At 75.5% G+C, this 56,020-nt stretch carries 51 protein-coding genes (2 of these 51 running past the window's edge); 29 read left to right on the top strand and 22 right to left on the bottom strand.

The annotated features are described in order from the left end of the window. The 3 genes from ACF1ED_RS34215 to ACF1ED_RS34225 all read left to right on the top strand — a co-directional run. On the top strand, positions 1-140 hold the 3' portion of the coding sequence (locus ACF1ED_RS34215) for an electron transfer flavoprotein subunit beta/FixA family protein (protein WP_391767248.1). 646 nt of this gene lie to the left of the window's left edge; 140 of the gene's 786 nt are visible here — the last part of the coding sequence; its start codon lies beyond the left edge, outside the window; it ends in the stop codon at positions 138-140. 55 nt (positions 141-195) lie between these two features. Further along, positions 196-1,170 (top strand): electron transfer flavoprotein subunit alpha/FixB family protein, encoded by a 975-nt coding sequence (locus ACF1ED_RS34220; RefSeq protein WP_391767249.1) that lies wholly within the window; start codon positions 196-198, stop codon positions 1,168-1,170. Between the two features lie 154 nt (positions 1,171-1,324). After that, positions 1,325-2,617 (top strand): DUF6986 family protein, encoded by a 1,293-nt coding sequence (locus tag ACF1ED_RS34225; RefSeq protein ID WP_391767250.1) that lies wholly within the window; start codon positions 1,325-1,327, stop codon positions 2,615-2,617. Positions 2,618-2,660: 43 nt separating this feature from the next. On the opposite strand, the gene ACF1ED_RS34230 is transcribed toward ACF1ED_RS34225, so the two are convergent. Next, on the bottom strand, positions 2,661-3,710 hold the full coding sequence (locus tag ACF1ED_RS34230; RefSeq protein WP_391767251.1) for a LacI family DNA-binding transcriptional regulator: 1,050 nt from the start codon (positions 3,708-3,710) through the stop codon (positions 2,661-2,663). Between the two features lie 176 nt (positions 3,711-3,886). Between ACF1ED_RS34230 and ACF1ED_RS34235 the strand changes: the two genes are divergently transcribed. Further along, positions 3,887-4,894, top strand: a complete 1,008-nt coding sequence (locus ACF1ED_RS34235; RefSeq protein WP_391767252.1) for an ROK family protein — start codon at positions 3,887-3,889, stop codon at positions 4,892-4,894. 13 nt (positions 4,895-4,907) lie between these two features. Here the strand turns inward: ACF1ED_RS34235 and ACF1ED_RS34240 are convergent, their stop codons facing one another. Further along, positions 4,908-5,108, bottom strand: coding sequence for a hypothetical protein (locus ACF1ED_RS34240; RefSeq protein ID WP_391767253.1), 201 nt, complete (start codon positions 5,106-5,108; stop codon positions 4,908-4,910). 151 nt (positions 5,109-5,259) lie between these two features. Here ACF1ED_RS34240 and ACF1ED_RS34245 point away from each other — a divergent pair, with 151 nt between their 5' ends. Continuing rightward, positions 5,260-6,297, top strand: coding sequence for an NUDIX domain-containing protein (locus ACF1ED_RS34245; protein WP_391767254.1), 1,038 nt, complete (start codon positions 5,260-5,262; stop codon positions 6,295-6,297). Between the two features lie 6 nt (positions 6,298-6,303). On the opposite strand, the gene ACF1ED_RS34250 is transcribed toward ACF1ED_RS34245, so the two are convergent. Both ACF1ED_RS34250 and ACF1ED_RS34255 read right to left on the bottom strand, forming a co-directional pair. Then, on the bottom strand, positions 6,304-7,005 hold the full coding sequence (locus tag ACF1ED_RS34250; RefSeq protein WP_391767255.1) for an MBL fold metallo-hydrolase: 702 nt from the start codon (positions 7,003-7,005) through the stop codon (positions 6,304-6,306). 129 nt (positions 7,006-7,134) lie between these two features. Next, positions 7,135-8,502, bottom strand: coding sequence for a dipeptidase (locus tag ACF1ED_RS34255; RefSeq protein WP_391767256.1), 1,368 nt, complete (start codon positions 8,500-8,502; stop codon positions 7,135-7,137). A gap of 348 nt (positions 8,503-8,850) precedes the next feature. Between ACF1ED_RS34255 and ACF1ED_RS34260 the strand changes: the two genes are divergently transcribed. Beyond that, positions 8,851-10,122, top strand: a complete 1,272-nt coding sequence (locus ACF1ED_RS34260) for a geranylgeranyl reductase family protein (protein WP_391767302.1) — start codon at positions 8,851-8,853, stop codon at positions 10,120-10,122. Positions 10,123-10,177: 55 nt separating this feature from the next. On the opposite strand, the gene ACF1ED_RS34265 is transcribed toward ACF1ED_RS34260, so the two are convergent. Next, positions 10,178-10,642 carry a nitroreductase family deazaflavin-dependent oxidoreductase gene (locus ACF1ED_RS34265; protein WP_391767257.1) on the bottom strand — a complete coding sequence of 155 codons (465 nt, stop codon included), beginning with the start codon at positions 10,640-10,642 and terminating at the stop codon, positions 10,178-10,180. A 203-nt stretch (positions 10,643-10,845) separates the two neighbouring features. Here ACF1ED_RS34265 and ACF1ED_RS34270 point away from each other — a divergent pair, with 203 nt between their 5' ends. Then, positions 10,846-11,550, top strand: coding sequence for a TetR/AcrR family transcriptional regulator (locus ACF1ED_RS34270; protein ID WP_391767258.1), 705 nt, complete (start codon positions 10,846-10,848; stop codon positions 11,548-11,550). Positions 11,551-11,592: 42 nt separating this feature from the next. On the opposite strand, the gene ACF1ED_RS34275 is transcribed toward ACF1ED_RS34270, so the two are convergent. Beyond that, positions 11,593-12,336: a maleylpyruvate isomerase family mycothiol-dependent enzyme gene (locus ACF1ED_RS34275; RefSeq protein ID WP_391767303.1), complete on the bottom strand. Its 744-nt coding sequence runs from the start codon at positions 12,334-12,336 to the stop codon at positions 11,593-11,595. Positions 12,337-12,501: 165 nt separating this feature from the next. Here ACF1ED_RS34275 and ACF1ED_RS34280 point away from each other — a divergent pair, with 165 nt between their 5' ends. Further along, complete coding sequence (locus ACF1ED_RS34280) at positions 12,502-13,728, top strand: ROK family protein (RefSeq protein WP_391767259.1); 1,227 nt, start codon at positions 12,502-12,504, stop codon at positions 13,726-13,728. A 269-nt stretch (positions 13,729-13,997) separates the two neighbouring features. Then, positions 13,998-14,768, top strand: coding sequence for an SAM-dependent methyltransferase (locus ACF1ED_RS34285; protein ID WP_391767260.1), 771 nt, complete (start codon positions 13,998-14,000; stop codon positions 14,766-14,768). 2 nt (positions 14,769-14,770) lie between these two features. Here the strand turns inward: ACF1ED_RS34285 and ACF1ED_RS34290 are convergent, their stop codons facing one another. Continuing rightward, positions 14,771-15,352, bottom strand: coding sequence for an ATP-binding protein (locus ACF1ED_RS34290; protein WP_391767261.1), 582 nt, complete (start codon positions 15,350-15,352; stop codon positions 14,771-14,773). Positions 15,353-15,569: 217 nt separating this feature from the next. Next, positions 15,570-15,887: a hypothetical protein gene (locus tag ACF1ED_RS34295; RefSeq protein WP_351847889.1), complete on the bottom strand. Its 318-nt coding sequence runs from the start codon at positions 15,885-15,887 to the stop codon at positions 15,570-15,572. A gap of 194 nt (positions 15,888-16,081) precedes the next feature. On the opposite strand from ACF1ED_RS34295, the gene ACF1ED_RS34300 reads away from it, so the two are divergent. Beyond that, positions 16,082-17,209, top strand: a complete 1,128-nt coding sequence (locus ACF1ED_RS34300) for a PLP-dependent cysteine synthase family protein (protein ID WP_391767262.1) — start codon at positions 16,082-16,084, stop codon at positions 17,207-17,209. On the opposite strand, the gene ACF1ED_RS34305 is transcribed toward ACF1ED_RS34300, so the two are convergent. From ACF1ED_RS34305 to ACF1ED_RS34315, 3 genes are all read right to left on the bottom strand, one after another. Then, entirely contained in the window at positions 17,169-17,669 is a 501-nt protein-coding gene (locus ACF1ED_RS34305) for an SRPBCC family protein (protein WP_391767263.1), read from the bottom strand. The two genes, ACF1ED_RS34300 and ACF1ED_RS34305, sit on opposite strands and share 41 nt — an antisense overlap. Positions 17,670-17,752: 83 nt before the next feature. Further along, positions 17,753-18,208 carry an SRPBCC family protein gene (locus tag ACF1ED_RS34310; RefSeq protein ID WP_391767264.1) on the bottom strand — a complete coding sequence of 152 codons (456 nt, stop codon included), beginning with the start codon at positions 18,206-18,208 and terminating at the stop codon, positions 17,753-17,755. Continuing rightward, positions 18,205-19,023 (bottom strand): DeoR/GlpR family DNA-binding transcription regulator, encoded by an 819-nt coding sequence (locus tag ACF1ED_RS34315; RefSeq protein WP_391767265.1) that lies wholly within the window; start codon positions 19,021-19,023, stop codon positions 18,205-18,207. Before ACF1ED_RS34315 ends, ACF1ED_RS34310 begins: the two co-directional genes overlap by 4 nt. Positions 19,024-19,158: 135 nt before the next feature. Here ACF1ED_RS34315 and ACF1ED_RS34320 point away from each other — a divergent pair, with 135 nt between their 5' ends. Beyond that, entirely contained in the window at positions 19,159-21,516 is a 2,358-nt protein-coding gene (locus ACF1ED_RS34320; RefSeq protein WP_391767266.1) for a hypothetical protein, read from the top strand. Here ACF1ED_RS34320 and ACF1ED_RS34325 read toward each other — a convergent pair. The 5 genes from ACF1ED_RS34325 to ACF1ED_RS34345 all read right to left on the bottom strand — a co-directional run bounded on the left by ACF1ED_RS34325 (position 21,486) and on the right by ACF1ED_RS34345 (position 27,839). Continuing rightward, positions 21,486-23,915, bottom strand: coding sequence for a right-handed parallel beta-helix repeat-containing protein (locus tag ACF1ED_RS34325; protein ID WP_391767267.1), 2,430 nt, complete (start codon positions 23,913-23,915; stop codon positions 21,486-21,488). The genes ACF1ED_RS34320 and ACF1ED_RS34325 overlap by 31 nt on opposite strands. Positions 23,916-24,201: 286 nt before the next feature. Next, positions 24,202-24,810, bottom strand: coding sequence for a hypothetical protein (locus ACF1ED_RS34330; protein ID WP_391767268.1), 609 nt, complete (start codon positions 24,808-24,810; stop codon positions 24,202-24,204). Positions 24,811-24,896: 86 nt separating this feature from the next. Further along, a complete protein-coding gene (locus tag ACF1ED_RS34335; protein ID WP_391767269.1) occupies positions 24,897-25,721 on the bottom strand; it encodes an MOSC domain-containing protein in 825 nt (274 codons plus the stop codon). Between the two features lie 53 nt (positions 25,722-25,774). Further along, positions 25,775-26,293 (bottom strand): DUF6643 family protein, encoded by a 519-nt coding sequence (locus ACF1ED_RS34340; protein WP_391767270.1) that lies wholly within the window; start codon positions 26,291-26,293, stop codon positions 25,775-25,777. Positions 26,294-26,609: 316 nt separating this feature from the next. Beyond that, a complete protein-coding gene (locus tag ACF1ED_RS34345) occupies positions 26,610-27,839 on the bottom strand; it encodes a glycosyltransferase (RefSeq protein ID WP_391767271.1) in 1,230 nt (409 codons plus the stop codon). Positions 27,840-27,897: 58 nt separating this feature from the next. Between ACF1ED_RS34345 and ACF1ED_RS34350 the strand changes: the two genes are divergently transcribed. From ACF1ED_RS34350 to ACF1ED_RS34375, 6 genes are all read left to right on the top strand, one after another. After that, complete coding sequence (locus ACF1ED_RS34350) at positions 27,898-28,695, top strand: glutamate racemase (RefSeq protein ID WP_391767272.1); 798 nt, start codon at positions 27,898-27,900, stop codon at positions 28,693-28,695. A 74-nt stretch (positions 28,696-28,769) separates the two neighbouring features. Continuing rightward, positions 28,770-29,330, top strand: a complete 561-nt coding sequence (locus tag ACF1ED_RS34355; protein WP_391767273.1) for a hypothetical protein — start codon at positions 28,770-28,772, stop codon at positions 29,328-29,330. A 110-nt stretch (positions 29,331-29,440) separates the two neighbouring features. After that, the gene (lnt, locus tag ACF1ED_RS34360) at positions 29,441-31,054 is read left to right on the top strand and encodes an apolipoprotein N-acyltransferase (RefSeq protein WP_391767274.1); all 1,614 of its coding nucleotides are present in this window, start codon (positions 29,441-29,443) and stop codon (positions 31,052-31,054) included. Between the two features lie 40 nt (positions 31,055-31,094). After that, positions 31,095-31,577: an NUDIX domain-containing protein gene (locus tag ACF1ED_RS34365; RefSeq protein ID WP_391767275.1), complete on the top strand. Its 483-nt coding sequence runs from the start codon at positions 31,095-31,097 to the stop codon at positions 31,575-31,577. A 55-nt stretch (positions 31,578-31,632) separates the two neighbouring features. Next, positions 31,633-32,484 carry a 3-hydroxybutyrate dehydrogenase gene (locus ACF1ED_RS34370; protein ID WP_391767276.1) on the top strand — a complete coding sequence of 284 codons (852 nt, stop codon included), beginning with the start codon at positions 31,633-31,635 and terminating at the stop codon, positions 32,482-32,484. Positions 32,485-32,571: 87 nt separating this feature from the next. Beyond that, on the top strand, positions 32,572-34,464 hold the full coding sequence (locus ACF1ED_RS34375) for a helix-turn-helix domain-containing protein (RefSeq protein ID WP_391767277.1): 1,893 nt from the start codon (positions 32,572-32,574) through the stop codon (positions 34,462-34,464). A gap of 65 nt (positions 34,465-34,529) precedes the next feature. On the opposite strand, the gene ACF1ED_RS34380 is transcribed toward ACF1ED_RS34375, so the two are convergent. Further along, positions 34,530-35,894 (bottom strand): MFS transporter, encoded by a 1,365-nt coding sequence (locus tag ACF1ED_RS34380; protein ID WP_391767278.1) that lies wholly within the window; start codon positions 35,892-35,894, stop codon positions 34,530-34,532. Positions 35,895-36,199: 305 nt separating this feature from the next. Between ACF1ED_RS34380 and ACF1ED_RS34385 the strand changes: the two genes are divergently transcribed. The 4 genes from ACF1ED_RS34385 (at position 36,200) to ACF1ED_RS34400 (ending at position 41,998) form a co-directional block, all read left to right on the top strand. After that, positions 36,200-37,960, top strand: a complete 1,761-nt coding sequence (locus ACF1ED_RS34385; protein ID WP_391767279.1) for a CoA transferase — start codon at positions 36,200-36,202, stop codon at positions 37,958-37,960. Between the two features lie 322 nt (positions 37,961-38,282). Next, positions 38,283-40,016 (top strand): class I adenylate-forming enzyme family protein, encoded by a 1,734-nt coding sequence (locus ACF1ED_RS34390; protein ID WP_391767280.1) that lies wholly within the window; start codon positions 38,283-38,285, stop codon positions 40,014-40,016. A gap of 78 nt (positions 40,017-40,094) precedes the next feature. Further along, positions 40,095-41,351 (top strand): nucleotide sugar dehydrogenase, encoded by a 1,257-nt coding sequence (locus tag ACF1ED_RS34395; RefSeq protein WP_391767281.1) that lies wholly within the window; start codon positions 40,095-40,097, stop codon positions 41,349-41,351. A 116-nt stretch (positions 41,352-41,467) separates the two neighbouring features. Then, positions 41,468-41,998, top strand: a complete 531-nt coding sequence (locus ACF1ED_RS34400) for an EF-hand domain-containing protein (protein ID WP_391767282.1) — start codon at positions 41,468-41,470, stop codon at positions 41,996-41,998. A gap of 79 nt (positions 41,999-42,077) precedes the next feature. Here the strand turns inward: ACF1ED_RS34400 and ACF1ED_RS34405 are convergent, their stop codons facing one another. The 5 genes from ACF1ED_RS34405 to ACF1ED_RS34425 are packed head-to-tail and all read right to left on the bottom strand — an operon-like array spanning position 42,078 to position 47,946. Then, entirely contained in the window at positions 42,078-42,521 is a 444-nt protein-coding gene (locus ACF1ED_RS34405) for a DUF6917 domain-containing protein (RefSeq protein WP_391767283.1), read from the bottom strand. Next, positions 42,518-43,525 carry a Gfo/Idh/MocA family protein gene (locus tag ACF1ED_RS34410; protein ID WP_391767284.1) on the bottom strand — a complete coding sequence of 336 codons (1,008 nt, stop codon included), beginning with the start codon at positions 43,523-43,525 and terminating at the stop codon, positions 42,518-42,520. Before ACF1ED_RS34410 ends, ACF1ED_RS34405 begins: the two co-directional genes overlap by 4 nt. Beyond that, positions 43,522-44,673: an Ldh family oxidoreductase gene (locus ACF1ED_RS34415; RefSeq protein ID WP_391767285.1), complete on the bottom strand. Its 1,152-nt coding sequence runs from the start codon at positions 44,671-44,673 to the stop codon at positions 43,522-43,524. Before ACF1ED_RS34415 ends, ACF1ED_RS34410 begins: the two co-directional genes overlap by 4 nt. Next, a complete protein-coding gene (locus ACF1ED_RS34420; RefSeq protein WP_391767286.1) occupies positions 44,670-46,931 on the bottom strand; it encodes a M20/M25/M40 family metallo-hydrolase in 2,262 nt (753 codons plus the stop codon). Before ACF1ED_RS34420 ends, ACF1ED_RS34415 begins: the two co-directional genes overlap by 4 nt. Beyond that, positions 46,915-47,946: a Gfo/Idh/MocA family oxidoreductase gene (locus tag ACF1ED_RS34425; protein ID WP_391767287.1), complete on the bottom strand. Its 1,032-nt coding sequence runs from the start codon at positions 47,944-47,946 to the stop codon at positions 46,915-46,917. Before ACF1ED_RS34425 ends, ACF1ED_RS34420 begins: the two co-directional genes overlap by 17 nt. 336 nt (positions 47,947-48,282) lie before the next feature. Between ACF1ED_RS34425 and ACF1ED_RS34430 the strand changes: the two genes are divergently transcribed. The 8 genes from ACF1ED_RS34430 to ACF1ED_RS34465 all read left to right on the top strand — a co-directional run. Then, the gene (locus ACF1ED_RS34430) at positions 48,283-49,365 is read left to right on the top strand and encodes a DegT/DnrJ/EryC1/StrS family aminotransferase (RefSeq protein WP_391767288.1); all 1,083 of its coding nucleotides are present in this window, start codon (positions 48,283-48,285) and stop codon (positions 49,363-49,365) included. Beyond that, positions 49,362-50,537, top strand: coding sequence for a DegT/DnrJ/EryC1/StrS family aminotransferase (locus tag ACF1ED_RS34435; RefSeq protein ID WP_391767289.1), 1,176 nt, complete (start codon positions 49,362-49,364; stop codon positions 50,535-50,537). Before ACF1ED_RS34430 ends, ACF1ED_RS34435 begins: the two co-directional genes overlap by 4 nt. Before the next feature lie 58 nt (positions 50,538-50,595). Continuing rightward, the gene (locus tag ACF1ED_RS34440; RefSeq protein WP_391767290.1) at positions 50,596-51,948 is read left to right on the top strand and encodes a protoporphyrinogen/coproporphyrinogen oxidase; all 1,353 of its coding nucleotides are present in this window, start codon (positions 50,596-50,598) and stop codon (positions 51,946-51,948) included. Continuing rightward, positions 51,945-53,558 (top strand): AMP-binding protein, encoded by a 1,614-nt coding sequence (locus tag ACF1ED_RS34445; RefSeq protein ID WP_391767291.1) that lies wholly within the window; start codon positions 51,945-51,947, stop codon positions 53,556-53,558. Before ACF1ED_RS34440 ends, ACF1ED_RS34445 begins: the two co-directional genes overlap by 4 nt. Continuing rightward, on the top strand, positions 53,555-54,394 hold the full coding sequence (locus ACF1ED_RS34450; RefSeq protein WP_391767292.1) for a class I SAM-dependent methyltransferase: 840 nt from the start codon (positions 53,555-53,557) through the stop codon (positions 54,392-54,394). The genes ACF1ED_RS34445 and ACF1ED_RS34450 overlap by 4 nt, the downstream gene beginning before the upstream one ends. After that, entirely contained in the window at positions 54,391-55,389 is a 999-nt protein-coding gene (locus ACF1ED_RS34455; RefSeq protein ID WP_391767293.1) for a UbiA family prenyltransferase, read from the top strand. The genes ACF1ED_RS34450 and ACF1ED_RS34455 overlap by 4 nt, the downstream gene beginning before the upstream one ends. Before the next feature lie 194 nt (positions 55,390-55,583). Continuing rightward, positions 55,584-55,787, top strand: a complete 204-nt coding sequence (locus tag ACF1ED_RS34460; protein WP_007502648.1) for a cold-shock protein — start codon at positions 55,584-55,586, stop codon at positions 55,785-55,787. 90 nt (positions 55,788-55,877) lie between these two features. Then, positions 55,878-56,020 carry the 5' portion of a DEAD/DEAH box helicase gene (locus ACF1ED_RS34465; protein ID WP_391767294.1) on the top strand. Its footprint extends 1,549 nt past the window's final position, so 143 of the gene's 1,692 nt are visible here — the first part of the coding sequence; the start codon lies at positions 55,878-55,880; its stop codon lies beyond the right edge, outside the window.

The following is a 56,020-nucleotide window of genomic DNA, read 5'->3' on the forward strand; positions in this document are numbered from 1 at the left end:
AGGTCGGCCTGGCCGGCTCCTGGACCGCCGTCGACTCCGCCGACGAGCGTCCGGCGCGCACCGCGGGCACGATCGTCAAGGACGAGGGCGAGGGCGGCAAGCAGCTCGCCGAGTACCTCGCGAGCCAGAAGTTCATCTAGGGCTCGCGCGAGCCGTACAGACCGCCCCCTTTCGTTCGCAGGAGATTGAAGTCCCATGGCTGAGATTCTCGTCTACGTCGACCACGTCGACGGAGCCGTCCGCAAGCCCACCCTGGAGCTGCTGACCCTCGCCCGCCGCATCGGCGAGCCGGTCGCCGTCGCGCTGGGCAACGGCGCCGCCGACACCGCCGCCGTCCTCGCCGAGCACGGTGCCACCCGCGTCCTGACCGCCGAGGCCGCCGAGTTCGCCGACTACCTCGTCGTCCCGAAGGTCGAGGCCCTCCAGGCCGCCTACGAGTCTGTGTCCGCCGCGGGCTCCCTGGCCGCCGTGCTGGTGCCGTCCTCCGCGGAGAACAAGGAGATCGCGGCCCGTCTCGCGGTCCGCATCGGCTCCGGCGTCATCACCGACGCCGTGGACCTGGAGGCCGGTGACGAGGGTCCGGTCGCGACGCAGTCCGCGTTCGCCGCCTCCTTCACCACCAAGTCCCGCGTCTCCCGGGGCACCCCGGTCATCACGGTCAAGCCGAACTCGGCCCCGGTCGAGGCCGCCCCGGCCGCCGGTGCCGTCGAGGCCCTGGCCGTCTCCTTCTCGGAGAAGGCCACCGGCACCAAGGTCACCGCCCGCACCCCGCGCGAGTCGACCGGCCGCCCGGAGCTGACCGAGGCCGCGATCGTGGTCTCCGGCGGCCGCGGCGTCAACGGCGCCGAGAACTTCGCGGTCATCGAGGCCCTCGCCGACTCGCTCGGCGCTGCCGTCGGCGCCTCCCGCGCCGCCGTGGACGCCGGCTGGTACCCGCACTCCAACCAGGTCGGCCAGACCGGCAAGTCGGTCTCCCCGCAGCTGTACATCGCGGCGGGCATCTCCGGCGCGATCCAGCACCGCGCCGGCATGCAGACCTCGAAGACCATCGTCGCCATCAACAAGGACGCCGAGGCGCCGATCTTCGACCTCGTCGACTACGGCGTGGTGGGCGACCTCTTCGACGTCGTCCCGGTCCTCACCCAGGAGGTCCAGGCCCGCAAGGGCTGACGACCAGCGCTTCCGCAGGTCCGGGGGCCGCACGGCGAGTTTCGCCGTGCGGCCCCCGGCCGTTTCGGACAACCATTGACGCGGGCCCGGTGGACTACTAACTTCGCTATGCGGATTGTTGATTCCGTGAAGCGGAAAACAGGAGGGATCAGGGATGGGTCAGCAGGAGAAGGTGTCGACGAGCCTCGCGGGCGCGGTCAGCGAGGGCATCAGCTCCTCCCTCGCCGCGGTGGACGCCGAGCTCGACCGCCGCTACCCGGGCGACCCCGGCACCCGCCAGCCCGTCCACACCGTTTACGTCCCCGGCAACGTCTTCGACGCCGGCACCATCCGCTCCTGGGGCGACCAGGCCCTCGCCGCGCTCGACGAGCACGCCCCGGACGCCGCCTCCTTCGCCGCCGTCCTCGGCCTCTCCGACGACCTCGCCGAGGACGTGTACACCCGCGTCCGCGCCAAGCTGGAGCGCGAGCCCGTCGAGGACCTGCGCGTCGACTTCGAGGACGGCTACGCGGGCGCCGACGAGGACCAGGACGCGGCCCGCGCGGCCCGCCTGATCAACGAGGCGTACGCCGGAGGCACCGCCGCCCCCTACATGGGCATCCGGATGAAGTGCATGGAGGCCGCCGTCCGCGACCGCGGCATCCGCACCACCGACGTCTTCCTCACCGGCCTCCTGGAGAACGGCGGCCTGCCCGACGGCCTCGTCCTCACCCTCCCGAAGGTCACCTACCCCGAGCAGGTCACCGCCTTCGTCCGGCTCCTCGAAGCCTTCGAGAAGGCCCACGGCCTCGACGCCGGCCGCCTCGGCTTCGAGATCCAGATCGAGACCAGCCAGTCCATCCTCGCCGCCGACGGCACCGCCGCCGTCGCCCGCATGATCGACGCCGCCGAGGGCCGCGCCACCGGCCTCCACTACGGCACCTTCGACTACAGCGCCTGCCTCGGCGTCTCCGCCGCCTACCAGGCCAGCGACCACCCGGCCGCCGACCACGCCAAGGCGATCATGCAGGTCGCCGCCGCCGGCACCGGCGTACGCGTCTCGGACGGCTCCACCAACGTCCTCCCGGTCGGCTCCACCGCCCACGTCCACGAGGCGTGGAAGCTGCACTACGGCCTCACCCGCCGCGCCCTGGCCCGCGCCTACTACCAGGGCTGGGACATGCACCCGGGCCACATCCCCACCCGCTACGCCGCCGTCTTCGCCTTCTACCGCGAGGGCTTCGAGACCGCCGCCAAGCGCCTCTCCGCCTACGCCAACCACGCCGGCGGCGACGTCATGGACGAGCCCGCCACCGCCAAGGCCCTCTCCTCCTACCTGCTGCGCGGCCTCCAGTGCGGCGCCCTCGACACCGCCGAGGTCGACGCCCTCACCGGCATGACCCGCGCCGCCCTGGAGCGCTTCGCCGCCCCGCGCCGAGGCGACCTGACCGCCGGCGCGGCCCGCTGAGCCACACGGCCCACTGAGGCGGCGGGGCCCCGGGCGCGCCGCCTCAGCGGGACGGCGGCGGAGGGAGCTCGCCCGACCCCCGGGCGAGCAGCCGCGTCCCGATGACGACCTGACGGGGCGCCTCGGCGGCTCCGTCGAGGCGACGGAACAGCTGCTCGGCGGCCGTCCGGCCGACCGCCGCCGGGTCCTGCGCGATCACGGTGACGCCCAGGACGTCGCCGAGCTCGACGTCGTCGAAGCCGACCAGGGCGACCGGGGGGCGCCGGCCGTGGACGGTCCGCTCGGCGAGTACCCGGACGGCGGTGACGGTGACCCGGTTGTTGCCCGCGAAGAGCGCCGTCACCGGTTCCGGTCCGGACAGCATCTCCGCGAGGGCCGCCGCCACCCGCTCCGGATCCGTCGAACCGGGCGCCACCCACCGCCCGTCGACCGGCAGTCCCGCGTCGTCCATCGCGGCCCGGTAGCCGCGCAGCCGCTCCGCCGCGGTGTGGATCCGCGGCCGGTCGCCGACGAAGCCGATCCGCCGGTGCCCGTGGGCGATCAGGTGGGCCACGCCCTCACGGGCCCCGCCGAAGCTGTCCGAGAGGACGGCGTCCGCGTCGATGAGCCCGGCCGGACGGTCGGCGAAGACCGTGGCGACGCCCGCCCGGATCTCCGGCTCCAGGTAGCGGTGGTCGTCCCCGGCGGGGATCACGATCAGCCCGTCCACCCGGCGCGCGCACAGCGTCAGCGCCAGCTCCTGCTCCCGCTCGGGGTCCTCCGCGCTGGAGCCGTTGATCAGCAGGGTGCCGTGGGCCCGCGCCACCTCCTCCACGGCCCGGCTGAGCTGTCCGTAGAACGGGTCGGCCAGGTCCTCCAGGACGAGCCCGATGGTCGCCGTCCGACCCTTCCGCAGCACCCGCGCGCTGTCGTTGCGGCGGAAGCCGAGCGCGTCGATGGCCTCGCGGACCCGCCGCTCGGTGTCCGGGGTGACCCCGGGCTCGCCGTTGACGACCCGTGAGACGGTCTTGAGGCCGACGCCCGCCCGGGCGGCGACGTCCTTCATCGTGGGCCGGTTGCCGTAGCGGGGCTCGGAGCGGGTGGTCTCGGCCACGGTGCGGGAATCCTCCGTTGTGGGTGTGCCTGCGGGTGCCGTCCGGCGGACCATCCGCCTCCGGACCGAGCATAGAGCCTGGATAACGTTGTCCCAGGCGGCCGCGAACCCGCTCTTCCGCTCCCCGGCCGGTACGGGCCGGAGGCCGCCGCGCGGCACCGTGAGAACCTACGTCCATGCCCACCGCCTCAGGACCCGCGCCCTCCGGCGCGCCCGTCCCCGTCCCGACCCCGGCCCCCGCCCCCGCCCCGGCCCCCGCCTCCGGGCCGGTCGCCGCGCTCGACATCGGCGGCACCAAGATCGCCGGGGCGCTGGTCGACGCCGAGGGGCGGATCCTGGCCCGCGCCCAGCGGCCCACCCCGGCGCGCGAGGACGCGGAGACGGTGCTGCGGGCGGTCGCGGAGGTGATCGACGCGCTCGCCTCCTCCCCGCTCTGGGACGCGGCCGGGGCCGTGGGCATCGGCAGCGCGGGGCCCGTGGACGCCGCCCGGGGCACGGTCAGTCCCGTCAACATGCCCGGCTGGCGCGACTTCCCGCTCGTCGACCGGGTCCGGCGGCTGTCCGGCGGCCGGCCGGTCACCCTCGTCGGCGACGGTGTCGCCATGACCGCCGCCGAGCACTGGCTCGGCGCCGCCCGGGGCCACGCCGACGCCCTCTGCCTGGTCGTCTCGACCGGCGTCGGCGGCGGTCTGGTCCTCGGCGGCCGCCTCCACCCGGGCCCCACCGGCAACGCCGGTCACATCGGCCACCTCAGCGTCGACCTCGACGGCGAGCGCTGCGCCTGCGGCGGCCGCGGCTGCGTCGAACGGCTCGCGGGCGGCCCCCACATCGCCCGCCACGCGCTCGACGGGGGCTGGCGGCCCGGACCCGACGGCGACGCCTCGGCCGCCGCGGTGGCCGGGGCCGCGCGGGCCGGACACCCGGCGGCCCTCGCCGCCTTCGAGCGGGCCGCGCGCGCCCTCGCGGCCGGGATCGCGGCCACCGCGCACCTGGTGGAGGTCGACATCGCGGTCGTCGGCGGGGGAGTGGCCGGTGCCGGCGAGGTCCTCTTCGCCCCGCTCCGGCGCGCCCTCGCCGACTACGCCACGCTCTCCTTCGCCCGCGGCCTCACGGTCGTCCCCGCCGCCACCGGCACGGACGCGGGCCTCCTGGGCGCCGCCGCCGCGGCCCGCGCCGCCGGCTGACCGGCCGCCGCGCTCACTCGCGCACCGGAGCGGTCACGGGCTCCGTCCGCTCCGGTACGCGCTGCTCCACCACCACCAGGAAGGCGTCGGACGACAGGTCCATCACGACCCGGGCCGGCACCCCCTCGTCGCGGCACGCGCCCGCGTACTCCTCGGCGGGCCAGTGCCCGCGCGGCCCGCCGGCCGGAAACCGCTCCAGAACCTCACGGTCCATCTCCGCACCCCCTCGTGCTCAAGGGTGTCAACGACGGCGGAGCCCGGAGCGTTACGCATCGGCCCGGACGTGTGTTCGTGGTTTCCGTGGCAGGGTGGAGCGGGCAAGCCACAGGGGGCTCCGACGAAGGGCTTCGGATGAGGGGGGAATCGTGATCGTCTGGATCAACGGTGCTTTCGGCGCGGGGAAGTCCAGCACCGCGCGCGAACTGGTCGGACTGATCCCGCACAGCACGCTGTACGACCCCGAGGCGACCGGCGCCGCGCTGCGCCGGCTCCTCCCCGGCAAGCGCCTCGCCGAGGTGGACGACTACCAGGACCTGCCGATCTGGCGCCGGCTCGTGATCGACACCGCGGCCGCCCTGCACGCCGAGGTCGGCGGTGTGCTCGTCGTCCCGATGACGCTGCTCCGGCAGGAGTACCGCGACGAGATCTTCGGCGGCCTCGCCGCCCGTCGCATCGACGTCCGGCATGTGCTCCTGGCACCGGAGGAAACGATCCTGCGGTCGCGTATCGACGGCCGCGCCGAGTACGGCGACCCGGGCACCGACGCCGACGTCCGGCGCTGGTGCCACGCCCGCCTGCCGTCCTACCGGGAGGCCGTCGCCGGCTGGCTCGGCGCCGACGCCCACACCGTCGACACCTCGGCGCTCACCGTCGCCGAGACCGCCCGGACCGTCGCCGACGCGGTCCTGGGCGGCCTCGCCGCGCCCTGCGGGATCGTCCAGACGCCGGAACCGACCCGCGAGACGCTGGCCGCCGGCGTCCTCCTCTTCGACGACCGGGACCGCTTCCTCCTCGTCGACCCCACCTACAAGCCCGGCTGGGAGTTCCCCGGCGGCGTCGTCGAGACCGGCGAACCGCCCGCCCGCGCCGGGATGCGCGAGGTCGCCGAGGAGCTCGGCCTGGAGCTGGACGCCGTCCCCCGGCTGCTCCTCGTCGACTGGGAACGGCCCCAGCCGCCCGGCTTCGGCGGCCTGCGCCTGCTCTTCGACGGGGGCCGGCTCGCCGCCCGCGACCGGGACCGGCTCCGGCTGCCGGGCGCCGAACTGCGCGCCTGGCGCTTCGTCACCGAGGAGGAGGCCGCCGGCCTCCTCCCGCCCGTCCGGTACGACCGCCTCCGCTGGGCCCTGCGGGCCCGCGAGCGCGGCACCGTGCTCAACCTGGAGGCGGGCGTCCCGGTCGGCTGACCGCCGCTACCCGAGCGTGACGGCCCCGGCGGCCGCGGCCGCCGACAGCCGTTCCGCCGTGTCCCGGGTGACCGCGGGCCCGTGCCCGCAGCACAGCACCGACGGACGCAGCTCCGCCAGCCTCCGCAGCGACTCCAGGGCCCGCGCGCGGTCCACGTGGAACACGCCGAAGGTCACCCCCCGCACGGACGCCACGGTGTCGCCCGCGAAGAGCACGCCGTGGCGGGGGAGGTGGACGGCCATCGAGCCCGGCGTGTGCCCGGGGGTGTGGACCGCGACCGCCCCGTCCCCGAAGCCCAGCTCCTCGCCGTCCCCGACCTCCCGGTCCACCCGGGTGGGGGGAGCCTCGGGACAGGTGAGGCCGTGCTCCCAGAGCGGGCGCTCCCACTCCAGGAGGTCGGGCCCGGGCATCGGCAGCTCGCCGCGCACGTACGGCGCGTCGAGCCGGTGGGCGACGATCTCGGCGCCGTGCCGGTCGGCCAGCTCCTGCGCCGCGCCCACGTGGTCGCGGTGGCCGTGGGTGAGGACGACGCGGGCCAGCCGGTCCGGGTCGAGGCCCGCCGCCCGTATCGCCGTCGTCGTGGCGTCCGCCGATCCGGCCCAGCCGGCGTCCACGAGGGTCAGTTCGCTGTCGTCCCGCCACAGGTACGCCTGCCCGATCGAATAGTCGAGCAGGTGCAGCCGGGGCGTGATCCCGAGGGGTTCCATACGGCGAACGTAAGCGGTGCCGGGGGCCCGGCGCCGCGTTCTACGCTCTGGGCGAGCTTCGCCCAGCGCTGAACCGGGCGGGGCCGGGCCCGGTCGTCACCGACCCGCCCGGCCCCGCCCGTCGCGGCGTCAGGCCCCGAGGCTGCCCGCGTAGTTGACGAGGAACAGCGCCTCGGCGACGGCGAGCCGCTCCAGCTCCTCCGGCGACACGGACTCGTTGACCGCGTGGATCTGCGCCTCCGGCTCGCTCAGGCCGATCAGCAGGATCTCCGCCCGCGGGTAGAGCGTGGCGAGCGTGTTGCAGAGCGGGATCGAGCCGCCCATGCCGGCCGCCTGCATCTCCTGGCCGGGGTACGCGACCCGCATCGCCTCGGCCATCGACGCGTACGCCGGGCTGGAGGTGTCCGCCTGGAACGGCTGGCCCTGGCCGACCTGCTCCAGGGTCACGCGCGCGTTCCACGGCGTGTGCTTCTCGATGTGGGCGAAGAGCAGCTTCGTCGCCTCGGCGGCGTCCTGGCCCGGCGGCACCCGCAGGCTGACCTGAGCCCGGGCGGTGCGCGGGATCGACGGGGTGGCGCCCGCCACCGGGTGGCAGTCGATGCCGATCACGGTGACGGCCGGACGGGCCCAGATGCGGTCGGCGACCGTGCCGGCGCCCGGCAGCTCCACGCCCGGCAGCACCTTGGCGTCGGCGCGGAACTGCTCCTCCGGGTACTGCAGGCCCTCCCAGGCGGCGTCCGCCGGCAGCCCGTCGATCGCCGTCGAGCCGTCCTCGGCCCGCAGCGAGTCGAGGACCCGGATCAGCGCGGCCAGCGCGTCGGGCGCGGCACCGCCGAACTGGCCCGAGTGGAGGTTGCCCTCCAGGGTGTCGACCTGGACCCGGATCATCGTCATGCCGCGCAGGGTGGCGGTCACCGTCGGCAGGCCGACGCGGAAGTTGCCCGCGTCGCCGATCACGATGGTGTCGGCGGTCAGCAGCTCGGGGTGCTGCTCGGCGTACCGCTCCAGACCGCCGGTGCCCTGCTCCTCCGAGCCCTCGACGATCATCTTGACGGTCACCGGGACGCCGCCGTTGGCCTTGAGGGCCCGCAGCGCCAGCAGGTGCAGGATGAAGCCGCCCTTGCAGTCGGCGGCGCCGCGGCCGTACCAGCGGCCGTCCTCGCGCTCGGTGAGCTGGAACGGCGGGGTCAGCCACGCCGATTCGTCGAGCTTCGGCTGCACGTCGTAGTGGGCGTAGAGGAGGACCGTCGGCGCCCCGGCCGGGCCCGGCAGCACGCCGTACACGGACTGCGTGCCGTCCGGGGTGTCGAGCAGCGCGACGTCGCGGAAGTCCTCGGCGCGCAGCGCGTCGGCGACCCAGTTCGCGGCCCCCTCGCACTCGCTGCGGGGCGCCACGGCCTCGTCCGCGACCGACTCGAAGGCGACCAGTTCCGTCAGCTCGGCCTTCGCGCGAGGCATCAGGGACCGGACGGTCTCGGCGATCGGATTCGGCGTCATGGGCACGCTCCTCGTGGGTGCGACGTTGTGAACTGGGGGAGCGAACGGCGTATCGGGTGGTACGTCGATCGCACCGTCGATCCTACGACCGGGCTGCGGCCTACCGCGCCGTAGGATGCGGGAAGCAGACGCCGGTCGGATCAGGAGCAGAAGCACATCGTGAGCAGCGAGCACGCAGAGAACGCCGGTCCGGAGCCCACCGAGCCGCTCGTGCCCGGCGATCCGGCCCCGGCGGCCGAGCCGTCCGGCGTGGCGGCGGACGCGGCGACGGACGCGGTGACGCACCCGGATCCCGGCGCGGAGCCCGGTTCCGCGGCGGACGCGGAGCCCGATCCGGACCGGCCCGAGGTGTGGGACGTGGTGGTCGTCGGCGCGGGCCCGGCCGGCGCGTCGGCGGCGTACGCGGCGGCGGTCGCGGGCCGCCGGGTGCTGCTCCTGGAGAAGGCCGAGCTGCCCCGGTACAAGACCTGCGGCGGCGGCATCATCGGCCCCTCCCGCGACTCGCTCCCGCCCGGCTTCGAACTCCCGCTCCAGGACCGGGTGCACGCGGTCACCTTCTCCCTCGAAGGCCGCTTCGCCCGCACCCGCCGCTCGCGCCGGATGCTCTTCGGCCTCGTCAACCGGCCCGAGTTCGACGCGCAGCTCGTCGAGCACGCGCAGAAGGCCGGCGCCCAGCTGCGCACGGGCGCGACCGTGACCCGCGTGGAGCAGCACGGACCGGACGTGCCGGACCGGCGGACGGTCGCGCTGGTCTTCGCCGACGGCGAGCGGGTGCTCGCGCGGGCCGTGGTCGGCGCGGACGGCAGCGCCAGCCGGATAGGGGCCCACGTCGGAGTGAAGCTCGGCCAGGTCGACCTGGGCCTGGAGGCGGAGATCCCGGTGCCGCCGTCGGTCGCGGAGGACTGGAAGGGCCGGGTCCTCATCGACTGGGGCCCGATGCCCGGGAGTTACGGCTGGGTCTTCCCGAAGGGCGACACGCTCACGGTCGGCGTCATCTCGGCGCGCGGCGAGGGCGCGGCCACCAAGCGGTACCTGGACGACTTCGTCGCCCGGCTGGGCCTCGCCGGCTTCGAGCCCGAGGTCTCCTCCGGTCACCTCACCCGCTGCCGCACCGACGACTCGCCGCTCTCCCGCGGCCGGGTGCTGGTCTGCGGCGACGCGGCGGGCCTGCTGGAGCCGTGGACCCGGGAGGGCATCTCGTACGCGCTCCGCTCCGGCCGGCTCGCCGGTGAGTGGGCGGTGCGGGTCGCGGAGGCCGGCGACGCGGTGGACGCCCGCCGCCAGGCGCTGAACTACGCCTTCGCGATCAAGGCCGGGCTCGGTGTGGAGATGGCGGTCGGCCGGCGCATGCTCGCGGTCTTCGAGCGCCGCCCGGGGCTGCTGCACGCGGTGATCACCGGGGTGCGGCCGGCCTGGAAGGCGTTCGCCGACATCACCCGGGGCTCGGCCACGCTCGGCGGCATGGTCCGGTCGAACGGTCTGGCCCGGCGGGCCCTCGAAGTCCTCGACAAGCGCATGGACACGGAGTCCGGCGTCGGTCCGGCGGGCCGCGGCGTGGGCCGCAGGGACGAGGGGTCGGCCGGGGCGGCGGAGGCCGCCGAGGCCGTGGATCCCGTCTGAGCCGCGCGCGGCGAAGTGGTGGGGGCGGGTGCGGACCAGGGGTCCGCGCCCGCCCTCACGCGGCCGGGGCGGCGGTGATGCGGAAGACGGGGTGCTTGTGCGCGATGGCGCGCAGCTCGTCGTCGGCCGAGTCCGGGCCGACCCCGCCGAAGAAGACGCCGACCTCGGCCTTCCAGCGCTTGAGGTACGCGCGCAGCACGTCCACCTTGGCGTCGTCGGCGACCTCGGTCGCGGTGAACGGCTCGACGTGCTTGCCGAGGTGCAGCTCGCCGCCGCCGACCGCCCGCATGTTGCGGGTCCACTGGACGTGGCCGCGCGGGGCGACCAGGTAGCGCTCGCCGTCGAGGGTGAGCACGTTCACCGGGGTGGTCCGCCAGGCGCCGCTCCTGCGGCCGCGGACGGCGAGGACCCGCGAGCCCCAGACGCTGATGCCCCGGCGGGTCAGCCAGGCGACGGAGCGGTTCATGACGTTGACGGTGAACCAGCCGGGCTTCCTGACGTGGGCGGTGGTGTCGGGCATCGGTGTCTCCCGGTGGTCGTGGCGGAGGTGCGGACGGGGGTGCCTGGGTGGTGCGTCCGGCGTGAGCGCCGCCTCCGGTCCGTGACCTTCCCGAATCGTGAGCACTGCTCTCGCTTGAGATCGGTGTGCACGACTTCCCGCCCGTGAGCAAGAGCGGTGCTCTCGTTTCAGTGCGCCGATCCGAAACGTGGCAGACTGCTCCCATGACCACCGTCCAGGGAGCCCGCGCCCGCGCGCGCATCGAGATCACCGCAGCCATCAAGGACGAGGCCCGCCGCCAGCTCGCCGCCGAGGGCGCCGCGAAGCTCTCGCTGCGCGCCGTCGCCCGCGAACTCGGCATGGTCTCCTCGGCGCTCTACCGCTACTTCCCCAGCCGGGACGACCTGCTGACCGCCCTCATCATCGACGCGTACGACGCCGTCGGCTCCGCCGCGGAGCAGGCCCACGCCGCCGCCGAGCACGCCGCGCCCCGCGACCACCTCGCCCGGTGGACCGCCGTCTGCCGCGCCGTCCGCGCCTGGGCCGTCGCCCACCCGCACGAGTACGCCCTCATCTACGGCTCGCCCGTCCCCGGCTACACCGCCCCGCAGGACACGGTCGGCCCCGCCGCCCGCGTCGGCCTGCTCCTGGTGGCGACCGCCCGCGCCGCCCACCAGGCGGGGGACGCCGTGCCGCCGCCGCTCCCGGACGGCCTCGCCCCGGAGGCGGAGCGGCTCGCCGCCGACCTGGCCCCCGACCTGCCGCCCGCGCTCGCCGTCGCCCTCGTCTTCGCGTGGGCCCAGCTCTTCGGCCTCGTGTCGTTCGAGGTCTTCGGCCAGTTCAACAGGATCGTCGAGGACCGGGCCGCCTTCTTCGCCACCGCCGCCGAGCGCCTCGGCCGCGAGGTGGGCCTGGCTCGCCGCCCGTGACGGAGGGCCGGGCCCGCCCCGGCGCGGGCCGCCGGTCCGGGCTCAGACCGCCGAGGTCTCCCGCCACAGGCGCAGCAGCCCGGGGTCGCCGGTGACGGCCACCCCGGACGCGGGCAGCCGGTTCCACAGCGTCAGATAGAGCCGCTCGGCGGTCCCGGACACCTCGGCGTCCGCCGGCCCGGACGCCGCCGCCCCGCCGCGCTCCGTGACGGGCGGCGCGGCCGAGAGCCGTACCGTCCAGACGTCCCCGGTGTCCGTCGTCCGGATCCGCAGCGTGCGCGGCCGGTCGGTCCTGACCCGGCTGCGGTCGCGGGCGTGGAAGCCGGCGAGGAGCTCGTCGACGCCGTCGGCGGCGAGCTCCGGCCCGACCGGCCCGGGGCCCTCCGGCAGCGCCGATTCGGCGTCCGCCCGGTGCACGGTGGTCTCGTGGGCCTGTCGCCGCGCCCAGAAGGCGAGCGGCGAAGGGGCCGGCAGGAAGGTCCAGGCGGCGAGCGTCTCCGGCGCGGCCCGCAGCGCGGCGACCAGGGTGGTGTGGCCCTCGCGGTAGTGGGCGAGGAGCGCGGCGCCGTCCAGGTCGGGCTCGCCCCCGTCGGCCCGGTACTCCCGGTGGCCCTCGACCACGAAACCGGTGGCCCAGCGGTGGACCGTCGTGGTGTGCCGCAGCAGGTCGCGGATCCGCCAGCCCGGGCAGGCCGGCACCGGCGCGTCCGTCCCCGCCGCCTCCGCCGCCCCGGCCAGCGCCCGGCCGGCCGTCTCCAGCGCGTCGATGTGCTCCGCGGTGCCCACCGCGCCCGCGCTCCCGATCTGCGTCATCGTGCCCCCGTTCCCGATGTGCGTGTTCACGGCAAGGATTCTGGCACCCGGTGGCCCGGTCCGTACGTGGCGTCGGGGGGAAGCCGCCCGGCCCGGCCGGTTCCGGCGGGCGGGTCCGATCATGCGAGACTCGGGCCCATGAACGGCAAGGCGACGACGACGCGTACTCGGCTGGACAGGGGGCGCAGCGCGCTCGGCCCCGCGCTGGAGCTGGTGCACACCGGCCGGGCGCCGACGCGGGCCGTCCTCACCGCCGAACTGGGCGTCACCCGCGCCACCGCCGGGGCCGTCGCCGCCGAGCTGGAGGCCCTCGGGCTCATCCGGGTCGACTCCAACCCCGGAGCCGCCGCCGGTTCCCAGGGCCGGCCCTCGCACCGGCTCGCCGTCGACGAGAAGGGGCCGGTGGCGCTCGCCGCCCAGGTCCACGCGGACGGCTTCCGGGCCGCGCTGGTCGGCCTCGGCGGCACGCTCGTCGCCACCGTCCCCGGTTCGGTGACGGTCTCGGCCGACCCGGCGCAGGTCCTCGGCGCCGTCGTCGACGCGGGCGCCGCGCTGCTCCGAGAGACCGGGCGGCGCTGCGTCGGCGCGGGCCTCGCCGTGCCGTCCGCGGTCGCCGAGCCCGAGGGCACCGCGCTCAACCCGCTCCACCTGGCCTGGCCGGCGGGGGCGCCGGTCCGCGAGATCTTCGCCGAGCGGGTCCGGGAGGCGGGCATCGAGGGCCCCGCCTTCACCGCCAACGACGTGAACCTCGCCGCCCTCGCCGAGCACCGGCACGGAGCCGGGCGCGGCGCCCGCGACCTGCTGTGCGTGGCCACCGGACACCGGGGCGTCGGCGGGGCGCTCGTCCTCGACGGGCGGCTCCACACGGGCAGTTCGGGCCTCGCGCTGGAGGTGGGACACCTGACGGTGAACCCGGAGGGCCGCCCCTGCCACTGCGGCGGCCGAGGCTGCCTGGACGTCGAGACCGACCCGCTGGCCTTCCTCACGGTCGCCGGCCGCGAGCCCGGTCCCGAGGTCTCCCTGCTCCAGCAGGCCCGCGACCTGCTGCGGACCGCGCCGGACGACCCGGGGGTGCGGGTGGCGGTGGAGGAGCTGATCGACCGTCTGGGCCTGGGCCTGGCCGGCCTGGTGAACATCCTCAACCCGGACCGGATCATCCTCGGCGGCCTCCACCGCGAACTGCTCGACGCCGACCCGGAGCGCCTGCGCGCGGTCGTCGCCGACCGCAGCCTGTGGGGCCGCAGCGGCGGAGTCCCGATCCTCCCCTGCACCCTGGACCACAACAGCCTGGTGGGCGCGGCCGAACTCGCCTGGCAGCCGGTCCTCGACGACCCCCTCACCGCCCTGGCCGGCGCGCCCGTCTGACCCGGCGGGAACCGCTCCGGCCCCGCTCCGGCCTTCCACCGGCTCCGCTCCACCGGCTCCGCTCCCGCGCGGTTCGCCCCGGCGCGTCCCGGTCCGGAGCCTCCACCGGCGCCGCCGGCGGGTCGGGCCCACGCGGACGCCGGCCTCGCCGCCGGCGGGCGCCACCCCGTCCGGCACGCCCCCGTGGGCGAACCGCACCCCGGTGCCGCCGGAGAACGCGCGCGAAAAGGGGTGGGCGTCGGGGGCCGCGACCGGTAACGTCGCCGCTCATGATCACTTCCGATGCCGAGCTCCCGCCCCGCCTGGGCAGCCTCACCTTCCACGGCCCGCTCTCCGAGGAGCGGGCCGAGCGCCTCCTCCGCCGGATCGCCGGATCCGGCCCCGCAGACGTCCTCGACATCGGCTGCGGCTGGGGCGAGTTGCTGCTCCGCGTCCTCGACGCGGTGCCCGGCGCGAAGGGCACCGGCATCGACATCGACGCCGAGGACCTCGCCCGCGGCCGCGCGCTCGCGGCGGAGCGCGGCCTCGCGGACCGCGTCGTCTTCGTCGAGGAGTCCGCCCGGGGCACCGGGCGCGGCCCCGTCGACGCGGTCCTCTGCCTCGGCTCCAGCCAGGCCCTGTGCGACCCGGAGCTGCCCCACGACCCGGCGGAGGCGCTGCGCGAGCTGCGCCGGCTCGTCCGGCCCGGCGGCCTGGTGGTGCTCGGCGAGGGCTTCTGGGAGCGGACCCCGACGGAGGCGGAGCTCGCCCGGATGTGGCCCGGCGCGTCCGCCGGCGACCACTTCCCGCTGGGGGAGCTCGTCGACCTGGCGATCGGGGCGGGTTTCCGCCCGGCCTGGATCGAGACGGCGGGCCGCGACGAGTGGGAGGCCTTCGAGTCCGGCTACCGGTACGACACGGAGCTGTGGCTCGCCGCCCATCCCGACCACCCGCTGGCCGCCGAGACCCGCGAGCGGGCCGACCGGCAGCGCTCCACCTGGCTCGACGGCTACCGGAACGTCCTCGGCATCGCCTATCTGACCCTGGTCGCCACGGCCTGAGGTCAGGCCCCGCGCCCGGCGCTCGCGGCGAGCGCCGGGGCCTTCGCGGGCGCGGCGAGGGGGACGCCGGCCAGCCGGCTGTACGAGACGACCGGGGCCAGGGGCACGAGGCCGAAGTCGAAGCCGGCCTCGGCGCCGGCGAGGACCGGTCCGTCGGCGCACGGCGGCGCCGTCAGGGTGAACCAGACGACCTTGCCGCTCACGCCCTGCGGGCGGACGCCCCAGCTGTCGCTGAGCGCCCCGACGATGGCGAGGCCGCGGCCCGAGGTGGCGAGCGCGTCCGGCTCGTCCCACGGGTCCAGGTCGGCCGACTCCGTCGCGACCGGCATCCGGGGGTCGTTGTCCCGGACCGAGACGGTCAGCCGGTCGAGCAGGAGTTCCAGCTCGACGGTGCACTCCTTGTCGGGCTGCGCGTGGCGGTGCACGTTGCTCAACAACTCGGTCACTCCCAGTTGGACGGGATCGACCAGGTCGTCGAGCTGCCAATGGCGCAGATGGGCGGAGACGATCCTGCGGATCTGTCCGATCCGCGACGGCAGGGCCTGGAGCTCCACCGCGTAATACCTGCTCGGCTCGCTGATCACGGCTGCGACTCCCCGAAGTAGTCCTGAAGAAGACGGAGATTCGGATCTGTCCTGCGGTACATCAGGGGCGGCGCACTGAGCACAGTGTCACCGCCGTTGTACCCCCAGTGAGGTGGTTCCAGCGTGAGCCACCCGTCACCGCCCCGCAACCCGCCGCGAGCTTCCCCAGGTCAGCGCCCCGGAGCCACGGCCGCCCGGCCCCGACCCGGAGCCTTCGTCACCTGCCGCCGGCCGCCCGCCTGAGCGCGGCGAGGAAGCGGCCCGCCTGCTCGGCGTCCCGGGCGTCGTCCTCCCCGGCGCCGTCCATGGTCAGCCGGTAGCGGGTGCCGTTCACCTTCGCCACCGTCTCGTCCGCCTTCGCGAACCACGGCCGCCCCGCCCGCACCGCCTTGACGGGCGCGCTGTCGATCTCGGAGCCGTAACTCGTCAGCAGCGCGAGCCGGCCGTCCTCGATGCGGACCTCCCCGGCCCGGGTGAGCGAGCGCGGCCACCGCGCGATCCGTACGCCCCTGGCGCTGAACTCCGCTTCCGCCATGCCGTCCACCCCTTCCGCGCGACCGTCCCCACCCAGTGTGCCGGGCCGTCGGCGCGGGCACCAGAGACCCTCGCACACCTGCTCCCCAAGCCTTCCCTATGGAGCGTCAAAGAGATCGTTTGCCCAGGTGGGAGGGGTATCGTCGGCAGTGGGAAGCCAGGGTCCGCCCCGGCGGGACAGCGAGGAGAGAACCGTTGAGCACCACCCCCCACACCGCCGGAGCCATCGCCACCGCGGACGTCGACCGCAGCGATCCGGCCTACCGCGCCTGGCTGAAGGAGGCCGTCCGCAAGGTCCAGGCCGACGCCAACCGCTCCGCCGACACCCACCTCCTGCGCTTCCCGCTCCCCGAGAAGTGGGGCATCGACCTCTACCTCAAGGACGAGTCCACCCACCCCACCGGCAGCCTCAAGCACCGGCTCGCCCGCTCGCTCTTCCTGTACGCGCTCTGCAACGGCTGGATCCGCCCCGGCAAGCCCGTCATCGAGGCGTCCAGCGGCTCGACCGCCGTCTCCGAGGCGTACTTCGCGAAGCTCGTCGGCGTCCCCTTCGTCGCCGTGATGCCCCGCACCACCAGCCACGAGAAGTGCCGGCTCATCGAGTTCCACGGCGGCCAGTGCCACTTCGTCGACGACTCGCGCACGATGTACGAGGAGGCCGCGGCGCTCGCGGCGCGCACCGGCGGCCACTACATGGACCAGTTCACCTACGCCGAGCGGGCCACCGACTGGCGCGGCAACAACAACATCGCGGAGTCGATCTACCAGCAGCTGCGGCTGGAGCGCTACCCGGAGCCGGCCTGGATCGTCGCCACCGCGGGTACCGGCGGCACCTCCGCCACCATCGCCCGCTACGTCCACTACACCCAGCAGGACACCCGGATCTGTGTCGCCGACCCGGAGAACTCCTGCTTCTTCGACGGCTGGGTGCACCACGACCCCGGCGCCACCGCCGACTGCGGCTCCCGCATCGAGGGCATCGGCCGGCCCCGGATGGAGCCCAGCTTCGTGCCCGGCGCCGTCGACCGCATGATGAAGGTCCCGGACGCGGCGAGCGTCGCCGCCGTCCGCGCGCTGGAGACCGCGATCGGGCGGAAGGCGGGCGGCTCCACCGGCACCGGCCTGTGGAGCGCCCTCAAGATCGTGGCCGAGATGGTCGCCGAGGAGCGCACCGGCAGCGTCGTCACCCTGATCTGCGACCCCGGCGAGCGCTACCTCGACAAGTACTACTCCGACGCCTGGCTCGCCGGACAGGGCCTCGACATCGCCCCGTACGCGGTGGCTATCGAGCGGTTCCTGGCGACGGGCGTCTGGCCGGAGTGAGCCGCCGGTCCAGCAGCGCCGCGGCCCGGCGGAAGGACAGGCCCAGCCCCGGCGACGCCAGCCGCAGCCCCGTGCGGAACGGGGCGGGGCCGTCGGCCGCCATCGTCCAGCGCAGCCGGGTCCCGGTGCCCTCCTGCGCCATGGTCCACTCCTCGGCCAGCGCGGACACCGCGGGCGCGTTGGTCAGGTCCACCCGGTAGGCGTAGCGGAGGTCCGGTTCGGAGGCCAGGACCGTCTCCTCGAACCGGATCCCGCCGCGCAGCCGGACCGTCCGGCGGGCCCCGTCGTCCAGCGGGACGGCCGAGGAGACCGGCGTGAACCAGGCGGGCAGACTGCCCACTTCGACCGCTATCGAGCGGTAGACCGCCGAGGGCGGAGCCTGCAGGGCGGCCTCGAAGGAGAGGCGGACGGGCGCGGTGGCGGTGAAGCCGAGCTCCACCGGCCGCAGTCGGCGTGGCATGGACCGGACCTCCCGTATCGAGGGAAGAGGCACCCTAGCTGACAAGCCGTCAAGGCGAAAGCCCGTTCGAGGAGTGGTGCGCGTCACGCCCGTCCGCCACCCGGCGGGCCGCCCAGCAGCCCGTCCAGCGCCCGGCCGAACACCACCCGGCCCGCCCGCGCCAGCACCCCGTCGAGAACCCCCGGCACGCCGCGCACCGACAGCTCCTCGGTCCACACCACCCGGGAGCCCCCGGCCTTCGCCGCCACCTCGATCTCCGCCCGGCCCCGCACCCACCGCCCGTACTTCTCCAGCCGGCACACCCCCGGCCGGTCCCCGCGCGGCGGCTCCCAGCGGACCACCTCCATCGGGTCGTCGAAGCCCACCGGGCCAAGCCCGGTGCGCGCGGTGAAGCGCGTCCCGACCCGGCTCGGACCGGGCGTCAGGACCGTCGTCCGGGTCAGCGGCACCTGCCGGCCGTGCGCCGGCCAGTCCGTCAGCCGCCGCCACACCTCCTCCGGCGCCAGCGGCACCGAGCGGACCACCCGGAAACGGCTCACGCGGCCGTCTCGCCGGCCACGAGCAGCCCCGGCACGTGCTCCGCGACCTCGGCCCGCACCTCCGCCGCCATTCCCCGGTCCGTCACCCAGGTGTCCACCTCGTCCAGCGCGCCGAACGAACTCAGGCCCACCGTCCCCCACTTGGTGTGGTCCGCGACCACCACCACCCGGCGCGCCGAACGGATCAGGCACCCGTTCGTCTCCGCCTCCGCCAGGTTCGGCGTCGACAGCCCCGCCTCCACCGACAGCCCGTGCACCCCGAGGAAGAGCAGGTCGAAGTGGAGCGAGCGGACCGCCCGGTCCGCCACCGGCCCCACCAGCGCGTCCGACGGCGTCCGCACCCCGCCCGTCAGCACCACCGTCGGCGCCCCCCGGCCCTCGCCCGCCGCCTGGCGCGCCTCGTGGAAGACGTCCGCGACCCGGACCGAGTTCGTCACCACGGTCAGGTCCGGCACGTCGAGCAGGTGCCGCGCCAGCGCGTACGTCGTCGTCCCGCCGGACAGCGCGATCGCCGAACCCGGCGGCACCAGCGCCGCCGCCTCCCGCGCGATCTCGTCCTTCGCGCTCGGCTCCAGCGCCGACTTCGCCTCGAAGCCCGGCTCGTGCGTGCTCGGCTCCGACACCGGCACGGCCCCGCCGTGCACCTTCGCGACCATGCCCTGCCGGGCCAGCGCGTCCAGGTCGCGGCGGATCGTCATGTCCGACACGCTGAGCCGCCGCGTCAGCTCGTTGACCCGTACGCCGCCGCGGCGCCGCACCTCGTCGAGGATCAGGGCGCGCCGCTGCTCCGCGAGGAGGTTCTGATTGTCAGTCACCGCCGGGGCCGGTCCTTCCGCAGGAGACGAGGGGATGGCTGTCGGATTCGGTGAGAGACCGTGCGCGGGCGCGCGGTCGTCCGCGATCCTGGAGCCGACGTCGCATCCTCCCACTCACGAGAGGAAGACTCCTAAGTGTCCCCTGCCACACCCGCCCCCGAGCACGGGGGCGCGACGCTCGAACTCCTCGTCCACGGAGTCGGCGGCGCCACCCCCCAGTCCATGCTGGACGACCCCAGGACCGCCCGGGTCACCGGCGACGAGACCGCGGCCGTCCACCGGCGCGCCGAGGACCTCGACGCCGAGGACCATCCCGAGCGGTACGCGTCCCGGCCGGTGCCGGAGGCGTACGTCTGGTCCAACCTCACCTCGGGCGACGGCGCCCGCGCGCTCTGGCTGCTGCTCCTGCCCTTCATGGTGGTCAACCTCGCGCACTGGATGCGCCCGCCCGCCGCCGGCCGCCCCGGCCTCGTCCGGCTCTACGGCGTCCTCGTCCGCCTCCTCGCCCTCAGCCTCACCGTGCTGCTCACCGCCGCCGTCTGCGAGGTCGCCCTCGACCTGACGGCCTGGCAGTGCGCCGGGACCCCCGCCTGCGCCGACGGCCGCGCCTGGCTCGGCTTCCTCTCCGCCGACCGGGGCGGCTGGTGGTCGGTCCCCGGCCGCCGCCTCGCCCTCGCCGCCGTCCTCCCGGCCGCCCTCGTCGGCCTCCTCTGGTACCTCTCCCACCGCACCTGGAGCGCGTACGAGGCCCAGCGCCCGCCCACCGACTCCGCCCCCGTACCGGCCGGGGACCCGCGCCCCGCGCTCGGCCGGCCCGGATTCTGGTACGGGAGGCGGCTCGTCGCCCGGCTGCGCGCCGCGCACACCGCCGCGGGCCTCCTCACCGTCGCCGGAGCCCTCGCCGCCGCCCCCGCCCGGCAGGACACCGGCACCCTCGCCGCCGGCGGACTCGCCCTGCGGGCCGCCCTGGCGGTCTGCGCCGTCCTCGTCCTGTGGGCGGTCTGCGGCCGGGGCCGCAGCGAACGCCGGCTCGACCAGCGCGTCGAGCGCGCCCTCTTCACCCGCCTGCCGGCCGCCGCCCTCGCCCTGCTCGCGCTGACCGCCCTGCACACCGCCTGGGACCGGCCCGGCTGGCACTCCGCCGGCACCCTGCCGGGGAACGCCGTCTTCGGGGCCCTCACCCTCGCCCAGGGCGGCCTCGTCGTCGCCCTCGGCGCCGTCGCCCTGCTGCTCCAGCGCCCCCGACGCGACCCGCGCACCGCCCTCGCCGGACTCGGCGGGCCCGCCACCGCCACGCTGGCCTGCGCGCTCGGCGGGGTCATGTCCGGCGGCGTCGCCCAGTGGGTCGCGGACTGGCTCGACGGGGCCGCCACCCCCGGCTCCGACGGCAGCCCCCTCGTCGGCCCGCCCGTCCTCCTCAGCTGGCAGGCGTCCGTCATCCCCGTCCTGCTCCTGCTGCTGCTCGCGCCGGCCGCGCTCCTCGGCGTCCGGACCGCGCTCGCCGCCCGCCGACTGCGGGCCGCCGTCGAGGCCGACTACGCCGGCGAGCGCCCCGACCCGGTCCGTACCGGGCAGATCGCCGCGAGCCGCGCCCGCGCCTCGCTCACCGACTCCGCCCCCGTCCTCGTCGCCGTCGTCTCCGGCACCGCGCTGCTGCTCGGCGCCGCCTCCGTCGCCGGAGCCTGGGCCAGCGACGCGGTCCCCGGCCGCGCCTTCTCCGGGGCCCACCCCGCGATCGCCGCCCTCGCCGCCACCACCCAGGCGCTCGGCTCCTGGATGATCGGCTTCGGCTTCCTGCTCTTCGTCACCTGGGGCCGCCGCGCCTACCGGGACGCCTCCGCCCGCCGCACCATCGGCATCCTCTGGGACGTCGGCACCTTCTGGCCGCGCGCCGCCCACCCCTTCGCACCGCCCTGCTACGCCGAGCGGGCCGTGCCCGACCTCACCTGGCGGATGAGCTCCTGGACCCGGCACACCGGCGGCCGGCTCGTCATCTCCGGCCACTCCCAGGGCAGCGTCCTCGCCGCCGCGGCCGTCTGGCAGCTGCCCTCCGCCACCCGCGCCCGGGTCGCCCTCCTCACCTACGGCTCCCCGCTGGAACGGCTCTACGGCCGTTGGTTCCCCGCCTACTTCGGCCCCGACGCGCTGCGCGGACTCCACCGGGCCGTGCACTGCTGGACCAACCTGCACCGCGCCACCGACCCCATCGGCGGCCCCGTCCGCGTCCCCGCCGAGGACGGCCGCCCGGCCGTGGACGCCCCTGAGCTGCGCGACCCCGTCGCGTACGGACGCACCCGCGCCCACCCGCTGCCCGAACCGGTCCTCGGCCACTCCGACTACCAGGCCGACCCCGCCTTCGCGACCTGCCGGGCCGCCCTCCTGGACCGGTTGCTGCCCGCGCTGCCCCGCCAGCGGACCGACGGCCTCATGGACGACGACGGCCGGGCCCGGGGCCGTCCGGATCAGGGCAGTTCGGGCAGGTCCTCCGGATAGAGCAGGGTCAGGTCGTCCGTGCTCGCCTCGGCGAGCGCGGCGACCCGGCCCGCGTGCCGCTCCACCATCGACTCGAAGGTCTGGCGCGCGGTCCGCCCGTTGCCGAAGGCCGGACCCTTCGGCAGCTTCTCGAAGTACGTCAGGAGGGCGTCGTCCGAGCCCTCCGCGAGCCGGTACTCGTGCTCGTCCGTCTGCTGCCGCACGATCCGCAGCAGCTCCTCCGGCGTGTAGTCGCCGAAGCTGATGGTCCGTGAGAAGCGGGACGCCACACCGGGGTTGACCGTCAGGAAGCGCTCCATCTCGGCGGTGTAACCGGCCACGATCACCACCACCGCGTCCCGGTGGTCCTCCATCAGCTTCACCAGCGTGTCGATCGCCTCGCGCCCGAAGTCCCGCCCCGAGTCCTCCGGCGACAGCGCGTACGCCTCGTCCACGAACAGCACCCCGCCGCGCGCCCGGTCGAACGCCTCCTGGGTGCGGATCGCGGTCGAGCCGATGTGCTCGCCCACCAGATCGACCCGGGAGACCTCCACCAGGTGTCCGCTCTCCAGCACGCCGAGCGAGGCGAGGATCTCGCCGTAGAGCCGCGCGACCGTGGTCTTGCCGGTCCCCGGGTTGCCGGTGAAGACGAGGTGGCGGCGGACCGAGGCGGCCTTCAGCCCGGCCTCCCGCCGCTTCCGGCCCACCTCGATCATGTTGGTGAGCGTCCGCACCTCGTGCTTGACGCTGTCCAGGCCGACCAGCGCGTCGAGCGCGCCGAGCACGTCGTCCGAGGACCGCGGCGCGGGGACGGGGACGGGGGCGGCCGCAGGTGCCGCGGCCGGTGCGGCGGCGGCACGCGGCGGGGGATAGGCACCCAGCAGGCCGGGGGAGTGCCGGCCGGCCGTCAGGACCGGCGCCACCGCGGGCTCGGGCACCGGCGGGGTCCGCACGGCGCTCTCGTCGCCCGTGCAGTCCTCGACCACGGTCCCGTCCTCGGGGAACTCGTACCCTCCGCGCGCGCACCGCTCGGTCCGGCAGCGGCGCAGCACCGTCCGGCAGCCGTCCATCACGTGGAAGCCGTACCCGCCGCTGCCCGTGACGCGGCAGCCGTGGAAGGTGCCCCGGCCCTCCGCCGACACGTAGAAACCGGCCTCGGCGGGGGAGGTCACCACGCAGCGCTCCACCGTCGGATCGGCGCCCTTGGTGACGATGACGCCGGTCTGCACGCTGTCCACGGTGCAGTTGGCGAGGGTGCCGCCGCTGCCGTGGTCGCGGAACCACGCCCCGGTGGAGGCGTCCTTGATCCGGCAGTCGTCGAGCTGGGCGGTGGCGCCGTCGCTCACCGACACGGCGGTGTTGCGCACCTGCGTGAGGTCGCTGTCGACCACGTCCACCCGCGAGCCGCGGTCCAGCACGAAGAGAGCGTCCGGCACGTCGTGCACCCGGCACGCGTCGAGGACGGCGCTCGCGCCGTCGCTCACCCACACCGCCGGGTAGTCGCCCGTGCTGTCGTGGATCTCGCACTGGTGGGCGTCCACGCGCGTGCCCGGGTCCCACACGGACAGTCCGTTGCGCCCGAACCGGCGCACGGTCGACCGGGTGAGCGTGAGCACCGAACGCGACCGCAGATCCACCGCGTTCTCGGGCACGTCGTGGATGTCGCAGTCGGAGAGCGTCAGCACGGCGTCGGTGTCGAGGGTGACGCCGTCGGCGGAGGTGCGGTGCACGGAGGAGTCGACCAGGTGCGCGGTGGCGCGGGCCGCGATCTGGAGCCCGGCGCCCTTGATCTCGTACACCTCGCAGCCGATGCCCTCCAGGCCGCTGCCCTCGCCGGTCACGGCGATCCCCGCCCCGGAGGCGTGGTGCACCCGGCAGCGTTCGAGCCGCGGGTGCGCCCCGCCGCGCACGGAGACCCCGGCCTGCCCGGCGGCGACGACCTCGCACTCCTCGAAGACCCCGCCCGCGCCGTCGACGGCGGCGATGCCCACCCCGGCCGGGTTGTCGACCGTGCAGCGCCGGGCGGTCGGCCGGGCCTGTCCGCGCACCTCGATCCCGGCGGCCGAGCGCGTCATGATCCGCAGGTCGAGCAGTTCGGGCGTGCCGTCCTCGACGAGCAGCGCCGGCGCGGCCATGTCCTGGCCCTCGATGTGCAGGTCCTGCACGACGGCCGAGGCGCGCAGCGTCAGCGGCACCCCGTCGGGCGGCGCGATCCGCACCGGTCCCGCCCCGTCCTCGGGCCCCCGCAGGGTCACCGCCCGGGTGATGACGAGGTTCTCGCGGTACGTGCCGGGCGCGACGGTGAGGACATCGCCGTCACCGGCCGCCTCCAGCGCGGCGGCGAGGGAGGCGTACTCGCCCGTGCGGCGCCGCCACCGCGACGTGCCGGTGTGCGTCACCTGGACCGTGCCCTGTGCCATGGGTGTGCTCTGCCCCCGCCTCGTGCGTCGACGCTGAACCGGATCCGGGTCCTGGAGCCGAAAACCCTGATCATGGATCCAATGATTTGGATCCCGTCTCCTGGACCATGGATCCAATCCCCTGGATCGTGGATCCGATCTCCTGGATCCGATCTCCTGGACCGTGGATCCAATCTCCTGGACCGTGGATCCGATGCCCCACCGTAGCGCGCGCGACGGCGCGGGGTTGACGGGTCGTCGAGCCGCACCCGTACGGGGCACGGAACCTCCGGTTCCAGTGGCAGCGTCAGCTCCCGGTGCCGGTCCGCCCCCAGTCGGGGCCGACCGACGCCCACGCGCGGTCCAGTCGCGCGTACCGGCGCAGCCGCAGCCGCCGCATCACCAGCCGCCGGACGAGCTCGACGGCGACTCCGGTGAGGGCGGCCACCATCAGGCCGACGAGGACGGCGTGGGCCCGGGCGGTGTCCCCGGCCAGCGGCGCGGCCACGGGACGGCCGTCCCGGTCGGTCCACAGCTCGAAGGAGTCACCGGGCGCGGAACTGCCCCGGGAGGTGGTGACGGTGCCCGTGCGGGAGGTGCCGTCCGGGGCGGTCCAGCGGGCCACGACCGCCCGCCGGAAGCGCTGTGCGGCCGCCTGTTCGCTCGACGCGGCGGCGCTCGGCGGCGTCGGGGCGGAGCGGAGCACCTGGGCCGTGGTCGCCACGCGCCCGGCCTGCTGGGCGTGGACGGCGCGCTGGAGCGAGCGCTGCGCCGCGGCCCCGGCCGCCCAGCCGGCCGCGGGCGTCGCCACGCACAGCGCGACGGCGGCCACGAGTGCCACCCACGCCTCGACCAGGTCCGTCCCGCGGCGCAGGGGATTGCGCCGCCAGCGCCAGAGTCCGGTGACCGCGCGCATGTCAGGAACCCCCTCGTTCGTCGCTCCTCCGACGAGTGTGCCCGCGGGGTGCGCGGTTCGCCTGTCGAGCGGGGAGGGGGCCGGGCTCAGTCGAGGATCTTCACCGGGTCGCCGACGCGGACGGTCCCCCGGTCTTCCGGGACGAGGTTCTGGCCGAAGACGAGCTTCCCGTTCAGCTTCCGGTGCCGGCCGAGCGTCCGCAGGGGCTCCTTGCCGCGCGCGGCGGTGAGCTGGTCGGTGGTGGTCACCACGCACCGGCCGCACGGCTTGGCCACCCGGAAGGTCACCTCGCCCACGGCGAGCCGGGTCCAGCCGTCCTCCGCCCACGCCGCGGTGCCGTCGACGACCAGGTTGGGCCGGAAGCGGCTCATGGGCAGCGGGCCCTCGTGGGCGTGGTCGCCCTGCTCGACCAGGGCGTTCAGCGCGTCGAGGGAGGCGGTGGAGGTGACGAGCAGCGGGTAGCCGTCGGCGAGGCTGACGGTCTCGCCGGGCCGCGCGTGGGCGGGGTCGACCGGGCGCCGGTGCTCGGGCGCGTCCAGGTGTACGAGGCGCGCGTCGGTCTCCAGGTAGGCGGAGAACCAGGCGGCGGCCGCCGCACCGGCCGGCACCGTCTCCACGGCCTGGTCGAAGATGTCCGTGGTCAGCGTGGCCGAGGGCTCGGGCACCGCGACCACGAGCGGCTCGCGGCCGGGCGCGGTCAGCCGCAGGCCGCCGTCCGGGAGGGGTTCGGCGGACGCGAGGGCGAGCCGGGGGTGACGGCGCTGGGTCATGACCGTGCCGCGGGCGTCGACCACCGCCCAGCGGCGGTCGTGCGCGAGGCCCCAGGGCTGCACCTCGGCCTCCGCGCGGTCGAGCGCGCGCAGGGCCTTCACCGGGTGGACGTGGACGGAGCGGAGGACGGGATCAGCCATGGACCCAATCCTGCCAGCCGCTCCGTCCCCGGGGAGACGGGCTCCGCGGCCCGTCAGTAACCGCCGCCCTGGTAGGGGCGGTTGTACGGGTCGTGGTACTGCGCGGGGGCCGGGACCGGCGCCGGTGCGGGGCGCGCGGCGGCCGGGCGCATCGCCTCGTAGCCGGTGGCCATCGGGCGGGCCGGCTGCGGGACCGGTCCCCCCGGGTAGCCGCGCGGCGGCGCGGGCTGCTGCGGGATGTACGGCGTGGGCGCAGGCTGCAGCGGCGCGGGCGCCATCTGCATCTGCGGGGCCGGCTGCGGGTATCCGTAGCCGCCGCCGTGGTACGCGGGCGCCGGCTGGGGGGACGGCGCGGACGGGAGGGCGGGCAGGGCCGCCGGGAGCGCCGGCAGGTAGGAGCCGGTCGGCGCGGGCGCCGGGTAACCGACGGGGGCCTCGTACGCGGCGGGCACTCGGATCGGGGCGATCTGAGGCGTGCCCCGCTCCGCGACCAGGGAGTCGTAGATAGGGGTGTCCGAGAAGGACGGCGCGGTGTGGTAACCGCCTCCATAGCTGGAGCGGGGGGAGGTCATGGCACATAAGTTAAGCCCACGATCTGCTGATTGGGGAGCCCGCTCAACAGCTTCTTTGACGGGCTTCCGGCGGCCGTGGATCCCCAATCAGAGCGAACGTGCCAAAAACGGGCACGCGACTGTCCCATGATCGCGCAAAACCCGAGCTGAGAGGGGGTTACCGATGGGTCGGCCCGACCGGCGCCGAACCTCCGGTCCGGTATGAAGAACGGATAAAGAAAAGGCGACCGGAAGGAGTGAAAGAAGTGATCTTGGGTACGCCGAATCGTCAATCCGGCACCGAAGGGCAGGATGTACACGCGCCGAATTCGCCGTGTTACTCCCCGTGTCGGGGAGTGAATTCCGCGTCCCGTGCCGCCGTCCGGCCTCCCGGGTGGACCCGCCCCTTCCAGGCCCCGCCCCGCCCGCGGTGGTGGAGCACCGCCGAATCCACCGTCATCACCAGATAGAGCGAGGCAGTGAACGGCAGCAGCGGAGCCGTCCACACCGGCTGGCGGTAGTGGCGGAGCATCGGCGCGTACGTCCCCGCCATCACCGCCCACGCCGCCCCGCCCGCCCACGCCGCGGGCGCGTCCCCGGCCGCGAGTCCCGCCGCCAGCGCGGCCGGCGGCACCAGATAGACGAGCGCGAGCCCGGCGACCGTCCCCAGGAGCAGCGACGGGCGGTAGCGGAGCTGGGCGTACGCGCTCCGCGTCACCATCCGCCACAGCTCCCCGAGTCCGGGATAGGGGCGCACCGAGTCCACCCCCTCGGCCAGCCCCAGCCAGATCCGCCCGCCGGCCGCCCGCACCGCCCGTGCCAGCGACACGTCGTCGATCACCGCCGTGCGGATCGTGTCCGGCACCCCGGCCGCCACCGCCGTCTCCGTCCGCAGCAGCACGCACCCCCCGGCCGCGGCCGTCGCGCGCGGCCGGTCGGCGTTGATCCAGCGGAAGGGGTAGAGCTGGGCGAAGAAGTAGACGAAGGCCGGGACCACCAGCCGCTCCCAGAAGCCCGCCGTCCGCAGCCGGGCCATCTGCGAGACCAGGTCCCGGTCGTCGTCCAGGGCCGCGGTCACCAGCCGGCGCAGGCTGTCGGTCCCGTGGGCGATGTCCGCGTCGGTGAGGAGGAGGAACTCCGGCCCCCGCGCGCGTGCCAGCGCCATGCCGTGCCGCAGCGCCCACAGCTTCCCCGTCCACCCCGGTCCCGGCTCGCCCGGCGACACCACCGTGAGCGGCAGCCCGCCGTGGCGCGCGGCCAGCTCGCCGGCCAGCCGTCCCGTCCCGTCCGTGCTCCCGTCGTCCACCAGGATCACCTCGGCCCGGCCCGGATAGTCCTGGGCCAGCAGCGACGGCAGGCTCAGCGGCAGCACCCCGGCCTCGTCCCGCGCCGGGACCACCACCACGACACCGGGCCACCCCTCCGCCCCCGCGTGCGCGTGGCCGCCGCCGGGGCGCCCCGGGTTCCGGGGCAGGCGCTGGTCCGTGCGCCAGAAGAAGCCCTGGCCGAGCAGGAGCCAGAGCCAGACGAGCAGGGAGGCGCACGCGAACCAGGCAAAGGTGCTCATTCGCCGCAGTCTGCCCCAGAACGCCGGGCCCGCGGGGCCCATCGGCTAGGGTGACCGGGTGAAGATCGCGCTCATGGACTCCGGAATCGGCCTCCTCGCGGCGGCCGCCGCGGTGCGCCGGCTCCGCCCGGACGCCGAGCTGCTGCTCTCCAACGACCCCGACGGCATGCCGTGGGGACCGCGTACCCCCGAGGACCTGACCGGCCGCGCCCTGGCCGTCGCCCGGGCCGCCGCCGACCAGGGGCCGGACGCGCTGATCGTGGCCTGCAACACCGCCTCCGTGCACGCCCTCCCCGCCCTGCGCGCCGCCCTCGAACCGGCCGTGCCGGTCATCGGCACCGTCCCCGCGATCAAGCCGGCCGCCGCGGCCGGGGGCAAGGTCGCCATCTGGGCGACCCCCGCCACCACCGGCAGCCCGTACCAGCGCGGGCTCATCCGCGAGTTCGCCGCGGGCGCCGAGGTCACCGAGGTGCCCTGCCCCGGCCTCGCCGACGCCGTCGAGCGCGCCGATCCCGAGGCCGTCGACCGGGCCGTCACCGCCGCCGCCGGACTCACCCCGCCCGACGTCCGCGCCGTCGTCCTCGGCTGCACCCACTACGAACTGGTCGAGGACCGGATCCTCGCCGCCCTGGCCCCCCGCCGCCGCCCCGGTCTGCCGCCCCTCGTCTTCCACGGCTCCGCCGACGCCGTCGCCGCCCAGGCGCTGCGCCGCGTCGGCGCCGAACCGGCCCCCTCGGCGGCCCCGACCGGAACCCTCTCCGTCCTGCTGAGCGGACGCCCCGGGCCGCTCCCCGCCGCCGCCCTCGCGTATGCCGCCGGCCGCCTCCTGGCCGCCGCCCCGGCCCCCTCGCTCTGAGCCGTCACTCAGGGTGACCGGAGCGCTCCACTTCGGCGCGCTGAAACCGGACATAGCCGGGTAATATTCCCGATATGAGGAAGAAATCCCGGCAGGAGGGCACCGGCGGGCTCCGGCCCGCCGTCTGGACCGGCCGCGCGACCAACCGCTTCCAGTGGGTCGCCGCCGCGGCCGGTGCCGCCTTCCTGGCCCTCGGGATCGCCCTCGCCGTCGCATCCCCCTGGACCTCCGGCGTCACCGCCCTCGTCATGGCCGTCTTCGGCTGCGTCGCCGCCGGACTCCTCGTCCTCTTCGGCACCCTCGCCTTCGTCCACGTGGAGGTCCGCGTCGACGAGCGGGCCATGGAGGTCCGCTGCGGCCACATCGGCCTCCCGCGCCGCACCATCCCGCTCGCCGAGGTCGTCGAAGCCGACTACGCCCCCCGCGTCACCCCCCGGCACTGGGGCGGCTGGGGCTACCGCTGGCGCCCCGACCGGGACACCGCCGTCGTCGTCCGCCGGGGTGAGGGCCTGGTGGTGCGCCTCGCCGACGGGCGGAGCTTCACCGTCACCGTCGACGGCGCGGAAGGAGCGGTGGACTCCATCCGCGGCCACCTCCGCCGCCCCGCCCCGCCGCAGACCCCCGCAGGCGCCTGACCGGCACGCGCGCGCAGCGGGTGGCACGGCCCCGGAGGCCCGGGCGCGGGGCCCGGCCCCGCACCGTGCCGGGCCGGGCGTCAACAGGCACGCCCCGTACACTCCGCAAGGTGAGCACCACCATCACCCCCGAGGCGGCCGGAGCCGCCGACGACGCGTCCGCGACCGACGACCGGCCGCGCCGGTTCGCCCGGGCCGCGCGGTTCGTCCGCCCCGGAGCGGCCCTGCTCTCCGGCGTCCTGCTCTACCTGAGCTTCCCGCCGCGGCCCCTGTGGTGGCTCGCGCTGCCCGCCTTCGCCCTCCTCGGCTGGAGCCTGTACGGCCGCCGCCTCCGGGCCGGCTTCGGCCTCGGTCACCTCGCCGGACTCGGCTTCCTCCTGCCGCTCCTCGTCTGGACCGGCGAGGAGGTCGGCCCGGTGCCGTGGCTCGCCCTCGCCGCCGTCGAGGCCCTCTTCGTCGCCGCCGCCGGACTCGGCATCGCCGCCGTCTCCCGGCTGCCCTGGTGGCCGGTTTTCGCCGCCGGGGTGTGGATCCTCGCCGAGGCGGCACGCGCGCGCGTGCCCTTCGGCGGCTTCCCCTGGGGCAAGATCGCCTTCGGCCAGGCCGACGGCGTCTTCCTCCCGCTCGCCGCCGTCGGCGGCACCCCCGTCCTCGGCTTCGCCGTCGCCCTGTGCGGCTTCGGCCTCTACGAGGCGGTCCGCGTGTTCCGCCTCCACCGCGCCACCGGCACCGTCCCGCGCGGCCCGCTGGCCGCCGCCGCGCTCTCCGTCCTGGTCCCGGTCACCGGCGCCTTCGCCGCCCTGCCCCTGGTCAGCGACGCCCCCGAGGACGGCACCGCCACCGTCGCCGCGATCCAGGGCAACGTCCCCCGGCTCGGCCTCGACTTCAACTCCCAGCGCCGCCAGGTGCTCGACAACCACGCCGCCCGCACCCGCGAACTCGCCGCGGAGGTGAAAGCCGGGACCAAGCCCCAGCCGGACTTCGTCCTGTGGCCGGAGAACTCCTCCGACATCGACCCCTACGCCAACCCGGACGCCGCCGCCGTCATCGAGGGGGCCGTCGAGGCCGTCAAGGCGCCCACGGTCGTCGGCGCCGTGATCGCCCCGCCCACCGGCAAGCTCCGCAACACCCTCATCCAGTGGGAGCCCGGCCGCGGACCCGTCGCCACCTACGACAAGCGGCACGTCCAGCCCTTCGGCGAGTACATCCCGATGCGGTCGGTCGTCCGCCTCTTCAACAGCAACGTGGACCGCGTGGCCCGCGACTTCGGCGCGGGCACCGAGGTCGGCGTCTTCGACCTGGCCGGCACCGAGGTCGGCCTCGCCACCTGCTACGAGGCCGCCTTCGACTGGGCCGTCCGCGACACCGTCACCCACGGCGCGCAGCTGCTCACCGTCCCCAGCAACAACGCCACCTTCGGCCGCAGCGAGATGACCTACCAGCAGCTCGCCATGTCCCGCGTGCGGGCCGTGGAACACAGCCGCTCCGTGGTCGTCCCGGTCACCAGCGGCGTCAGCGCGATCATCCGTCCCGACGGCGAGATCGTCTCCCGGACCGCCATGTTCACCCCCGACTACCTGGTCGAGGAGGTCCCCCTGCGCTCCACGCTGACCCCCGCGACCCGGCTCGGCACCCTCCCGGAGGCCCTGCTCGCCGCCGTGGCGGCCGCCGGACTCGGCTGGGCCGCCGCCCGCGCCGTACGGGCCCGCCGCACGCGGTCCTGACCCCGGGGGCCGCCCGGGACGATGATCTAGGGTCGGTCGCATGGCTACCCCTGACTTCATCCGCGAACTGCGCAAGACCGCCGGGCACCAGCTCCTCTTCCTGCCCGGGGTCAGCGCCGTCGTCCTCGACGACCGGGGCAGGGTGCTGCTGGGCCGCCGCGCCGACAACGGCGCCTGGTCCGTGATCGGCGGCATCGTCGAGCCTGGCGAGCAGCCCGCGGACGGGGCGGTCCGCGAGGTCGAGGAGGAGACCGGCGTCGTGTGCGTGGCCGAGCGGGTCCTCCTCGTCGAGACGCTGCGCAAGCCGGTCGTCTACGGCAACGGCGACATCTGCCAGTTCATGGACGTGACCTTCGCCTGCCGGGCCGTCGGCGGCGAGGCCCGGGTCAACGACGACGAGTCGACCGACGTCGGCTGGTTCGAGACCGACGCCCTCCCCGAGATAAAGCGCTTCTCCCTCCGGCGGATCGAGAAGGCCCTCGCCGACGAACCCACGTGGTTCCGCACCACAGGCCGCGGCTGAAGTATGGGCCGGGCGCACATCGGTGCGGCCCCGGCCCGTTCATAGGGTGCGGAGCATGAGCGCCCCCGACACCGCCGCCGGCACCCCCGCGTCCGGCCCGGCCGGCCACCCCGCCCCGGCAGGGCCGCCGCGCCCGGCGGCCCTCGACCTCGACCTCGGCGGCCGCACCGCGCTCGTCACCGGCGCGGCCGGCGGCATCGGCAGCGCCTGCGCGCTGCGCCTCGCCGCCGCGGGCGCCCGGGTCAGAGCCGTCGACCGCGCGGCCGAGGGCCTGGAGGAACTCGCCGCCCGGGCCGGCGGCCTCCCGGGGGCCGTCGAACCCCACCTCCTCGACCTCACCGACCTGGACGCCGCCGAGGAGGCCGCGACCGGCGCCGACATCGTCGTCAACAACGCCGGCCTCCAGCTCGTCCGCCCCATCGAGTCCTTCCCGCCCGAGGCCTTCCACACCGTCCTCACGGTGATGCTGGAGGCCCCGTTCCGGCTCATCCGGGGCGCCCTGCCGCACATGTACGCCCAGGGCTGGGGCCGCGTCGTCAACCTCTCCTCCGTCCACGGACTGCGCGCCTCCCCCTTCAAGTCGGCGTACGTGGCCGCCAAGCACGGCCTGGAGGGGCTCTCCAAGACCGCCGCCCTGGAAGGCGCCCCGCACGGCGTCACCTCCAACTGCGTCAGCCCCGGCTACGTCCGCACCCCGCTCGTCGAACGGCAGATCGCCGACCAGGCCGCCGTCCACGGCATCCCCGAGGACCGCGTCCTCACCGAGGTCCTGCTCAAGGACTCCGCCCTCAAGCGCCTCGTCGAACCCGAGGAGGTGGCCGAGGCCGTCGCCTACCTCTGCACCCCGCAGGCCGCCTTCATCACCGGAACCTCCCTCGCCCTCGACGGCGGCTGGACCGCCCACTGACGGCCCCGGCCCCCCGGACAGGAGTTGTCCACAGGAAGTCGTCCACAGGGTGGTGCCGGCCCACCTCCGGCAGGTATCCCTGTGTCCATGTCCCACGAACACGTCTCCTATCTGGAACTCCTCGCCCGGGGAGCCGCCACGGAGGCATACGACCGGCCCGTGCTCCTCGCCCGCGCGAGCGGCGCGGGGCCCGAAGCGCTGGCCGGGCTCGAAGAGGCCAAGCAGCTCGCGCTGCGGGTGCGCGCCGAGCTGGAGGGCCGGCGGCGGCGCGAGGCCGAGCTGTCCGCGCTCTTCGCCACCGCCCACGACCTCGCGGGACTCCGTGACCTCGACGCCGTGCTGCGCGCCATCGTCCAGCGCGCCCGCTCCCTCCTCGGCACCGAGGTCGCCTACCTGAGCCTCAACGACCCGGCGGCCGGCGACACCTACATGCGGGTCACCGAGGGCTCCGTGTCGGCCCGCTTCCAGCAGCTGAGGCTGGGCATGGGCGAGGGGCTCGGCGGTCTTGTCGCCCAGACCGCCCGGCCGTACGTCACCGACGACTACTTCGACGACGCGCGCTTCCAGCACACCCGCACCATCGACACCGCGGTCCGCGACGAGGGCCTGGTCGCCATCCTCGGCGTGCCGCTCAGCCTCGGCAGCCAGGTCATCGGCGTGCTCTTCGCCGCCGACCGCAGGGCCAGGGTCTTCGAGCGCGAGCAGGTCGCCCTCCTCGGCTCCTTCGCGGCCCACGCGGCCGTCGCCATCGACACCGCCAACCTGCTCGCCGAGACCCGCTCCGCCCTCGCCGAGCTGGAGCGGGCCAACGACATCATCCGCGAGCACAGCGCCGTCATCGAGCGCGCCTCCGAGGTCCACGACCGCCTCTCCGAGCTGGTGCTGCGCGGCGGCGGCGTCCACGACGTCGCCGAGGCCGTCTCCGAGGTCCTCGGCGGCACCGTCGAGTTCACCGAGACCACCGCCGGCGCCGCCCGCCGGGCCGGCGGACACGCGGTCAGGGACGGCGACGACTGGGTGGCGGCCGTCTCCGCCGGCGGCGAGCACCTGGGCGCGCTCGTCCTGCGCGGCCGGCCCGGCCTCGACCCCGTCGACCTGCGCACCCTGGAGCGGGCCGCGCTCGTCACCTCCCTGCTGCTGCTCGCCCGCCGCTCGGCCGGCGAGGCCGAACAGCGGGTACGGGGCGAGCTCCTCGACGACCTCCTCGACGCCCCCGACCGCGACCGCCGCCTGCTGCGCGAGCGCGCCGCCCGCCTCCGCACCGACAGCGCCGCGCCGCACGTGGTGCTCGCCGCCGGCATCGACCGGGCGGGCCCCGCCGGCCGGGCCGAGCCGCAGGGCCGGGAGGGCGCCGACCGGCAGCGCCTGTGGTCCGCCGCCTCCCACCTCGCCGCCACCCGCAGCGGCCTCGCCTCCGCCCGGGACGGGGGCACGGTCCTCCTGCTGCCGCTGCGCCCCGGGGAGGACGCCGCCGAACTGGCCCGCCAGGCCGCCCGACACCTCGGCGGCGCCCTGAGCGAACCCGTCACCGTCGGCGCCTCCGCGCCCGTGCGGGCGCCCCTCGACCACCCCGACCAGGTGGCCGCCGCGTACCAGGAGGCCCGCCGCTGCCTCGACGCGCTCCGGCTGCTGCACCGCGCGGGCGAGGGCGCGGCGGCCGAGGACCTCGGCTTCCTCGGGCTACTGCTCGCCGACGGGCGGGACATCGGCGGCTTCGTGGAGCGCACGATAGGCCAGGTCGTCGCCTACGACGGGCGCCGCGGCACCGACCTGGTGCGCACCCTGGACGCGTACTTCGCCTGCGGCATGAGCCCGGCCCGCACCAAGGACGACCTGCACGTCCACGTGAACACGGTGGCCCAGCGGCTGGAGCGGGTGGGCCGGCTCCTCGGCCCGGACTGGCAGTCGCCCTCCCGTGCCCTGGAGATACAGCTGGCGCTCCGCCTGCACGCCCTGTCCTCGGCCGTCTCCCGCGACTGACCCGGTACGGCGAAGGCCCCGCGCTCCCCTCCCGGGGCGCGGGGCCGGCTCTCCGCCCGGAGGGGTCAGACGTCGGCGCCGACGCGGGCGGGCGCGGCGCTCGGTCCGTCGGCCCCGGCCAGGTCGGCGTTGCGGGTCTCCCGGGCGCAGGCGACGGCCACCACCGTGAGCAGCGCGGCGGCGATCACGTACAGGGCGATCGGGGTCGAGCTGTCGTACTCGGTGAGGAGCGCCGTCGCGATCAGCGGGGCGGGCGCGCCGGCCGCGACGGAGGAGAACTGGGCGCCCATCGAGGCGCCGGAGTACCGCATCCGGGTCGCGAACATCTCGGAGAAGAACGCGGCCTGCGGGGCGTACATGGCACCGTGCAGGACCAGGCCGACGGTCACGGCGAGCAGCAGGCTGCCGAAGGACCCCCGGTCGATGAGGGCGAAGAAGGGGAACATCCAGGCGCCGACGCCGACCGCGCCGATCAGGTACACCGGGCGGCGGCCGATCCGGTCGGAGAGCGCGCCCCAGAGCGGGATGACGGCGAAGTGCACGGTGGAGCCGATGAGGACGGAGTTGAGCGCGGTCTGCTTGGACAGGCCGACCGAGGTGGTCGCGTAGACGAGGATGAAGGCGGTGATGACGTAGTAGGAGATGTTCTCGGCCATGCGGGCGCCCATCGCGATGAGGACGTCCTTCCAGTGGTCGCGCAGGACGGCGACGAGCGGCGGCTTCTCGGCGCCGCCGGCGGCCCCGCGCTCCTCGGCGGCGGCGAGCGCGGCCTTGAAGACCGGCGACTCGTCGACGGAGAGCCGGATCCACAGGCCGACCATCACCAGCACGCCGGAGAGCAGGAAGGGGATGCGCCAGCCCCACGAGGTGAACGCCTGCTCGGACAGCAGCGCGGTCAGCGCCGACAGCACACCGGTGGCGAGCAGCTGGCCGGCCGGGGCGCCGGTCTGCGGCCACGACGCCCAGAAGCCCCGCCGCCTCGCGTCGCCGTGCTCCGACACCAGCAGCACGGCCCCGCCCCACTCGCCGCCGAGGGCGAAGCCCTGCACCAGCCGCAGCGCGGTGAGCAGCAGCGGGGCGGCCGACCCCACCGTCGCGTGCGTGGGCAGCAGACCGATCGCGAAGGTGGCCCCGCCCATCAGCAGCAGGCTCAGCACCAGCAGCTTCTTCCGCCCGAGCCGGTCCCCGTAGTGCCCGAACACCAGCGCGCCGAGCGGCCGGGCGGCGAAGCCGACGGCGTAGGTGAGGAAGGAGAGCAGCGTGCCGACGAGGGGGTCCGACTCGGGGAAGAACAGCTCGTTGAAGACGAGCGCGGCGGCGGACCCGTAGAGGAAGAAGTCGTACCACTCGATGGTGGTGCCGATCAGGCTGGCGGCGACGATGCGCTTGAGGGGTCCGGGGGGTGTGGGAGCGGTTGTTGCGGCGGCCATGTGCACCACTTCCAGGCAGGTACGGGGGACGTCCGGGTGTCGCCACACCGTAGGAACACGCAGGTCACCGTCGTATGTGGTGGGACACCATAGTTCCGGACGGCGCGATGCGCGCCACCGCCATGGCGGCCGCCCCCGGCGCCGGAGCGCCACCGGACAGCCTTGCGAGCGCTGCTCCTTGCGGATGAAGCGGGGCCGGCGCCGTGCCCCCGGCCGCCCTCCCTCCGTTCACATCCGGAGGAAAAGATCGTTTCGAGCGGGAGAGGGACGGCGATGCGGCGAGGCGGGGAAGGCGGTCGGCGTACGTGAGCCTGCCCGAGGAGGCCGGTGTCAGGGCCCCGTCCACGCCCGCAGGTACCGCCCGGACCGTCGCCCGGCAGCTGCTCGGGCACACCCTCGGAGCCCTGCCCGGCGCCGCCGCCGACCGCCCCTCGTGGACCGTCGGCGGCGCGGGACCGGTCGGCGTCGACGCGGGGGACGAGCGCGCCGCGCAGGCCGCCTGCGGTGTCATGCACGTGCACGGCCGGGCCACCGGAGCCCCCGCGCCGCTCGCCGCGGACTACGTCTCCACGGTGACCGGCGTGCTCGCCGCGCAGGGCGTCACGGCGGCCCTGTTCGCCCGTGCCCAGGGCCGCCCCCCGCTGCGCACCGGAACCTCCCTCGCCCAGGGCGCGCTCCTCACGGTCACCCAGTACCTGGCCGCCGCCACCACCCCGGACGACGACCCCGCGCCGCCCGCCGCCGCCGGACTCGCGACGCTCGTCACCGCCGACGGCGCGCGCGTCGAGATCGAGACCCTCGACCCCGCGGCCTGGGCCGGGTTCTGGAGCCGATTAGGCGTGCCGCCCCGCACCGCCGGACGCGGCTGGCTGCCCTTCCAGTCCCGCTTCGGGACCGCCGTCTGCCCCCTGCCCCCCGAACTCCCCGCCGCCGTCCTGGCCCACTCCCTGGAAGCCGTGCGCGCCGCGGGCGCCGCGCACGGCGTGTCGGTCGTCCGGGTGGGGGAGACGACGGCGCCACCGCCCGGCCTCGCCCCCTGGACGGTCGAACCGGCCCTCCTCGACGGCCCCGCGCCGGTGACCGCGACCGCACCCGCCGGTGACGCGGCGCTGCCGCTGGCCGGCGTCCGGGTCGTCGAATCGGCCCGCCGCGTCCAGGGCCCCATGGCCGGACACGTCCTGCGGATGCTCGGCGCCGAGGTGGTCCGCGTCGAGCCCCCCGGCGGCGACCCCCAGCGCGCGCAGCCTCCGGTCGCCGGAGGCTGTTCGGTCCGGTTCTCCGCGCTCAACCACGACAAGTCCGTCGTCGAGGCGGACCTCACCACCCGGCGGGGGCGGGACGCCGTCGGCGAACTGGCCGCCGGCGCCGACGTCTTCCTGCACAACTGGGCCCCCGGCAAGGACCGGGCCCTCGGCCTGGACGCCGACGCGCTGCACGCGCTCAACCCCCGCCTCGTGTACGCCTCCGCCTCCGGCTTCGGCACCGCCCTCGGTCCGGTCCCGCCGATCGGCACCGACTACCTCGCCCAGGTGCACGGCGGCCTCGCCGCCGCGCTGCGCCCCGCGGACGAGGCCCCGGCCCCCTCCCTGATGACCGTCACCGACGTCCTCGGGGGCCTGGTCCTGGCCCAGGCCGTCCTCGCCGGACTCCTGGCCCGCGAGCACACCCGCCGGGGCTGCCGCGCGAGGTCCTCGCTGCTCTCCGCCGCCGCTCTGGTCCCCCGCGCGGACCGGCGGATCGCCCTCTCCCCGCTCGACCGCCCGCTGCCCACCGCCGACGGACTGCTCTGTCTGGGGGCCGAGGCGCGGTCCAGGCCCGGGGAGGTCGCCCGGACCGTCGGCGCCGCCGGCGCCGGCACCGTGGGGGAGCGGCTGCGCGGCCGGACGACCGAGGCGTGGCTGGCCGAACTGCGGGCGGCGGGACTGCCGTCCGTCGCGGTCCGCACCGACCTGGCCGCCCTCGCCGCCGAACCGGCCTTCGCCCGGGCGGTCCTCCCGCCCGACGCGCGCCTTCCGTACGCCCGCCCCGCCGCGCCCTGGACGTTCACCGAGGAGACCTCCGCGTGACGCGCCCCCACGGTCCTCGGGACGACTTCCGCGCTCCTTCCGCCGTCCCCGCGCCCGCGCCCGCGTCGGCGCCCGTGCCGGGCCGGGCGCCGATATCCGGCGGGCCGGTGCCCACGGCCGTCCTTCCGCGCTGACGGAACCCGTCGCCGCGGACCGCCCCGCGCCCGTGCCGGCGCGGCCGGTCCGCCTCGCCCGCCCGTGGCACCGGCGCGCCTCCACGCGCCGGTGCCCGCCCGTGTCGGCCCGTCAGAAACCCGCCCGCCGCCCCCGGGCGAGTCCGTCCTGCGCGCGGCTCGCCCCGTTCGACGTGAAGGCAGAACCGATGACCGCGACGCACACCGTGCGGGAAGCTCCCTGGCGCTCCCGGAACGGCCTGGAGCTGCCCGACCGGGTCCCGCGTGCCGACCGCAAGGCGTGGGAGGCCCGGGGCCTGTGCCCGGACGCCGACCTCTTCACCCTCTTCCGGGAGAACGCCCTGGCCGCCCCGGACCGCGAGGCGCTGGTGGACGACCGCGGCACCCTCACCTACGCCGAGCTGTACGCCGAAGTGCTCCGCGTCGCGGGCCTGTTCGCGGAGGCGGGGCTCGGCGCCCGCGACGTCATCGCCCTCCGGCTGCCCAACGGCCGCCGGGCCGCCGTGGCGGAACTGGCCGTCTACGCCCTCGGCGCGGTCGCGCTGCCCTACCCGCTCGGCGGAGGGGTCAGGGACACCCGCAGCCTGCTCGCCCGCTCCAGGGCGGCCGGAGCCGTCCTCGGCGAGCCCGAGGACATCGAGGCGGCGGCCGGACTCCCTCGGCTGCGGGCCGTGTTCACCACCGCGTCCACCGCGCCCCCCGGAGTGCGCCGACTGGACCGGACCGCGCCCGGCGGGACGTTCCGGCCGGCGGAGCCGCCCGCCGCGGCCACCGCGCCGGCCCGGCTCCTCGTCTCCTCCGGCTCCGAGACCGAGCCGAAGATGGTCGCCTACAGCCACCAGGCGATGGCCGGGGGCCGGGCCGCGTACGTCAGGGCGCTGGCCGGCTTCCCCGCCGGAACGCCCCGGTTCCTCGTCCTCGTCCCGCTGGCCTCCTCGTACGGATCGCTGGGCGTCCCGGTCGCGCTCGCCGCGCTCGGCGCGACCCTGATCGTGCGCGAGCGGTTCGACGCCCGCGAGGCCCTCCGGGCGGTCGCCGACGACCGGCCCACCCACGTCTTCGGGGTGCCGACCATGCTGCGCCGGATGGCCGACCTCCCCCGCCTGCCGGGGGAGGACACCACCGGTCTGCGGGCCCTCGTCTCCAGCGGCGCCGCGCTGCCCGCCTCGACCGCGACCGCCTGCCGGGAACGTTTCGGCGTGCCGGTCGTCACCGTGTACGGCTCCTCGGACGGCGTCAACTGCCACACCGCCGAACCGGGCGGAGGGACGGCGGGCACTCCCGACCCCACCGTGGCCGCGATCCGGATCGTCCGCCCGGACGGCACCCCGGCGGCTCCGGGGGAGCCCGGCGAGATCCAGGCCAAGGGGCCGATGACCCCGCTGTGCTACGTGGGCGCGCCCGAACTCGACGCCCGCTACCGCACGCCCACCGGCTGGGTCCGCTCCGGCGACCTCGGGGCACTCGACGCGGAGGGGCGGCTGCGGGTGCTCGGCCGTCTCAAGAACGTGGTGATCAGGGGTGGTTACACGATCAGCCCGGCCGAGGTGGAGCACGAGCTGGGCGCCGACCCCCACATTGCCGAGGCGGTGTGCGTGCCCGTGCCGGACGAGGAGTTCGGGGAGCGGCTCTGCGCGTGCGTACGGCCGGCCCCGGGAGCGCCCGCGCCGTCCCTGGACTCTGTGACGGACCGCCTCCGGGCCCGGGGGCTGGAGCGACGGAAGTTCCCCGAGTACCTGCTGGTGCTCGACCGGATGCCGCTCAGGCCCACGGGCAAGGTCTGCCGCCGCACCCTCGCCGCCCGCGCGGCGGAGGCCCTGGGGAACCCCGCGCCGCCCGGCGCGACGGTCCGCGTGAACTTGAAAGCAGAAGGTTTCACTCATGCGGGGGAAGAAGGGGATTCATTGCGCGATACCCCGTAACCGCGTGTAATCCTGTTACTGCAAACGGAATCTTTGATTCAACTTCGCCGTTCGGAGTGAATCACGGGGGAGCGACGCATGTTCACAGAAGTCGCCGTGGTCGGTCTCGGCTACGTCGGTCTTCCGCTGGCCCGCAGGGCCTGCGAGGCGGGGCTGGCGACCGTCGGCTACGACATCGGCGCCGACGTCGTCGAGGGGCTGGACCGGGGGCGCTCCCACATCGAGGACATCCCCGACGAGGACATCGCCGCGATGTACGCGGCGGGGTTCCGGGCCGGAACCGATCCCGGCATCCTCGCGGGTGCCCACACCGTCGTCATCTGCGTGCCCACCGGCCTCACCGAGTCCGGCGAACCGGACCTGCTGCCGCTGACCTCGGCGGTTCGCACCGTGGCCCGCCACCTGGAACCCGGCGTGCTGGTCTGCGTCGAGTCCACCAGCCACCCGGGCACCACGGAGGAGATCGTCCGGCCCCTCCTCGAAGCGCACGGACTGCGCGTCGGCGAGGACTTCCACCTGGCGTACTCCCCCGAGCGCATCGACCCCGGCAACCGCCGCTACAGCCTGCGCACCACACCGAAGGTCGTCAGCGGCTGCACCACCCTCTGCGCCAAGCACGCCACCGCGTTCTACGAGCGGCTCGTCGACGAGGTCGTCGTCGCCGCCGGGACCCGGGAGGCGGAGATGGCCAAACTCCTCGAGAACGCCTACCGGTACGTCAACATCGCCCTGGTCGACGAGATCGCCGTCTACTGCGACCGGGTCGGCATCGACATCTGGGACGTGCTGCGCTGCGCGGACACCAAGCCCTTCGGCTTCACCGCGTTCAGGCCCGGCCCCGGAGTCGGCGGCCACTGCATCCCCGTCGACCCCCGCTACCTGATGACCCACGCCGCCGCACAGGGCTTCACCTTCCGCACCCTGGGCGCCGCCCGCGCCGTCCTCGACGCGATGCCGGAGCACGTCGCCGAACGCGCCCGGGACCTGCTCGTCGAAGCCGGCAAGGACCCCGCCGAAGCCCGCGTCACCCTGCTCGGCGTCGCCTACAAGGCCGACATCTCCGACACCAGGGAGTCACCGGCCTACGCCGTGGCCCGCGCGCTCGGCGCCCTCGGCACCCGGCTCACCTACCACGACCCGTACGTCGAGCGCTTCGAGGTGGACGGCATCCCCGTCCCCCGGCAGCGTTCGCGCGCCCACGCCCTCACCGGCAGCGACCTGGTCGTGCTCCTCCAGGAGCACGCCGAGTACCGCTCCGCCGACTGGGACCTCGCCGCCTGCCCCGTCCTGGACACCCGGGGCGCCGCGGAGGGCAGACGCGTGGTGCGGCTCTGACGCCGCGTCACGCCCCGTAGATCTCCGGCCCGGTCACCCGTCCGTGACCAGGACCGCGGGAAGGACCGTCCGGACGCCCGTCCGAACGGCAGCATTTGGAATCACAAGGAGAAATCATGGCCACGGCAGTCGCTCAGGACCGTCTGGTGAAGCGCTTCGAGAAGTGGGACACGGACAACAACGGCGTGCTGGAGGTCTCGGACTTCGTCACCGAGGCCGCCAAGATCGCCTCCGCCTTCGGCGAGAACCCCGACTCCGCGAAGGGCGCCCAGCTGCGCGACGGCTTCATCGCGATGTTCGGGCTCCTCGCCGCCAAGGCGGGCGTGGCGGAGCAGGGCCCGCTCAGCCGCACCCAGTTCCTCCAGGCCGCCGGTGAGGTCGTCGAGGGTGGCGCCGCCACCTTCAACCCGGTCCTCGGCCCGGTCACCAAGGGCATCGTCGCCCTGGCCGACAAGGACAACGACGGCGTCATCGACGAGGCCGAGTTCGCCGTGTGGCTGAAGGCGATCGGCCTGGGCGAGAAGGAGGGCCGCGCGGCCTTCCAGCAGATCGACGCCGACGGCAGCGGCACGCTGTCCGAGGCCGAGCTGCTCGACGCGGTGCGTCAGTTCCACACCGGTGAGCTCGACGTCGAGCTGCTCGGCTGAGTCCGGCACCGGAGCGGACAGCGGCCGGCCGGCACCCCTCAGGGGGAGCCGGCCGGCCCTTCTCCGTGTACGGACCCGCTCACCCGGACGGCACGAAGAGCACGGGGGTCTCCGGCACGAGCCCCAGGGACCGGCCGGTCAGCAGCCGGGGGGCGTGGACCACGATGTTGTAGTGGTTGGGCAGGTGGCAGCCGTCGAAGCCGAGCACGGCGCCGACCGGCTCGCCGCCGATCAGCACCCGGTCCCCCCGGTCGAGGACGCCGCCGTTCTCCAGCTCCACGAAGCCGAGGAAGCCGACCCGGTCCACCCGGGCGCCCGGCTCGTCGGTCCACCGGTCGGTCGTCAGCAGCTCGTGCACCTCGCCGCGGCGGACACAGCGGGCCGCGAACGGCTCCAGGGCCATGCCCCGGTCCGTACGCTCGTGCAGCAGCACCTTGACCAGCGTGCCGCGCACCGCTCGCTTGGCGCCGTTCTCGTGCCGGCCGGAGTCCAGGGACGGCGAGGGGGCGGGGAGGGCGGTCATCGGGGCTCCGGTCGCGGGGCGGGGCGGGGTTCCCGGGCGGCGCGCGGCGCCGGGAGACCGGACGAGGCCTCCATGGCGTAGACGGCGGCGACCAGTTCGAGCGCGGCCAGGCCGCCCTCGACGGCCCGGGACGGGTCCGGCAGGTCGCGCAGCGCGGCGACGTCCCGCAGGACGCCCTCGTACTCGTGCCACAGCGACTCCTTGAAGGCGGGCCGGCCGCCCAGCATGTCCGCCGAGAGCTCGGTGCCGTCGTCGAGACGCACCACGACGTCCTTCACCTCCCCGGGGTACGACCAGTCCAGCTCCACCCGTCCCCGCCCGCCCGGCCCCGCCAGCTCGACCACGGCCTGCCGGTCGGTGCCGGCCGCGTCCCGCACCACCTCCGCGGCCACGACCTCCGACGGCGTCTCGCCCAGCAGCAGCCGGACCAGGTCGAAGGCGTTGGGGCCGTTGTCCGCGACGCAGCCGCCGCCGCAGCGGGCCGGGTCCAGGTACCAGGTGTCCGCCCCGATGTGCTCCTCGATCCGCTCCAGGTAGCGCACCGTGACCGACTCCACCCGCACCGGCGAGTCCCGGCCGGGCAGCCGGTCGAGCAGGGCCAGGACGCGGTCGTTGTAGCGCCGGTGGAAGGCCGTGAGGACCGGGACGCCGTACTCCCGGGACAGCGCCGCCAGCCGCCGGCCCTCCGCCGGGTCCAGGGCGAGCGGCTTCTCCACGCACACCGGCACCCCGGCGCGCAGCGCGTCCGCGCACACCTCGGCGTGCGCGTGGTTGGGCACGGCGACGACCAGGGCGTCCAGCGCGCCGGCGGCGAGCATCGCCCGGTGGTCGGTGTGGCAGGCGGCCCGGCCGCGGAACGGCTCCAGGGCCTCCTCACGCAGGTCGCAGACGGCGGCGACCTCCCACTCGGGCATCCGCTCGGCGGCGGCCGCGTAGAAGCGGGAGATCACGCCGAGTCCGGCGATGCCCAGCCGCAGCGGCTCGTCCTCCGGGGGCGGGGTCACCGGTCCTCCTCGGGGGCGAGCGGGAGCCGGAGCCCGAGGGCGGTCAGTTCGGCGTGGAGCGGGGCGGAGAGCGGGACGCCGCAGGCGCGCCGCCGCTCGGCGCGCTCGGCCTCCGGGTGCCCGGGGTAGCGGACCGGTCCCCGGCCCGGCTGCGGAGGGCAGTCCAGTACGGTGCCGAACATCGCGCGGGCGTCGTCGTCGAAGCCGTCGCGGAGCGCGCCGGGGGCGATGGCGAGGACGAGGAAGCCGATGTCGTCGTCGGTGCCGCCCGGCCTGCCGTCGCCCTCCAGGGCGGCGGGGGTGGGGCCGGTGGCCGCGCCGGGCAGCACGGCGGCCAGCAGTTCCACCGCCAGTCCGAGGCCGAAGCCCTTGAAGGCGCCGGTGGCGGGGGTGCCGCCGAGCCAGCCCAGCCAGGCCTCGCCCCGGTCGTAGGCGCCGGCGTCCCGCACCGGGTGCCCGGCGTCGTCGGTGAGCCAGCCCTCGGGGGCCTCCCGCCCGTCGCGGGCCGCGGTGCGGATCCGGCCGGTGGGGACGACGGTGGTGCTCATGTCCAGGACGAACGGGCGTCCCTCCACGGCCGGGGCCGCCACGCTCAGCGGATTGGTCCCCAGCAGGGCGGCGGCGCCGAGCGGCGGGCGGGCGATGCGCTGCCCGCCGCAGTTGGAGGCGACGACGCCGATCATGCCCCGGTCGGCGGCCCGCTTCGCGTGGACGCCCGCGCAGCCGAAGTGGGTGGCGCCCCGCACCGACACGAGGCCGATGCCGGAGCGGGCCGCGCGCTCGGCCGCGAGGTCCATCGCCTCCGACGCCGCCCACAGCCCGAGCGCCCGCCGGTGGTCGAGGACGACGCAGGCGCCCAGGTCGCGCAGGACGCGCGGTTCGGCGGCGGGGTCGGCGCCGCCGGACTCCAGGAGCGGCCGGTACAGGCGGCCCAGGTTGAACACGCCGTGCGAGTCCATGCCGGTCAGGTCGCCGTAGCAGAGCGCCTCGGCGGCGAGCCGGGCCCGGCCCCCGGGGACTCCGAGCCGGGCGAAGAAGGCGGCGGTCTCGTCGAGCAGCGTCTCGTACGCGACGGTCACCTCCCGCCCGTCACCGGGCGCCGGGCCGGCGCTCCGGGGTACGGCGCCGTCGGACAGCGTGGACGTCATGCGGTTCCTGCTTTCTCGGTGGAGACCGGTGCGGCGCGGTGCTCCGCGCCGTACCGGAGGTCGTCGGCGAAGGCGGTCAACAGCGCGGCCGTGCGGGCCGCGAACGCCTCCAGGTCGGCCAGGTCGACGAACTCGCCGGGCGCGTGCGCCCGGTTGGCGTCCAGCTCGCCCGGGCCGAACACCGTGGTGAAGGCGGAGTCCGCGCCGTCGAGCCAGATCGCGTCACAGGTGAAGCCCGGCTCGTCGTCGGGCCAGCGGGCGATGCCCGCCCGGGCCAGCAGCTCCTCGCCCCAGGCGGGTTGGGCGCCGAGCGCGGGCAGTCCGCGCTTCTCCCACTCCAGCCTGGTGATCCGGGCCGCGTCGGCCGCGGTCCGCGCGAAGAGGGGGATGCCGGAGAAGCGGGCGGTGAACTCCCGCAGCCCCTCGTCGAGGGCGCGGGCGAGCGCCCGCTCGACGGCGGCGCCGGCCTCCGCGGTGGCGTACGCCAGGTTGAGCAGCAGACTGCCGGTGCCGTGCACCTTGTTGTGCAGCGTGCCGGTGTGCAGCCCCGCCACGCAGACCGTGGGCGGGGGACCCCCGGAGGGGGCCGGGCCGAGGGCGGCGGCGAGGTGCTGGGCCAGGAAGCCGAGCAGGACGGTGGCGTTGTGCCCGGCGCCGGGCCGGTCGTCGACGGCGTCCTCGCCGTCGACCGTGACGCGGGCGGTGGCGGCGGCCGTCGCGCGGGGCAGGTGGCGCAGCCCGGTCGGCTCGCAGAACACGTTGAGCCTTCCGACGTGCCCGGCCTCCACGAGCGGCCGGGTGCCGAAGGTGCCCAGCGCCCCGCCCTCCTCGCCCGCCACCGCCTGCACCAGCACCGTCACGTCCCGGCCGATCGCCGGGTGGTCCGCGGCGGCGGCCTCGACACCGGCGAGCAGCGCGACCGCCGGGCCCTTCGCGTCGACGGCGCCCCGGCCGTGGAAGCGGACCCCGTCGTACGCGGGGGGCTCGCCGCCCGCGACGGTGTCCAGGTGCACGTTGAACATCACCGTGCGCTCGCGGGGCAGTTCGGGGCCGAGGCGCAGCAGCAGGCTCGGCTGGCGCTCCAGGAACGACGGGTCGGCGGCGACCGCGCGCCGTACGGGCCGCGGGGTGTCGTCGCGCAGCACCACCCCGGGGGCGGGGGAGCCGAGGCTCACCGTCTCGAATCCGATCCGCGCCGCCGCCGTGGCGTAGGAGCGCAGGGCGGCCGTCAGGTGGTGGGGCGCGTCGGGGCCGGTCTCCAGGGGGCCCGCGGTGGGGGTGTGCAGCAGGTGGAGCAGCAGGCCGGTGTCGACGCGGCCCGGTCGGGGGGGTTTCGGCACCTGGCCGGGGGCGGCGGCCGGGGCGGGGACCGTGCCCGGGGAGAGGGCGGCGGGGGTGGACAGCGGTGGGACGGGCAGGGCGGCCAGGCGGCGGGCGGCCCGGACGAACGGGCCCGCCGTGTCGGTGCCCTCGCCCCGGACCCCGGCGTGCGGGACCACCGCCAGATGGGGTTCGAGGGAGTACGCCCCCCGGTAGCCGTGCTCCTCCAGGAGCCGCACGCAGTCCGCGACCCGGGCGACGCCCTCGCCGGGCAGGGTGTAGACGGCCTCGCCGGGACGGTCGCCGGGCAGCGCGTCCTTGACGTGGACGTGGGCGACGTGCGGCAGCAGCCGTGCGAGGAGCGCGTGGCCGTCGTACCCGTACGGCACGCCGTTGCCGATGTCGAAGAGGACGCGCAGCGCCGGGCTGTCCACCTCGGCGAGCATCCGGAGCGTGCGGGAGGCGTCGGAACCGGCCCAGCCGGCGCAGTTCTCGTGGAGCAGTTCGACGCCGAGCCGCTCCGCGCGGCGGGCCAGCCGGCGCATGCGGTCGATCGCCTCGGCCGCCCACTCCTCCTCGGGCAGTCCGCCGTCGGTCCACGACATGACGCGCAGGCTGCGGCAGCCCAGCACCCGCCCGTGCTCGGCGAGCCGCTCCAGCTCCTCCAGGTCGGCGGAGAAGGGGCCGGTGACCGGGCGGGCCCAGTTGCCGATGCGGGAGTCGAGGCAGACCACGCCGAGGTCCGCCGCGTGCAGCCGCTCGGCCGCGTCCCGTACGGCCGGTGCGGACAGCTCGGCCAGCGCGGTGCCGTCGAGGCTGCGCAACTCCAGCGCGGACCAGCCCAGTTCGCGGGCGACGGCGATCTGTTCCGCCAGGCCGGGGGCCGCCTCGTCGCCGATGCCGGTGATCCGGCCGGTCAGGTCAACGGGCCGCGACACGGGGTGCCTCCTCGTGTCGCTCGCCGGCCGGGTCGGCCGCGCACCGCCGCTTGGCCTCGCCGAGGAGCCGCACCACCTCGGTGTGCAGGGCGAAGTCCGCGTCCCAGGTGGGGTCTTCGGCCGGGGCGTCGGCGAAGCGGGTGTACGCCCGGTGCAGGAAGGCGGTCAGCGCGTCGTCGCGGAACACCTCCAGCCGCCCGTCGACGTCGAGCTGGACGTGGTCGTCGGCGTCGCTCGGGGCGAAGTGGCCGACGGCGGTGCCGTGGTCGAAGGCGAGGGCGACCCGGCGCTCCCGCACCGGTGCGGTGAGGTCGGAGTGGAGGCGGGTCCGCACGCCGTTCGCGTGGAGCAGTTCGAGGAGCGCGGAGCCCAGGCCGGGGCGGACCGCACGGCCGATCCGCAGGTCCGTCAGGCGGGCCCCGGTGACCTCGGCCGGCCCCGCCAGCGACAGGACCAGGCCGAGCGAGTGCGGCAACTCCACGTCGAACGCCGTGGGATGGCCGTCGTCGGTGCGCAGCGAGCGGGTGAAGCGCGGCTTGTGCTGGGTGACGTCGATGCGCCGCAGCCGCCCGAGCGTGCCCGCGTCGATCAGCGCGCGCAGGCGGTCGGCCAGGCCGGAGGCGGGCCAGTGCGCCACCACGGCGAGGCGCAGTCCGTGCCGGGCCCGCAGTTCGGCGACGGCGGCCCGCTCCGGGTCGCCGGTGGCCAGCGGCTTCTCCACGATCAGGTCGCGGTAGCCGGCGGCGCAGAGCTCGGCGAGGACGGCGGGGCGGCTGTCGGGCGGGGTGCACAGGTGGACGACGGCGCGGTCCGGGGGCAGCAGGGCCCGCGCCTCGGCCAGGGTCGGGGTGACGGTGACGCCGTCCGGCACCGGGGCCCGCTCCCCGGGCCGGGGGTCGACGGCGACGACCGGTCCCCGCCAGAGGTCCGGTGCCCGGTCGCGGGCGGCGCGCAGGGCCCGCAGGTGCAACCCTGAGCCGGCACGGCCCAGTCCGACGATCAGGGGCTGCTTCATACGGTTGTTCCATTCCGATGGTTCGGGCGGGGCGCAGCGAAGAATCTCTCCGTGCCGCGCGACATCGGTCAAGGAAATCGGAGGCATGATCACCGAGAAGTATGAATTTCCATGAGGGATTCGTGACTCCAATCTTCGTACTGTTACGCTCGCACGGCAGCTTTCAAGGGTGGGCCCCTACCTGCCCTTCATCCCTCTCGGGCCTTGCAGTGGGCCCCAGTTGACGCCGGCGTCCAGTCGGCCGAGAAGAATTGTTTCCGCGTGACGCGATCCAGCATTCCCTTTTTCTCCCAGGCGAAGACGTTCGAAAAGATCTGGCCGGATCTCCGCGCCGGAGTGGACGAGATTTTCGCCGACGGCAAGTTCTCGCATTCCCGCCGGGTCGGCCGTCTGGAAAAGGCCCTCGCGCAGTACACCGGGGCCCGCCACGTGATCGGGGTGAACAGCGGGACCGACGCCCTCGTCCTGCTCCTCCAGGCGTGCGGCCTGCGCCCGGGGGACCGGGTCCTCGTCCCCGCGTACTCGTTCGTCGCCACCGCCAGCTCCGTCGTCCTGGCCGGCGGCCGGCCCGTCTTCACGGACGTCGACCCGGACACGTACGCCATGAGTCCCGGGACGATCGGCGAAGAGGCGGCGGACGGCGCCCGGTTCGTGCTGCCGGTGCACCTCTTCTCGCGGATGGCCGACATGGCGGCCCTCTCCGCCCACGCCGCCGAGCGGGGACTGACCCTCCTGGAGGACAGCGCCGAGGGCATCGGCATGCGGCAGAACGGCGTCCACGCCGGACTGCACGGACGCGGCGGCGTGCTGTCGTTCTTCCCCAGCAAGACGCTCGGCGCGCTCGGCGACGCGGGAGCCGTCCTCACCGACGACGACGACCTCGCCGAGCACGTGGCCGCGCTCCGGCACCACGGCCGCACCGGGCGCACCCTCGCCCACTTCCCCGGCATCTCGAACGAGAGCGTGCACATCGGCCACAACAGCAAGATGGACGACCTCCAGGCCGCCGTCCTGCTCGCCAAACTGGCGGTCCTCGACGAGGACATCCGCCACCGGGCCGTGCTCGCCCGCCGCTACGACGAGGGGCTGCGGGACTCGCCCGGCATCACCCGGCTGCCCGCGATCACCGGCGCCCCCGACGAGGTCTTCTACGTCTACCTGATCGAGACCGACCGGCGCGACGAACTCGCCGCCCACCTCCAGGACCAGGGCATCGGCACCGAGGCGTACTACCCGCTGCCCCTGCACCTCCAGCCCTGCTTCCGGGAACTCGGCCACCGCCCGGGCGACTTCCCCGTCGCCGAGGCCGCCTCCCGCCGGGCCCTCGCCCTGCCGCTCTACGCCGACCTCACCGAGGCCGAGGTGGCCCGGGTCTGCGCCGTCGTCCGCGCGTTCCACACCGGGAAGGTGCCCGCATGACCACCACCAGCGACCGGGCCGCCGAAACCGCCGCCGCCCCCGGCGACCGCGTCCCCTTCTTCCCGCCCGACCTCTTCCACGAGGACCGCGAGACCCTGCTGCGGCTCCTGTACGAGATCGGCACCGGCGCGGACCAGAAGTTCATCCTCGGCGACCACACCCGCCGCTTCGAGGACGCCCTGCGCGAGCGGCTCGGCGCCACCGACGTCATCGCCTGCTCCAGCGGCACCTCCGCCCTCCACCTGATCCTCACCGCCCTCGGCATCGGCCCCGGCGACGAGGTCGTGGTCCCCGCCTTCGGCTGCGCCCCGCTCGCCGCCGCCGTCCTGCACACGGGCGCCGTCCCCGTCTTCGGCGACATCGACCCCCGCACCCTCACCCTCGACCCCGCCGACGCGGAGACCCGCATCGGCACGCGGACCAAGGCGCTGATGCCGGCCCACATGTTCTCCGTCATGGCCGACATGCCCCGCTTCGTCACCCTCGCCGTCACCCACGGCCTGCGGCTGATCGAGGACTCCGCCGTCGCCCAGGGCGCCGTCCTCGACGGCACCCCCGCCGGACTGTGGGGCGACGCAGGGCTCTACTCCTTCGTCCAGGTCAAGTCCTTCGGGATGCCCGGCGAGGGCGGCGCCGTCGTCACCAGGGACGAGGAGACCGCCCGCACCGTCCGCATGCTCCGCAACCACGGCCAGGACGGCGTCAACCGCTTCCTCCACCACCGGATCGGCGTCAACAGCCGCTTCGACGAGATCCAGGCCGCCTTCCAGCTGCACCGGCTCGCCGGCCTCACCGCCCGCCTGGAGCGCCGCGCCCGGATCGCCGCCCACTACACCGAGCACCTCACCGGCCTGCCCGGCCTCACCACCCCGCCGCCCGGCACCGACGGCCGCTGCCACTACGTCTACACCCTGCTCGCCGACGACCGGGACGCCCTGCGCGACCACCTCTCCGCCGCCGGCGTCGACACCCACGTCTACTACCCGAGGACCCTGCCCGAGCAGGCCGCCTTCGCCCCCGTCGCCGCGGCCCGCCCGGGACCCGGCCTGCCGCACGCCCGGGACGCCGCCCGCCGGCACCTCTCCCTCCCCGTCCACCACCGGCTCACCGACGCCCAGGTCGAGCACGTCACCGAGGCCGTCCGCACCCACGCCCTGCGCACCCGCGGGTGACCGCACCGCCCCGGGCAGGCCGTGCCGCCACCCCCAGCCCCGCACGGAGTACCCCCGCATGACCCCTGATCTCGACATCGCCGTCGTCGGCTCCGGAATCGCCGGACTCGCCGCGGCCCACGAACTAAGCCGCAACGGCCACGAGGTGTGCGTCTTCGAGGCCGCCGACGCCCCCGGCGGACGGATGCGCAGCATCCACCGCGACGGCTACCTCATCGACACCGGGGCCGAGCAGATCTCCGCCCAGGGCTACCGCGCCACCTGGCAGCTCATCCGCCGGGCCGGCCTCACCCCCGACGAGGTGCCCCGCATCGGCCGCCCCATGGCCGTCTGGCGCGGCGGACGCCCGCACAACGGCGTCGGCGAACCCCGCGCCGTCCTCACCGGCGCCGGACTCGTCCCCGCCGCCCGGCCCTCACTGGCCCGCTTCCTCGCCTGGAGCGGACGCCACCGCGCCGAACTCGACCACGACCACCCCGAGACCACGCCGCTCGGCTCCGACACCGTCGCCGCCGCCGCCCGCCGCTACCACCCCGACCTCCACGACCACCTGCTCCAGCCGCTGTCCTCCGCCTTCTTCGGATGGGACGCCGGACGCAGCTCCGCCGCACCCCTGGTCGGCCTGCTCCTCGCCGTCGGACCGGTCTCCGCCTGGCGCACCTACCGGGGCGGCATGGACCTGCTCGCCACCCGTCTCGCCGCCGGCCTGGAGACCCGCTACGGCCGGCCGGTCGAGGAGGTCACCGACCACGGGACGCACGCCCGGCTCACCGTCGACGGCACCGCCCTCACCGCCCGCGCGGTGGTCCTCGCCGTGCCCGCCCCGGCCGCCGTGCGGCTCACCCGGGGCCCCGTCCCGGCCGACGCCGGCTACCCGGCAGCCTCCACCTACCGGCCCATGTTCAAGGTCAGCTGCGCCCTCGACCGCCCCCTCGCCCCGCGCGGCGGCGCCTACGCCCTGCTCACCCCGGAGTGCGAGGAACCGCTGCTCTCCTGCGTCATCGCCGACCACCTCAAGTGCCCCGACCGGGCCCCCGAGGGCCGCGGCCTGGTCAGCCTGCTCGCCGCCCCGCGCCACATCCCCGAACTCGCGGACACGAGCGAGGACGAGGCCGCCCGCAGACTCGCCGACGCCGCGGAACGCTACGTGCCCGGCCTCGGCGCCGCGCTCACCGCGACCCACGTCCACCACTGGCCCGAGGCCATGCCCGAGCTCACCCCCCGGGCCCTCGCCGTGCGCGCCGCGTTCCTGCGCCGGCCGACGCGCTCCGTCGAGTACGCCGGGGACTGGGTCGCCGCCCGGCCCTCCAGCGAGGGCGCCGCCCGCTCGGGCGCGCTCGCCGCCGCCCGCGTCCTCGCCCACCTCGCCCCGCGCCGGGGCCGTACCACCCGGCAGGAGACCGCCGCATGACCCCCCACGACCCGGGCGTCCTCTTCGACGAACTCGCCGACGCAGGCACCCCCACCCGCTACCACCTCGACCGCCCCTTCGACCTGGCGCCCTCGCCCACCGGCGACGGCGCCACCGAATGGACCGTCCCGGAGCTCGCCCTGCTCGTCCGGGAGACCGCCGGCGCGCTCGCCGCCGCCGGGGCCGGTCCAGGCGAGCGGGTCGCGATCGTCAAGGCCAACCACTGGGACTACGACCTCATCGCCTGCGCCGCCATCCGCACCGGCGCCGTCCCGGTGAAGCTCTCCGACCGGCTCGCCCCCGAGGTCCTGCGCGTCCTCCTGGACCGCTGCGCCCCCCGCGTCCTCGTCACCGACCCCGACGTCCTCGGCCGCGACCCGGCGGCCGGCCTCGCCGGGACGGCCCGCACCACGATCGTCCTCGGCCGCCACGGAGAGCCGCCGCCCGGCACCGTCCACCTCGACGAGCTGAGCGGCCACGCCGACCCCGGACCGCACCCCCGCGACGACGACGCCCCCCTGGTCGTCGTCCACACCAGCGGCACCACCGGGGTGCCGAAACTGGTCTCCCACACCACCCGCACCCTCATCCACCACCTCGCCCGGTTCGAGACCCTGCCGACGCCCCGCATCGGCCTGCGCCGCGACGACAGCCTCTTCAACGCCAGCTCCTACGCCCACGGCCGCACCATCTGCTGGACGGCCGTCGCCCCCGTCCGCGGGCCCCGGCACATCTCGCTCTGCTCCGAAGGCCGGCCCGACACGGCCGACCTCCTGCTGCGCGCCCACCCGCCGACCGTCGTCGAGGCGCTCCCGTCCCGCTACGTACGGCTGCGCCCGCTGACCCGCCGCCTGGACAACCCCTTCCAGGACGTACGGACCTACATCAGCACCTACGACGCCGTGCACCCCCCGGTCATCCGGTCCTACCTCCAGGCCAGCACGCGGCGCCGGCCGCTCTGGATGCAGGGCTGGGGGCAGAGCGAGACCGGCCCCCTGACCTTCGCCTTCCACACCCGCCGCTCCGTCGCCCGGGCCGCCGACGGCACCGCGACGACCGTGCGCGACCTCGGGCGGCCCGTCCCCCTGAAGACCCGGCTGAAGGCCGTCGACCCCGAGACCTTCCTCCCGGTGCCCGCCGGGACCCCCGGGCTCCTCCTGTGCCGCACCAAGGCCCTCGCCCCGGACTACCCGGGCGAGTCGGAGCGCTGGGCGGCCAAGACGCACGGCTCCTGGTGGAGCACCGGGGACATCGGGACGATCGCCCGCGACGGCAGCGTCCGGCTCCTCGACCGGGAGGTCGACCACCTCCCCGGATTCAGCTGCCTCCAGGCCGAGGACATGCTGGAGGACCGGCTCCCCGGGGCCCTGGAGTGCGTCGTCCTCGCCAGGACCGGCGCCGACCCGCTGCCCGTCGTGGTCACCGAGGACGGCACCCTCGACCCGGCCGGCTGGAAACGGGCCGCGGACGGGCTCCCGCCGCTCGCCGAACCCGTCGTGGTCGCCTGGGACGACGTGCCGCGCACCGGCACCGGGAAGGTCCGCCGCGCGGCCCTCCTCGAACGGCTCACCGGCAGCACCGAGACCTGCGGCACCGGCCGCTGGACATGACCGCGAGCCCGCCCGCGTCCAGCGGCTACGTCTTCGACAACGACAGCCCGCACAGCGACCGCCACCACGCCTCCCTCGAAGCGGCGCTCGACCCGCTGACCCTCGGCCACCTCCGCGAGGCGGGGGTGGCCCCCGGCATGCGCTGCCTGGAGATCGGCGCCGGGGCGGGCAGCGTCTCCCGCGCGCTGCTCCGGCTGGTCTCGCCCGGCGGCACCGTCACCGCCACCGACATCAAACCCGGCCGGATCGCGCCGGAACCCGGACTGACCGTCCTCGCCCACGACGTCGTCGCCGACCCGCTGCCCGAGGAGGCCTACGACGTCGTCGTCGCCCGCCTGGTCCTCCAGCACCTGCCCGAGCGGCAGGCCGTCCTGCGACGGCTGGCCGGCGCGCTCGTGCCGGGCGGCCTCCTCCAGGTCGACGAGTTCGACGCCGGCCACGAGCCCTGCCTCCTCGCGCCCTCCCCGGAGGACGCCCGGCTGTACGAGCGGTTCACCAGGGCCAAGACGACGCTGATGCGCGCCGCGGGCGGCGACCCCACCTGGGGCCGCCGGGCGCCCGCCGCGCTGCGCGAGGCCGGCCTGACCGGCATCCGGATCCGGCCGCACGTGCTGGTGCGCGCCCCCGGCACGCCCGCGCTCGGCCTCCAGCTCCACCACCTCGCCCACCTCGCGCCCCGGCTGCTCGACAACGGCTTCACCGCCGCCGAGCTGGACCGGCTCGGCGCGATGACGCGCTCCCCGGACTTCGCCGCCGCCACCGGCGTCCTCTACTCCGTGCAGGGCCGCCGCCCCGCCCGTACCCCCCTGACCACCCCACGCTCCGAGGCGACATGACCGACTCCACGCTCACGACGACCACCGCGCCCGCCGGGACCCCCGCGCCGCCGTCCCCGCCCCCGTCCTCCGCCGGCGGCCGGCTCCGGACCTACGCGCGCCTCGGCAAGCTGGACGTCTACGACTACTACCTGGGCACCTTCATCGCCCTGTCCGCCGTGCTGCTGCCGGCCGGCACGCTCACCGGGCGCACCGGCGCGCTCTTCGGCGTCTTCCTCGTCGGGCAGGTCTTCCTGCTGATGGCGATGACCGCCTTCGACGACGTCACGGGCTTCCGCGACGGCAGCGACATCACCAATTACGGTCCCGACCACCCGCTGCGCAACGTGAACCGCAAGCCGCTGGTGGCGGGCGCGCTGAAGGTGCCGGAGGCGCTGCGGTTCGCCTGGGCCAGTGCCGTCCTGGCGGCCCTGCTGTTCGCGGTGACCGCCGCCCTCGCGCCGCACCGCCCGGCGTGGACCGCGATCGGCCTCGTCGTGCTGTGGGTGGTGACCCTCCAGTACTCGTACGGGGTCAAGCTCAGCTACCACGGCTTCCAGGAGCTCTATCTCGTCGCCCTGGGCTTCGCGCTGGTCATCCTGCCGTACGGCATGGTCACCGGACGGGCCACCGGCTTCCTGCTGGTCCAGGCGGTCCTCTTCGGCTTCGGGCCGCTGATGTTCGGCGTCTACTCCAACACCAACGACGTCGACGGCGACCGGGCGGTGGGCCGTCCCACCGTGGCCGCCCTGACCTCGGAGCGCGGCAACGCCCGGTTCATCGGCACGCTGTCGCTCGTGGAGTTCCTGACGATCGCCGTCGCGAGCCTGGTGGGCGTCGCCCCCTGGTGGTTCGTCCTGGTGATGCTGCCCGCCTCGCTGCTGCGGCTGCGGCAGTACCTGCTCGGCTTCCGGACCGGCGACATCATGCGGGCCCGCCGCACCGGCTTCGCCGTGCACCGGCTCGGGGTCGTCCTGATGATCGTCGCCAACCTGCTGGCCGCCCTCACCGCGTGACGGCGGGGACCGCGTCCGCCACGCCGGAGTGGGGTGTCGATCACCATCCGGCGTCGGACGTGCTAAAGTGGACTTGTTGCAGTTGTGGTACCCATGAACCTATGTGCGCCTGACCGGAATGCTTTTCCGCGGGCGCATATTTCGTTTTTACCGGCATCTCCGGATGGGGCCTCTGCCTACAGAAGGAGAAAATCATGGCACAGGGAACCGTGAAGTGGTTCAACTCGGAGAAGGGCTTCGGCTTCATCGAGCAGGACGGTGGCGGTCCGGACGTGTTCGCGCACTACTCGAACATCGCCACCCAGGGCTTCCGTGAGCTCCAGGAGGGCCAGCGGGTCTCCTTCGACGTCACGCAGGGCCAGAAGGGCCCGCAGGCGGAGAACATCGTCCCCGCCTGATTGCCGGACGCTTGTCCGTCGCTCACCGGGGTTCGCACCTTCGTGGTGCGGACCCCGGTTTGTGCTGTTCGAAGAAAGGCAGAACCCCCTATGTCCCGCAGGCCGCCCCGGAAGTCGAACAAGCGAGCTTCCGCAGCTCCGGTTCAGACTCCCTCCTCCGCGTCCTCCAGCGAATTCCGGATGCCGGAGAGCGCGACGCCCGCCCTCCCCGCCGTGGAGGAGTTCGAGGGCCT

The organism is Streptomyces sp. NPDC014656 (genome assembly GCF_043084305.1).
GTDB lineage: Bacteria > Actinomycetota > Actinomycetes > Streptomycetales > Streptomycetaceae > Streptomyces.

Bases quoted from the DNA above. Each gene is read 5' to 3' on its own strand.
- ACF1ED_RS34220 (WP_391767249.1), top strand. From the start codon at position 196: ATGGCTGAGATTCTCGTCTACGTCGACCACGTCGACGGAGCCGTCCGC.
- ACF1ED_RS34225 (WP_391767250.1), top strand. From the start codon at position 1,325: ATGGGTCAGCAGGAGAAGGTGTCGACGAGCCTCGCGGGCGCGGTCAGC.
- ACF1ED_RS34235 (WP_391767252.1), top strand. From the start codon at position 3,887: ATGCCCACCGCCTCAGGACCCGCGCCCTCCGGCGCGCCCGTCCCCGTC.
- ACF1ED_RS34240 (WP_391767253.1), bottom strand. From the start codon at position 5,108: ATGGACCGTGAGGTTCTGGAGCGGTTTCCGGCCGGCGGGCCGCGCGGG.
- ACF1ED_RS34250 (WP_391767255.1), bottom strand. From the start codon at position 7,005: ATGGAACCCCTCGGGATCACGCCCCGGCTGCACCTGCTCGACTATTCG.
- ACF1ED_RS34255 (WP_391767256.1), bottom strand. From the start codon at position 8,502: ATGACGCCGAATCCGATCGCCGAGACCGTCCGGTCCCTGATGCCTCGC.
- ACF1ED_RS34265 (WP_391767257.1), bottom strand. From the start codon at position 10,642: ATGCCCGACACCACCGCCCACGTCAGGAAGCCCGGCTGGTTCACCGTC.
- ACF1ED_RS34270 (WP_391767258.1), top strand. From the start codon at position 10,846: ATGACCACCGTCCAGGGAGCCCGCGCCCGCGCGCGCATCGAGATCACC.
- ACF1ED_RS34280 (WP_391767259.1), top strand. From the start codon at position 12,502: ATGAACGGCAAGGCGACGACGACGCGTACTCGGCTGGACAGGGGGCGC.
- ACF1ED_RS34285 (WP_391767260.1), top strand. From the start codon at position 13,998: ATGATCACTTCCGATGCCGAGCTCCCGCCCCGCCTGGGCAGCCTCACC.
- ACF1ED_RS34295 (WP_351847889.1), bottom strand. From the start codon at position 15,887: ATGGCGGAAGCGGAGTTCAGCGCCAGGGGCGTACGGATCGCGCGGTGG.
- ACF1ED_RS34305 (WP_391767263.1), bottom strand. From the start codon at position 17,669: ATGCCACGCCGACTGCGGCCGGTGGAGCTCGGCTTCACCGCCACCGCG.
- ACF1ED_RS34325 (WP_391767267.1), bottom strand. From the start codon at position 23,915: ATGGCACAGGGCACGGTCCAGGTGACGCACACCGGCACGTCGCGGTGG.
- ACF1ED_RS34330 (WP_391767268.1), bottom strand. From the start codon at position 24,810: ATGCGCGCGGTCACCGGACTCTGGCGCTGGCGGCGCAATCCCCTGCGC.
- ACF1ED_RS34335 (WP_391767269.1), bottom strand. From the start codon at position 25,721: ATGGCTGATCCCGTCCTCCGCTCCGTCCACGTCCACCCGGTGAAGGCC.
- ACF1ED_RS34340 (WP_391767270.1), bottom strand. From the start codon at position 26,293: ATGACCTCCCCCCGCTCCAGCTATGGAGGCGGTTACCACACCGCGCCG.
- ACF1ED_RS34345 (WP_391767271.1), bottom strand. From the start codon at position 27,839: ATGAGCACCTTTGCCTGGTTCGCGTGCGCCTCCCTGCTCGTCTGGCTC.
- ACF1ED_RS34355 (WP_391767273.1), top strand. From the start codon at position 28,770: ATGAGGAAGAAATCCCGGCAGGAGGGCACCGGCGGGCTCCGGCCCGCC.
- ACF1ED_RS34365 (WP_391767275.1), top strand. From the start codon at position 31,095: ATGGCTACCCCTGACTTCATCCGCGAACTGCGCAAGACCGCCGGGCAC.
- ACF1ED_RS34370 (WP_391767276.1), top strand. From the start codon at position 31,633: ATGAGCGCCCCCGACACCGCCGCCGGCACCCCCGCGTCCGGCCCGGCC.
- ACF1ED_RS34375 (WP_391767277.1), top strand. From the start codon at position 32,572: ATGTCCCACGAACACGTCTCCTATCTGGAACTCCTCGCCCGGGGAGCC.
- ACF1ED_RS34380 (WP_391767278.1), bottom strand. From the start codon at position 35,894: ATGGCCGCCGCAACAACCGCTCCCACACCCCCCGGACCCCTCAAGCGC.
- ACF1ED_RS34390 (WP_391767280.1), top strand. From the start codon at position 38,283: ATGACCGCGACGCACACCGTGCGGGAAGCTCCCTGGCGCTCCCGGAAC.
- ACF1ED_RS34395 (WP_391767281.1), top strand. From the start codon at position 40,095: ATGTTCACAGAAGTCGCCGTGGTCGGTCTCGGCTACGTCGGTCTTCCG.
- ACF1ED_RS34400 (WP_391767282.1), top strand. From the start codon at position 41,468: ATGGCCACGGCAGTCGCTCAGGACCGTCTGGTGAAGCGCTTCGAGAAG.
- ACF1ED_RS34405 (WP_391767283.1), bottom strand. From the start codon at position 42,521: ATGACCGCCCTCCCCGCCCCCTCGCCGTCCCTGGACTCCGGCCGGCAC.
- ACF1ED_RS34415 (WP_391767285.1), bottom strand. From the start codon at position 44,673: ATGACGTCCACGCTGTCCGACGGCGCCGTACCCCGGAGCGCCGGCCCG.
- ACF1ED_RS34425 (WP_391767287.1), bottom strand. From the start codon at position 47,946: ATGAAGCAGCCCCTGATCGTCGGACTGGGCCGTGCCGGCTCAGGGTTG.
- ACF1ED_RS34435 (WP_391767289.1), top strand. From the start codon at position 49,362: ATGACCACCACCAGCGACCGGGCCGCCGAAACCGCCGCCGCCCCCGGC.
- ACF1ED_RS34440 (WP_391767290.1), top strand. From the start codon at position 50,596: ATGACCCCTGATCTCGACATCGCCGTCGTCGGCTCCGGAATCGCCGGA.
- ACF1ED_RS34445 (WP_391767291.1), top strand. From the start codon at position 51,945: ATGACCCCCCACGACCCGGGCGTCCTCTTCGACGAACTCGCCGACGCA.
- ACF1ED_RS34450 (WP_391767292.1), top strand. From the start codon at position 53,555: ATGACCGCGAGCCCGCCCGCGTCCAGCGGCTACGTCTTCGACAACGAC.
- ACF1ED_RS34455 (WP_391767293.1), top strand. From the start codon at position 54,391: ATGACCGACTCCACGCTCACGACGACCACCGCGCCCGCCGGGACCCCC.
- ACF1ED_RS34460 (WP_007502648.1), top strand. From the start codon at position 55,584: ATGGCACAGGGAACCGTGAAGTGGTTCAACTCGGAGAAGGGCTTCGGC.